Origin of the sequence: Promicromonospora iranensis (assembly GCF_028994805.1) — a bacterium.
GTDB lineage: Bacteria > Actinomycetota > Actinomycetes > Actinomycetales > Cellulomonadaceae > Promicromonospora > Promicromonospora iranensis.
Window position 1 is genome coordinate 1 of record NZ_JAJQQP010000010.1, and the last position, 57,671, is coordinate 57,671.

Sequence of the window (57,671 nt, forward strand, 5' to 3'; positions counted from 1 at the left end):
GGCGTGCCATTGGCGGTGCCACCACCAGCACGGTCGACGCACTTGCCCGACTTGGTGTTGACCACCTGACCACCCGTCGGCGTCGGCGTCGGCGTGGGGGTGGTGCTGCCGGTGCCCCAGGCGTTCCAGCTGTCCCAGGTGTCGGCGTCGAAACCGATGCGACCGAGCTGGTCGGCGGACCAGTTGGAGCCGGCCTTGTCGATCGTGGTGCCGCCGACGGTGTAGTTCTCGAGCTTGATGCCGCGGGAGTCGCTGGTCTCGTTGCCGATGGTGACCTTCTGCCCGGCGGTGTTGGTGTACCGCTTGAGGTGGCTGACCTGCGAGGAGGGGTCCAGGCCGTTCCATCCGTCGATCTTGAGGTTCTTGATGTGGATGTTCTCGGTGTTGGACAGTGCGTAGACGCGCAGGGCGCAGTTGGTGGTGCCCTCGACGGTGATGTTCTCGAACCTCATGTTGCGCACGGTGGTGCCGGGGTTCGCTGTCTTCGTCGAGCCCATGTCCTCCCAGTGGGAGGAGGAGTTGAGGATGCAGGTGTTGTACTTGACGTCCTTCCAGAACATCCGGTTGTGGATCACGTGGGTGTTGGTGACGCTGACACCGTCGATGTTGCGGGGTGTCCAGCCCCACTGGATGACGGGCCCGTTCTCGTTCTTCCAGATGACGGTGTCGTCGATGCTCACGTCGGAGTGGTACATCTTCAGCACGTCGTCGTTGGCGTGGAAGAACGTGTTCTTCATCGTGCTGCCGCGGTACAGCTCGATCCCGTCGGTCTGCCAGTACCAAGACCCGACCTGCTTGTAGTTGTTCACGCGCATCGAGAACCTGCTCTCGTTGCCGTAGACGACGAACGAGTGGTAGGGCGGTTCGTTGATGGTCACGCCCTGCAGGTCGAGGTGCTGCTGCGCGTCGGAGGACTGGAGCTGCAGCATCTTCACGCAGCTGGTGTGGCAGTTGCTGTTGACGTTGTGCTGGTACCCGTTGGAGGTGTCGGCCTCGTAGACGTACTGCTCTCCGGACAGGACGCCGTATCCGGTGACCTTGTACAGGCCCTGGTTGTCGTGGAAGAAGCGGAAGGCGCCCTTCACGTACGCGCCGGGTGCGAGGTAGACCCACTTGACGTTCGCCGGCAGGACGGCGTGGTAGTTCGAGCCCATGGAGTAGGTGCCGGGGCGGAAGTAGATGATCTCCTGGCTGACGTTGTTGAGGTTGGTGACCTGCCCCGGGTTCGGGTAGTGGATGCTGCCCGAGTCCTCGGTGGGCACGAGGCGCTCCTTCTCGGCGCCGGTGAGCAGGGGTTCGGCGAAGACGAGCACAGAGTTGCGTGGCTCGGTGTGGATGGCCCGGTTGCCGGAGGCGCTGGTGGTGAGGTTGCCGCTGGCGCCGGCCATGTCGTTGTACGCGGTGTACAGCTGGGGCTCGAACTCGACCGAGAAGCGGTGGCCGGTGGGGTTGTAGGGCACCTTGATGCGGATGGTCGAGCCGTTGACGAGCTGCTTGTCGAAGTTCAGGTGCCGTGGGCGGAGCGTGACCTGGTCCGCGGACGTGATGGTCTGCCCGGTGCGCAGGGTGACGTCGACCCACACGTCGGTCGCGTACTGGAAGCTCGACCAGCTCATGGTCAGGTTGGCGCTGGAGGAGAACTCGGCGCCATCCTCCTCGGTGTACCCGATCTTGCCCTTGCCGCTGCGCGGGATGGACATGTACGTGAACGAGTCATACCGGGTGCTGGGTGCGCTGGCCGAGGCGACCTGGACGTCGTACGACGCCGAGCGGCGGACCTTGTCGCTGGCGACAGGGCTGCTGGTGTTGAACTCGTAGTTGTCGTGCCACCAGGTCTGCAGCTCGGCGTTGTCGGCTGTTGATGCCGCTGCGGTGGCGCCGGCAAGCGGCGCCGCGGCGGCTGCCGCCTGGGTCGGGTGCGCCGACGCGGGCACGATCAAAGCTGTTGTGGTGATCAGTGCTGCTGCGGCGAGTGCTGCGAGTCGTCGTCGACGTCGCAGATGTGGAGCGTGCATGATGGTTCCTCTCCTTGGTGGTCGGGGTGTTGCCTCCGTGCCAGCTCCTGGGGGAGCCGTGCGCCCGCTGCTGCGGGCGGCCGGCGGCACGGGCACGGCAATGCCCGTGCCGCCGGTGGTCGGTGCTCGCGGACTACGACGTGGTCGCGCCGAGCCGGACGTAAGGGACGACGACCGGTCCCGTGGTCCAGTCCATGACGGTGGCCTGGCTGGTCCTGCCGGAGATGATGTCGAAGGCGTTGCTGTCGGAGGTGTCGGTGTCCCGCGCCTGGTTCGCGTCGGTCCAGTCACCGGCTCCGCCGCCGCCGCGGTAGGGCCCGACGAAGGCGGGGCAGCCGATCCCCTGCCAGCAGTCGATGCCATAGATCGGGCGTACGTTGCCGGTCCCCTCACCGTCCTCGGCGGCGCTGAACATCGAGACCTGGTAGCCGGCGGTGCGCAGGCCGACTCCGGAGAGGGCGGCGGCGGGAACCGAGGTGACGATCTTGCCGCTGGGGATGACCGTCAGACGGACGTTCCCGATCCTTGTGAGGTCTGCGCCGTAGACGCCGCCGCCAAGGCGTGACGTGTCGTTGCGGCCGTCGGCCACGATGGCGTACTTCCATGCGCCGGCAGCTGACGTGTTCGTACCGGGAAGCAGGGGCGTGGTCGTCCTCGAGGCCCGGTTCTTCAGGTAGATGTTGACCCGTTGGGTGCTCATGCCGTTTCCGCCCCAGGGGTTGCGGACCTCGCCGGCGGTGGAGACGACGAAATGGACGGTGGGGCCGTCGCGGTACACGTCGAGCGCGGTCAGGTCGAAGCTGCCGGGGTTGAACGCTCCGGCGGAGGGGTAGCGGTAGCTTCCAGGTCCGTCGTCGTCCCCGCTGGGATCGGCGACCGAGCCGACCTTCTTGCCGAACGCGTGCACGGTGAACCGCTGGACGTTCATCACGCCATTGGCTCCGCGCGCGGTGACACGGACACGGTTGGAGATCTCGCTCAGGTTTGCCCTCGCCGAGAATCGCCCATGAGCGAGCCTCGCGGCCGTGTCTACGCCGTTGACGGTGACGGTGACCGCTGTGGCGTCCGTGGCACCGGTGACGCGCAGCCTCCGCGACGGTGCGGTGGCTCCGTCCTGCAGCCCTTCGACGGTCAGCGTAGGGGCCGGCCCGGTGGGCTGGTCGTCGCTGGTCGCGTTCCAGCCGTCCCAGGTGTCCGCGTCGAAGTTGAGCCGGCCGAGCTCGTCAGCAGCCCAGTTGTCACCCGACTTGAGAATCGCAACGCCGCCGACGGTGTAGTTGTGCAGCAGCAGCCCGTTGCCGTCACTGACCTCGTTGCCGATGGTCACCTTCGTGCCTGCGGTATCGGTGTACCGCTTGAGCAGGCTGGCCTGGGCTGAGCTGTCGAGCTCGTTCCACCCGTCCAGGTGCAGCCCGTCGATCTCGATGTTCTCCGTGTCCGACAGTGCGAACACCCGAAGTGCGCAGTTCGTCGCTCCCTCGACGCGAGTGTCGACGAACCGCATGTTCTTCACCGTCGTGGTGGTGTCGGCGCGGTCGGTGGCGCCCATGTCCTGCCAGTGGGAGGAAGAGTTGAAGATGCAGGTGTTGTACTTGGTGTCCTTCCAGTACATGCGGTTGTGGATGATGTCGGTGTTGGTGACCGTCACGTCGTCGATGGTGCGGGGGGTCCAGCCCCACTGGATCACGGGCCCGTTCTCGTTCTTCCAGATGACGGTGTTCTCGATGGCCACGTCGGAGTGGTACATCTTGAGCACGTCGTCGTTGGCGTGGAAGAACGTGTTCTTCATCCGGCCGCCGTCGTAGAGCTCGATGCCGTCGGTCTGCCAGTACCAGGACCCGACCTGCTTGTAGTTCTCCACGTTCATCTGGAAGTTCTCGACGCCCACCTCCGAGTCACCCTCGTGGGCGTAGGTGACGAACGAGTGGTACGGGGGCTGGTTGATCGTCACGCCCTGCAGGTCGAGGGTCTGCTGCTCGTTGGAGGACTCGAACTGCAGCATCTTCACGCAGGTCACGTGGCAGTTGTCGTTGACGTTGTGCTGGTACCCGTTGGAGGTGTCGGCCTCGTAGACGTACTGCTCGCCGGAGAGGACCCCGAGGCCGGTGACCTTGAACTCGGGTTGTGTCTCGTGCGGGAACTGGAACGCGCCCTTGACGTAAGCGCCGGGTGCCAGGTAGACCCACCTGACGTTCTCAGGTAGGACGGCGTGGTGGTCCGAGCCCATGTAGTAGGTGCCGGGGGCGAAGTAGACGATCTCTTCGGTGATCTCATTCAGGTCATCCACCAGGCCCGGCTGGGGGCGGTAGATGGACCCGGACTGCTCGGTGGGGATGGTCCGTTCTGCTTCGGCCGGGGTCGGTGCGGGATTGGCGAAGACGAGCATGGAGTTCTGCGGCTCGGTGCTGATCGACCGGTTGCCCTCCGAGCTGGTGGTCAATGCTCCGCTGGTGCCGCTCATGTCGTTGTACGCGGTGATCAGCTGCGGGTCGAACTCGACGGAGAACCGGTATCCGTCGTCGCTGAAGGGCACCTTCACGCGGATCGTGGAGGAGTCGACGAGCCGGGTCTCCAGGTCGAGGTCGGTGGGGCGGATGGTGACCTGGTCGGCGGAGGTGATCTCCTGCCCGGACTTGAGGGTGATGTCGACCCACACGTCGGTGGAGTACTCGAAGCTCGACCAGCTCATGGTCAGGTCGGCCGAGGAGGCGAACTCGGCGCCGTCCTCCTCGGTGTAGCCGATCTTGTCGTTGCCGCTGCGCGGGACGTTCATGTACACGAACGAGTCGTACGGCGTGGCTGGGTCCGACTGCGTGGTGATGGTCGCGTCGTAGAACTTCGACTGGCGAACCTGGTCGTCTCTGATCGGATCGGTGGTGGCTGCGGCGTTGTCGTGCCACCAGGTGGTCAGCTGGTCGGTATCGGCGGTGCGGCCCTGGGCCGATTCCGCCGGGGCGGGGCCGGTCGTTGCCGCGGACGGCGTGGCGATCAGAAGCCCGGCGGCGAGAGCGGCGACACCTATCATCGCGGCAGTCGCCGGTCGTGGTGTTGGGGCAGAATGCATGAGAGTTCTTTCTCCTGGGTACGGACGCTGCAGTGGTCGGGCTCGATGAGGGAGCTCGTTCGCCCGCTTCTGCGGGCGGGCCGGTGGTGCGGGCATGGCAGTGCCTGCACCACCGGTGTCAGTGGGCGCTGTCAGGCGCGGGCGCGGTCAGGCGCTGGAACCGAGGGGTTCGGGCGGCACGGGCTCCTCCTTGAGCAGTCATCGACGGTGATGAGGCTGTGGTGGATCGCCGCGCGGCTCCCGGGGAGCGCGCGGTTGTGCGGGGTTGTGGGGTCAGTGGCGGAGCAGCGAGTCCAGGACGGTGCGCTGGATGGCGACGGCCGCGGCACCGCGGGCCCACAAGGTGGGATCGTCGTCGAGGATGCGCAGGTCCAGGGGTGAGGCTTCGGGTTGGCGCGCCTGGGCGATGCCTGCGTGCAGGCGTTCCTGGGCGACGTGAGCGAGGCGGATGCCCTCGCCGGTGAGCAGGATGCGCTCGGGTTGGGCGATGTTCGCCACGGCGGCGATCAGGGTGCCGAAGGCGTGGGCGGATCGCCCGACGATCTGGTCGGCCAGCGGGTCACCGGCGGCGGCGAGATCGAGGACTTCGTCGTAGGTGACAGCACGTCCCAGGACCATGGCGGCCTGGGTGTGGATCGCCTTGGAGGACAGCAACGCGTCGGCGCAGCCGCGGTGGCCCTCGGGGCATGACGGCCCGAGAGGGTCGATCGGGAAGTGGCCGAGCAGGCCGATGCCGGAATCGGGGCCGGTGACCAGACGGTCGTGGATGACGAGCCCTCCGCCGACCCCAGCACCGATGGTCAATGCTGCAAAGCTGTGCACGTCTCGCCCGTCACCGAACCAGCGCTCCGCCTCCATAAGGGCGTCCAGGTCGTTGGCGATCGCCACGGGTCGCCCGGTGCGCTCGGTCAGGAGCAGACCGAGGTCGACGCCGTGCCAGTGCAGGAACGGCGCACGCTGGACGAGTGTGAAGTCGCGGACCGCACCACCGAGCCCTACCCCGACGGCTGCCGGCGTGCGGCCGACGGACAGCTCGGAAACGAGTCCCGCGAGCGCGTCGACGACCGACTGCGGGTCCCGGGCGGTGATCTCCCGGACGGTGGTGGCCAGGATGTCCGCACGGAGGTTCGTCAGCACGCCGTAGGCGCGAGAGCCCGTGAGCTTGATGCCCACGAACTGCTGCAGACCGGGGTCGACGTCCAGCGGCTGCATGGGCCGGCCCCCGCCGCGCGGCGCCGGGTCGGACACCTCGTGCAGCACGCCGGCATCCAGCAGTGGCTTGGTGATCCGAGTGAGGCTCGCGGTGGACAGGTCGAGCCGCTGAGCGAGCTCGGTGCGCGCCAGCGGACCGTGCAGCAGCACCTCGAGCGCCACGCGGCGCGACGTGGATGACAGCGGCGTCCAGAGTGATGCGGTGTCCAGCATCTGCGGCTCCTCACTGAGTCGGTCAACACCAGATAATACCGACACAAAACTCTCCGTCAACCCTGGACCCGTAGCGGAACCGTGACTTACCGCCGCTTGACACCAGATCGACGACTCGTAGTTAATGTTGTCACGAAGAAAACCTTCGGCTCGGATCGAAGGGGATCCCGGGCGGCGTCCAGGACGCGGCCCGGCCCGAGCTCAGGACGACGACGTCGTCGATCAGGAGGAAGTGGAATGCGTAAGCACACGGCGGTGCTGGCTGCCGGTTCGCTCGCTCTCGCGCTGGGCCTGGCGGCCTGCTCGAGTGGCGGTGACACCGGTGGTGAAGCCGAGGACGGCAGGACCCTGAAGGTCTGGTGGTGGGAGAACGACGACTCCGCACTGTCAGCAGCCTGGAACACGGCGATCGACATCTTCGAGGAGGAGCACCCGGACGTCGAGGTGCAGTTCGAGCTCAAGACGTACGAGCAGATGCAGCAGTCCGGGCAGCTCATCCTGGACTCGAACGACGCTCCGGACGTGCTCGAGTACCTCAAGGGCAACGCGACCGCGGGCGTGGTGTCCAAGGCCGGCCTGCTCACCGACCTGACCGACGTCGCGGCGGAGCGCGGGTGGGACCTGGACAACACCGCGCAGGACGTGGGCCTGTACGAGAACGGCCTGATGGGGTCCGGGCAGCGGTACGGGGTGACGAACTACGGCGAGTACGTCGGCCTGTTCTACAACACCGACATGCTCGCCGAGTACGACCTGGACACGCCCGAGACGCTCGAGGACCTCGAGGCCGTGATGCAGACGTTCGTCGACAACGACATCACCCCGCTCGCCCTCGGCTCGGCCGACTACCCCGGCACGCACCTGCTGTACGCGCTCGCACTGACGCACATGGACGAGAACTCCCTCGCCGCATACCAGCAGTTCTCCGGCGAGCCCGACTGGTCCGCCTGGGAGCAGGCTGCGACGACCCTCACGGAGTGGGTGGACAAGGGCTACATCAGCACCGACTCCACCGGCATCCCGGCCCAGGACTCGGGCAACGCGTTCGTCGCGGGCAATTACCCCCTGTTCTACTCCGGCACCTGGTGGGCGGGGAGCTTCACCTCCGACATCACCGACTTCGAGTGGGACCAGGTCCTCTTCCCGGGCAACGATCTGCACCCCGGCTCCGGGGGCAACCTGTGGGTCGTACCCGAGAAGGCGAAGAACAAGGAGCTCGCCTACGACTTCATCGAGATCACGCAGCGTCCCGAGGTGCAGAACCAGCTCGGTGACCTGGGCGGCGTCCCGGTGGCTGCCGAGGACGACGGGGTGACCGAGCCTGTTGGCAAGCTCACCACGGAGCGCTTCAACGAACTGCTGTCCGGGGAGAGCGGCCAGCTCGCGTGGTACCCCGACTGGCCTGTCGCAGGTCTCAACGACGTGCTCATCGCCCAGACGTCCGACCTGGTCCAGGGCAACGTCGACCCCGCTCAGGCGGCGTCGAACATCCAAGCCGCCTACGACGCCGGCAAGCCGCAGGGCTGAACCGGTCCATATTCGAGTGCGGTGACGCGAGCCCGGCTCGCGTCACCGCACCTACGAAGGACTCGACCATGACCTCTTTGATCGGCCTGCCCCCGCGTTCGACCGGTGCACCCGTGCGACGAAGCCGCCTCTTGGGCACGGAACGACCCGCAGGGTACTGGCTATACATCCTCCCCGGGGCGCTCGGCTTCCTCGCGGTGGTGCTCGTCCCGTTCGCTATGAACGTCTACTACAGCCTCACCACCTGGAGCGGGGTGGGTGAACCGCAGTTCGTGGGGCTCGACAACTACGCCCAGCTCATCGGAGACGCGACGTTCTGGACCTCGTTCCGCAACAGCGCGCTCTTCATCGTCGCGATGGCAGTGATCCCGACAGCGATCGGAGTCCTGCTGGCCGCCGTGCTGTTCGACTTCATCGCCCCACGGTTCGGAACCCGGACCTCGAGCCTGCTACGCGCGCTGTTCTACCTGCCGCAGATCCTGCCGATCGCGGTCGCCGGTGTGCTGTGGAAGTGGATGTACCAGCCCGAGTACGGGATCATCAACACCCTGCTCAGTTCCGTCGACCTGGACGGGCTGCGCCAGAACTGGCTCGGGGACTCCGACCTGGCCATCTACTCGGTGATGAACGTACTGATCTGGCTCCAGATCGGCTACACGGTCGTGCTGTTCATGGCCGGGCTCTCCCGCGTGGACCCCGCCCTGCACGAGGCCGCCGAGCTCGACGGCGCCGGATGGTGGCAGCGGTTCCGCATGATCACGCTCGTCCAGCTGAGGCCCGAGATCGCCGTCGTGCTCATCACGACCTCCGTCGCCGCGCTCAAGGTCTTCGCCCCCATCTTCGTGCTCACCCGGGGCGGACCCGGTACGAGCACGATCGTGCCCGCCTACTTCTCCTTCTCCAACTTCTTCACCACCACACGCGTCGGGTACGGCGCCGCGGTCGCCACGGTTCTCGCGATCCTCGTGACGATCATCGCGGTCGCGCTCCTGCGCTACCAGACCCGAACCACAGAAGGGTTCGACGATGACGGTCGATAACCTCTCCCCTGGCACCGCCACGTCCGCCACAGATGACATCACTCCAGCACCCGCCAGACAGCTGCGCACCCGAGGCGGCTCCCGCTCCCGGCGCGGGATCAGCGGCTGGATCGTGCTCCTGATCATCGCCGCCGCGGCACTTCTCATGATCTTTCCGTTCTGGATCGCGATCATCAACGGGTTCAAGCCCGCAGCCGACTACATCCAGGACGGCCCGATCTCGCTGCCGAGCCAGCTCGACTTCTCCGCACTCGTGGACTTCTGGCGCGGTGTCGACTTCAACCGGAAGCTCCTCAACAGCGTCGCCATCTCCGGCAGCGTGGCGCTCATCGCAGCGGTGCTCTCGCTGCTGAGCGCCTTCGCGATCGGAATCGGGCGCATCAAGGGAAGGGTGTGGATCCTGGCGGTCTTCATGGTCGCTTTTACCATCCCGCAGGAGGCGCTCGTCTACCCCCTGTTCGTCCTGACCCGCGACCTCGGCCTCTACGACACCCTGGCCGGCGTCATCATCATTCTCGCCGTCCTGCAGAGCGCGTTCGGGACCTACATGCTCTCGTCCGTCCTGGGAGCGTTCCCCAAGGAGATGCTCGAGGCCGCGCGCCTGGACGGTGCAAACAGGCGCCAGATCCTCGGGCGGATCGTCCTACCCCTGACCCGGCCCACCTTGTCGGTGCTGGTCACGTTCTTCTTCATCTGGACATGGAACGACTTCTTCCTGCCCCTGATCCTGCTGCCCTCCGCCGATAACCAGACCGTGTCGGTTGCCCTCGGCGCGCTCTCCGGCCAGTACACCTCGGACCCGACCGCACTGGCGGCGGCCTCCCTCGCCGGCATCCTGCCCGCCCTGGTCTTCTTCCTCATCTTCCAGCGCACGCTCATGCGTGGCGTCAACCTCGGCGCCGTCAAGTAAAGCCCCAGCCCTGGCCCATGCCCGCAGCCCGGTTGACCGCAGCCCGCTACCAGGCCAGGACCCATCCCGATCCCGGCCGATCCCGGGTCCAGCCGACCACCCACAAGGACAGCACATGACGCTCACGCGGACCGACCATGACACGACCACAACCGATGCCCAGTGGTGGAAGAGCGCCGTCGTCTACCAGATCTACCCCCGATCGTTCGCAGACTCGAACGGTGACGGCATCGGCGACCTGCCCGGCATCCGCAGCCGACTGGACCACCTGCAACGACTCGGCATCGACGTCATCTGGCTCTCCCCGATCTACCGCTCGCCCCACGCCGACAACGGCTACGACATCAGCGACTACCAGGACATCGACCCGGTCTTCGGAACCCTTGCCGACTTCGACGGCCTCCTCGCGGACGTTCACCAGCGTGGCATGAAGCTCGTCATGGACCTCGTCGTCAATCACACCAGCGACGAACACCCTTGGTTCCGCGAGTCGCGGTCGAGCAGCGACAACCCCAAGCGCGACTGGTACTGGTGGCGACCCGCGCGCGACGGTTTCGAACCCGGCGACCCAGGGGCCGAACCGACCAACTGGGAGTCTTTCTTCTCGGGCCCCACCTGGACGCTCGATCCGATCACCGGCGAGTACTACCTGCACCTGTTCGACCCCAAGCAGCCCGACCTCAACTGGGAGAACCCCGAGGTTCGCCACGCCGTGTACGCCATGATGCGCTGGTGGCTCGACCGGGGCGTCGACGGCTTCCGCATGGACGTCATCAACCTCATCTCAAAAGACACAACGCTTCCTGATGGCGCACCGGGAGCCTCTGGGCTGGGCAACGGGTTCCCCCACTATGCGAACGGTCCACGCATTCACGAGTTCATGCAGGAGATGCATCGTGAGGTCTTCGCCGGGCGGGACGGGCAATACCTCACGGTCGGGGAGATGCCTGGCGTCACGTGGCAGGACGCGGTCCTGTTCACCGATCCCGCGCGGCACGAGCTCGACATGGTGTTCCAGTTCGAGCACGTCAACCTCGACCACGGTCCGGGCGGCAAGTTCGACCCCCGCCCGCTGCGGGTGTCCGACCTCAAGGCCTCCCTCGGGCGCTGGCAGCGCGAGCTGGGCACGGCCGGCTGGAACAGTCTCTACCTCGGAAACCATGACCAGCCGCGCAGCGTCTCCCGGTTCGGCGACGACGGTGCGCACTGGCGCGAGTCCGCCACGGCTCTGGCCACCGTGCTGCACATGCACCGTGGCACGCCCTACGTCTACCAGGGCGAGGAGATCGGCATGACCAACGTGCCCTTCGCCACCGCCGAGGACCTGCGCGACATCGAGTCGCTCAACCACTACCGCAAAACTGTCGCGACCGGTCAGGACCCCGAGCGCGCCATGGCGGCCATCCGACACATCGGACGCGACAACGCACGCACACCGGTGCAGTGGGACGACGGCCCCCAGGCCGGTTTCACGACCGGGACAGCCTGGATCGGCGTCAACCCGAACCACACCTGGCTCAACGCCGCCGGCCAGTACGACGACCCCGAGTCTGTCTTCTGCCACTACCAGCGCCTCATCGAGCTACGGCGCACACTTCCCGTCGTCGCGCACGGCGACTTCCAGATGCTCCTGGCCGACCACCCCGCCGTGTACGCCTACCAACGCCAGCGCGAAGGAACGACGCTGCTCGTCGTGGCTAACCTCGCGAGCGAGCAGGCAGACGTCGCCCTCGACGTCGAGCACTACGACCTGCTGCTGAGCAACATCGAGCCGTACACGCCCTCCACGAACGGGCAGCTCGTGCTTACCCCCTGGGAGGCCCGGATCTACATCACGACGTCCCCAAGGTGACGCGGGACACGTCAATGCATCGCATCCAGGCGGCGTGACGAGCCAAGTAGCTCGTCACGCCGTCGGCGCCGACCAGGAGACCACACCACTCCGCGAAGGAAGGCCCGTAGTGCCGACTCATGCACGGGCACTTCCGTGGGGCTGGCTACACCGGCGAATACTGGTGTGAGGTCGTCGGGTTCACCATGGAGCCGTCAAAACAGGTCTGCAGGCGCGTCGCCCGTCCGCGGATGTTTTAGATCACCGCCTCGCCTAGCTGTACTGAACCCGGCGGGTTGGGACTTTCGCGTCGTTACGGTAGTAACGCGCGGTGTCGATGTGGCGATAACCCGCCCCCAACGCGGCTCCCACGAGCCTCTCGGTCTCGGTCGGCGGCACGAGGTAGGCCCCGAAGCAGATCCTCGGGATGTCCCGGCCATCGTTCAGCGTGACGCCGCTCATGCGGGCGGTGGTGATGGTGCTGATCATGGCGCGACACAACCTTCGCCCGCAGATGACCGCTTCCTGGCATGGCACGGTCCCGACATCAACCACCGCCGCTACGGACGCGTGAGTAGTACTGGCAGACCTAGGGACGGTGAAGGTTCTGGTTGCCGCTCCCAGAGCGGCCAAGACTGGCTCCATGAACACCACGGCCACTCCACTCATCACCCGCTCCGACACGACGGTTCCGGTGACCGTCTTCGCCCGTACGACGGCCACGCCCCGCAAGGCGTTCGACGTCATCGCCCCCATCGACCTCACCACGGTCTTCCACCCGGTGTTCCCCTTCCCGGGGGTCACCGAGGTCCGGAACCAGACACAGTCGTGGGACCACGCCGGCCCATCGCGGAACCCCACCTTCGGTGACGGCTCTCAGGCCACCGAGCGCCTCACCGAGTACGTGGCCGGACATGGCTTCGCCTACGAGCTGACCGAGTTCACCAACGTCCTCGGCAGTCTCGCCGCCGGGGTGCGAGGCGAGTGGTCCTTCTTCCCCGACGGCGACGGCAGCTCGATCCGCTGGACCTACGAGTTCAAGCCGCTCCGCGGACGCCGGCTCATCCTCGCGGGCCCGTTCCGACCCCTGTGGCGCCGCTACATGCAACGAGCCCTCGACCGGATGGTCGACGTCGTCGAAGCAGCCTGACCACTGCGGACGCGCTCCGTTGCCCTCCTCGACATCGGGATCTGCCGACTGCTCAGCGGGCCCGCGTAGCGGAGGGCAAGATGCTCAGCCCGCAGCCCCATAAGAAGCCGTCCTGTCGCCCATGACCGTCTCGCCCCCGACCACCCCGGTGACGGTGACCGTCACCTCGCCGGCCGGGATCGACGCCTGGCGCGAGTTCATCGACACGTTCGCCGACGCTCCCGGCTGCACCGCGGTGAACGACCTCGAGCCATAGGCTGTCTCGACCTCCAGGTCGAGTGGGATCCCCGCACCGTTCGTCACCGCGACGGAGACGTACTGCTTCCCCGCCAGGGTGCGCGTCGTGGCGGACACCGACACCTGCCGGATCACCCTCCACTCGAGCTGACCAGCTGCGGCCTGGAGCACGCGCTGGGCCTCGTCGGCCTCGTCCTGCGTCGTCCGGTCAGCCGCGGCGATCCGCCTCGCCTCGTCGAGCGCGGCACGGAAGACGGCGAAGTCGATGGAGACGTACCGGTCCTCGCCGGCGAGCAGCGGTGCGGCGTCGTCGACGGCCGCGGTCAGGCCGGTGAGGTCGACCTCGGGGCCCTCCTGCGGTTCCGGGCCGAGCTCGAACCACTGCAGGTTCGCGACGTAGTTGAACTCCTGACCCGAGACGGCGTCCGCTCGCATGACCACGATCACTGTGTGCGTGCCCGAGACCGCCTCGTCGAGCTCCGCGGTCGTCTCCACGTAGTTGGCCCACCCGCCCGTCTTCGGCAGGTCGACGGTCCCGACCCTCGTCGCCTCGCTCACCTCGTCGAGGTAGAACTCGAGCCGGCGGTTGTCGCCCACGCGGTCGTCACGGGTGGATGCGCTCACCGTGACCTGGGTGAGGGGGTCCGGGCCGAGATCCCGACCGTCGTAGGTCAGCCGGCCACCGTCCCAGGTGCCGCCGACGTTGCCGGCGGGCGGCTCACCGCCCTCCTTCTTCAGGCCGTTGCCGTTGTCGGCGTCATAGGTCTCGGCCTCGATCCGCACCGGTGCGGCCGTCTCGGGGCCGTCCTCGGCCGTCTTCATGAACTGCGCCCAGTCGAGATTCGCGACCCACGAGTTCGGTTGGGACGGGTCGGGCGTACCGCCGAAGACGAGGTAGATCCGGTTCGACCCGTCGAGCGCCTCGCGGTCGTCGACCGTCGCCTCGGCGGTGACGTAGTCGTTCCACCCGTCGGTGGTCTCCAGATCGACACGGGCGGCGACCGGACCGTCCACGGCACCGACACGCACCTCGACAAACTCGTCCGTGGCGCTGTCTCCGGGATGGTTGGCGTGGCGCAGCGTGACCCGCTGAGGGAGCTTCCCTCCGAAGTCGATGCCGTCGTACGCGATCCAGGAACCCACCTGGACGCCGCCGATGTTGCCGTTCTCGGGGCTCAGCCTTCCGCCGGACGAGGCGTCGAACTCCTCCGCCTCGAGCACCCGGTAGGGCGTCCCCGCGATCTGCAGGGCGTCCGCCGTCCTCGTGAGCCGGTCGAGCGCCGCCCGCAGGTCGTCGTCCGAGGCCGACTCGTTCGCGAGAGTCTCCGTCGCGCCGTCACGGGCCTTCTCGAAGGCGGAGAAGGATGCCGCGGAGTACGCCCCACGGACGACGAGCTCGGCCTCGGCCAGCAGCTCGCCCAGCTTCTCGCGCCACCGCTGGTCCCGCTCGATCGTGACGGTCGCCAGGCCCGAGATCCCGTCGCCGCGGACGCCCGCCGCCGCCGTCCCGTCGAAGGCCGCGTCCGCGAAGTCCAGGCCGAAGGTCGCGCGCTGCGCGTCCCCGAGCGAACCGGTCAGCCGGAGCGTCGCGCTGTCCGCGTCGTCCAGGACCGCGGTCGCCGTCACGCTCTCGGGGAGGCCGGGAAGCGCCAGGGCGCCGTCTGCGACGAGATCCCGCCCCTTCGCCCCCGCGAAGCGTGCCCCACTCAGCGTGAGCGTCGCGGAGACGTCGACCGCACCGTCCGCTGCCGCCTTGAGCCGCGTCGGGTCCATGCTCAGCGTCGCGCCCTCGAAGTTCACCCGGAACGCGAGCTCGCGGGTGCCGGTCGAGGGTGCGCGCGAGAAGGCCTTGTCGGAGATCGTCACCGTGAGGTCGTCGATGCCGTCCAGCGCCCCGGACCGCTCCGCGGAACCCTCGAGCGACAGCCGCACGCGGCGGTCTGCCGTGCGCTCCGCCACGAAGGTCAGGCCCGCGGGCACGTTCTCGGCGGTGATGGCATCCGCGAGACTGTCACCGTCCGCTCCTGCGAACGTGCCGTTCGCGAGTCGCAGGTCGATGCTGTTGCCGATCGTTCCGTCACCGGCCCGCGCCTCGGTGAACGTCCGCGAGGACACCGAGACGGCGCTGATCGGGTCGTAGACCGAGCTCGGCAGCTCGTCGCTCAGCGACGGCGCCGCGACCGAGTCGGCTGCCCAGCCCGAGGGCTCCTCCCCCATCCGGAAGTCCAGCTCGCCACCGGCGGTGAGCTGGTCGTACGTCAGCCAGGTGCGGTCGAACGCCTCGCCGTTCAGGCTCGCCGACTGGATGTAGTAGGCGTCGGGCGACACCCCGTCCGCGGAGATGTCGAAGGTGCGGCCGGAGGGATAGCTGATCCGCACGTTCTCGAAGAACGGCGTGCCGATCTGGTACTCGTCGGATCCGGCGGCCACGGGGAACAGCCCCAGGGCGGCCGCGACGAAGGTGGACGACATCGTCCCGGTGTCGTTGTCCATCGTGGGCAGGAAGCCCTGCGGGTCGTTCTTGAACACCTTCGTCTTCACGGGCGGCGTGAACTCGCCGCCGCCCGACGGCACCTCGTGGGTACCGCCGGTCGCGATGTACCGGTTCCACGTCTCCTTCGTGTAGATGTTCCGCACCCAGTGCTGGGTCCGCGCAGGGGCTCCGACGTAGTTGAACAGGTACGGCGCCTGCAGGTCGATCTCGTTCGTGTTGGCGTGCAGCATGCGCTTGCCGTCCTCGGGCGCCTGCTCGCCGAACATGAAGCTGAGCGCCTCCCGCGTGGTCTCCTCGCCGCCCATCTTGTCGATGAGCCCGCCCATGTCGGCCGCGGCGTACCAGTGGTACTGCCACAGCGTGCCCTGGTAGAGGTTCGCAGCTTCGAACCGCTCGGGATCCGCGTCGACCCAGGCGCCGTTCGCGTCCTTGGGGAAGATCAGCCCGGTCCTGGTGCCGTCGGCCAGGGTGACGGCGTTCGGCTTGAACAGGTTCGTCCAGTTGGCGGCGCGCAGGCGGTAGTGCTGCGCCTCGTCCGTCTTCCCGAGCGCGTCGGCGATCGTCGCCATGGCCCAGTCGTCGTAGGAGGTGCCGAGCGTGTCGTCGACCTCGTTCGCGATGTAGCCGCGGCGTGCGTTCCCCTCGTCGGCGTAGCCGCCCTGCGACTGCGAGACGAGGGCGGGCCAGGCCTGGCCGAGACCGCGCAGCTGCGCGCCCTTGGCGACCGCGTCGGCGACGACGATCGCGGCGCGCTCGAAGCGCACGGTGGGCACGGAGTGGGTGACGTTCGACAGGGACCCCTTGCCGGTGCTCGCGAACGATCCGTAGAGGTCGACGACCGACTGGGCCATGTCGCGGAACACCTCCGGGTAGCCGATCGCGAGGATCTCGTACTTGCGGAAGTCGTCCCAGAATCCCCAGCCGTCATAGTGCGTGTAGCCGTCGGCCTGGTGCACCTCGCCGTCGAGGCCGCGGTACGTGCCGCTCGTGCTCGTCGCGTTCACCGGCGTCCCGAACATGCGGTACAGGTGCGTGTAGAACAGCGTCTGCAGCTCGCCGTCCGGGTCGCTCGTCCCGGATGCCGTCACGGCGAGCCGGCCGAGGATCTCGTTCCATGCGGCCCTCGTCTCCTGGCGCACCTGCTCGAAGGAGCGGTCCCCCATCTCGGCGGCCAGGTCGATCTTCGCCTGCTCGACGCTGATGGGCGAGATGGCCACCGTGAGCCCGACCTGCTGCCCCGCGTCCACCTCGAAGTCGAGGATCGCACCGATGTCGGTGCCGTCGCGCTGCGGTTGCCCGGAGAGGTCACCGGAGCCGCCCCAGGTGCGCACACCCGCCGCCGGTGCCGTCGTCTCCACGTAGTAGTGCATCCGGTAGTCGTAGCCGTTGAAGTGGCCGGTGAAGTCACCCGAGAGCGCGACGCGTCCGTCGTCCAGCGTCTCGTAGCCGAGCGTGGCGCCCCTGCGGCTCGTGAAGTTGTTGCGCAGGTCGACGACGAGGGAGGCGGTTCCCGCCTCCGGGAAGGTGAAGCGGTCCTGTCCCGTGCGCACGTCGGTGGTCGCCTCGGCGCGGATCGCGCCGGCGTCGGTCGCGAGGTCGACGGCGTAGTACCCCGGCTCGGCCTTTTCGTCCGCGTGGCTGTAGTCCTTCGCGTAGGTGCCGGTTCCCGGACGACTCGTGTACTTCTGGTACGTCGGCACGACGAGGAGGTCGCCGCCGGCACCCGAGCCGCCGACGCCGTTGAGGTTGGTGTGCGTGAAGCCCGAGATCTGGTCCTCGGCGTAGTCGTAGCCCGAGTGCGAGCGGCCCGGAGCCGTCATCGGGTTGATCTTGACGATCGAGGTCGGTGCCTCCGCGCCGACGAGGTCCTGGCCGAAGTCGTCCTCGGTCGAGACGAAGGGGTTGACGAGACCGGCGTAGTCGGTCGCGTCCGCCACCGCAGCGGCGGCGGACGGTGCGGTGCCCGCGGAGACGCTGGACAGGCCGGCTCCGATCAGCGCGACGGCCGCGACCGCGGCGGTCAGACGAAGAGAACGAGATGCGAGGGACATGACCAGTCTTTCTCCGGATCGGGTGGTGTCAGCTGTGGTGGGAGGGCGTGCGGGCGAGATCTGCCGCCGCGACCGAGGCACCGGCCTCGGCGAGCGCCTCCTCGCGTGCTCGCGCGACCAGCTCCGCGGTCCGTCGCTTCTCGCGACGACGGCGCCAGACGCTCCAGGTCGTCAGCAGCGCCGCCAGGACCAGGACGAGGAGCTGCGGCCAGGGCATGGCGAGAACTGTCGTCCGCGCGCTCGCGCGCTCGACGCCGGCGAACGAGAGCTCGTCGGAGATGGGCAGGGGCTGTGCCACCACGCTCACGTCGTAGGCGAGCAGTGGCCAGGCGTCCCGGAAGCGGACGGTCCCGTGCCGCGTCTCCCCCGGCGCGATCTCGACGATCTCGTCGCCGCGCAGGGTGCGGTCCCCGAGACCGAACGGGCCGGACAGGGAGATCTCAGGCCGCGCGTTCAAGCGGGTGTTTCCCGTGTTCTCGAGCTCGTACACGACGTCGACCGTGCCCGCCTCGAAGGGGTTCGGGTCGCCCGTGTAGGACGCCGATGCCGTGAGGCCGAGCGCTGGGGCGAGCTCGCCCAGCACGCGCGTCATCACGCGGAATCCCACCCGCGACTCGACCGCGACCTCGCCTCCGCCCGTCGAGTGCACGCTCGCGGCGACGCCGGCGGCGTGGTCGCCCGGTTCGGCGTCGTCAGGAACGGTCACCGTGAACGGCACGACCTCGGCCGCGCCGGCGGCGACGGTCACGCTCTCCGGCAGCTCGATCCACGTGCCTGCCGCGACCGACTCCTGGTCGGAGGGAAGCATGTTGAAGCGGCCCGTGTCGGTGAAGTATCCGTCGGCGGAGGTCAGCAGGAACTCCACCGCGTCGTCGCTGTGGTTGACGACGACCATGTGCTCGGTGCGCGACTGGCCCGGGTCCGCCGCCCACTCGACCCAGGCCCGGCCGTCCTCACCCTTCTCGTCGCCCGGGCGCACCGACCACGTCACGACGTCGTCCTGTGCGGCGCGGGCGGGCGCGGCGGCGGCGGGCGCGGCCGCCAGCGACGAGGCGGCGACGAGCGTCAGGACAGCGAGCGGGACGAGCGGGTTCTTCACGGGACGGGCTCCTGGGATCGGGGCAGGGCGACGAGAGCCGGGCGGGGAGCCGGAAGCGTGTCCGGCCTCCCCGCCCGACGCGAGGACGTCACTCGAAGAGCGACAGGGTGATCGTCGAGGAGTAGCTTCCGGCCGCCACGTCCGCGGGGACCGCGAGCTTCAGGTCAGCGACCGCGCTGAACCTGCCGCCTCCGGCGTTGGCCTCGGCCGACTCCGCGAGGTACAGCAGCTCCTGGTCGGCCAGACCCGGCGCCGACGGAGCCACGTCGCCGCCGACCTCGACGAAGGGCTCGCCCTCCCCCTCGCCCTCGACGAGCTGCGGCGACCAGCCGAGGTGGCTCGCCTCGATCGAGTTCTCGCCCTGCGCGTCGTGGAAGTCGCTCGCGGTGCCCATCACGTACCAGAAGGCGCCGGCCGGGATGTCTTCCGGCGCACGGGTGTCGGTCACCGTGACCTTCGGCAGCGTGCCCGTGAAGACGCGCTCCAGATCGGTCGACTCGCCCTCCGTGAGGGCGGTCGAGTCGCTCTCGACCGTCATCGCGAGGGATCCCGGGCCGGTGAGCGGCTCGATCTCGACGCCGACGTCGACGCTCTGGGTGTCCTTCTCGTCGTCGGCCATGGCCGCCGAGCCTGCCGACGCCAGCAGGGCGGCGCCGAAGGCGATCATGCTGCCGCGCAGCATGAGGGAGTTCTTGTTCACGTCGTTCTCTCCTCGTTCCAGGTTCTCTCGTGAGGCCGTACGGCGTCACGCAGTGATTCAGGCGTGCTGCCTCAGCCGGCGGCCGGGTAGGAAGCGGTCGTCGAGGTCGTCACCGTCTCGCCGCCGATCCGCCCCGTGGCGGTGACCGTCACGTCGCCGCCCGGGATCGCGGCCGCACGCGAGCTCATCGCCACGCTCGCCGACTTCCCGGGCTGCACCGCGGCGAACGACTTGGCTCCGTAGGCCGTCTCCACCACGACATCCACCGGGGCGTCCTCGTTGTTCGTCACGACCGTCGACACGTACTGCGTGCCCCCGAGCGTGCGCGTCGACACGTCCACCGACACGTCCAGCTCCGTCGTCGCGTCCGCCTTGGCGAGCACGACCTCGTCCACGACGCTGTTCACCGGGGCGGCGACGCCGTTGGCCTGGCTACGCAGGGTGCGCACCGTGAGCGTCTCGTCGGTGACCTCGATCGCCGAGTAGTTGCGCACCTTCTCCTGGTTGATCACCGAGGCGAACCACGCTTCGGGTGCGCGGGTGTCGTAGTACTTCGAGCCGCTGGACGAGTTCGCCGTGACGTACAGCGCCTCGCCGTCCTCGGCCTCGACGCGTTCCTGGCCGGCGACCTCGGTCGGGTCGGCGAGCTCGCCGTCCTTGATCAGGTAGCTGCGCGTGTAGTTGTGGTCGTGCCCCATCAGCACCATGTCGAAGCCCAGCTCCGAGATCTTCGCCGGCATGTTGGTGCGCCGGTCGATGATGTCGCCGTCGCTCGTGTGCGCCGCCACCGAGTAGATCGAGTGGTGGAAGGCGAGCACCTTCCACCTCGCCTTGTCGCCCTGCTCCGCGATGACCTTCTCCAGGAACGCGTTGTGGGAGTCGAAGTCGCGGCTGTTGGAGTTGATGTTGAGGAACAGCACGTCCTTGTAGAGGAACCAGTAGTCGCCGCCCGACGACGTGCCGTTGGACGCCCCGCCAGACTCCAGGTCCTCGTTCGGCACGTTGAAGTGCTGCTCGTACGCCTTCGACCCGACGTCGTGGTTGCCGTTGGTCACGACGAGCGGGACGCTGCGGACCTGCTCCGGCTTCAGGAAGGAGTCGTACTGGGCTTCGCTCGAGGCGGTGTCGACCTGGTCACCCGCCGAGAACAGCAGCTCGGCGTCCGGATAGGTCTGCGTCGCGACGTTCACCGTGTCGATCCAGCCGGCTTCGTCGCGCGCGAGGTTCCCGGAGGCGCCCACCTGGGGGTCACCGAAGAACAGGAAGGAGAAGTCGCCCGAGAAGTCCTGCGTGCGGAAGGTGTGGACGGCGGACCAGCCGGTCTCCTCGCTGCCGACGCGGTAGGCGTACTCGGTGTTCTCCTCGAGGCGGTCGAAGGTGGCGTCGCGGAAGAACTCGCCGCTCGTGGTGCCACCGCTCCTCGTCGCCTCGACCGTGCGGGCCGACGCGGGGAAGACGCCGTCGACGACGTCCGCGGCCTCCGCGAGCTGCGCGCCCTGCGGCACGTCGACGTTCGAGTACCAGGTGAGGTTGCGCTCGGCCTGGGTGGAGCCGACGTGGAGGGCGATGTCAGCGATCTCCGGTGCGGGGGCCGGGCCCGTCGGGGCCAGCGACGTCAGGTCGAGGTAGATGTCGCTGCTGGTCTCGCGGTCCTGGTAGAGCGCGACGGCGATGGTGTTGCCGCCAGACTTGAGCGCGTCCGCCGGGATCGTGAACGTGCTGGTCAGGGGGTTGCCGTTGCTCGCGCCTGCGTAGGTCAGGTTCTGGTTCGCGGCGTCGTCCACGCGGTCGTCCACGAACCCGGCGACCTTCTCACCGTTGACGTAGACGCGTGCGGCGTCGTCGTAGGTGATCTTCCCCTGGAGCGACTCGAGCTGCGCGAGCTGCCCGTCCGAGATCTCGAACTCGTTGCGGAGGTGGTAGGTCGGCACGGTGTTCGGCGAGCCGTCCAGCGTGTACTGCAGCAGCGTGTTCGCGACGAAGCCACCGCCGAGGTCTGCGGCGCCGCGCTTCGACCCGAAGGGCCCGACGGCCTCCTTCCACGCGGAGTCGTCGAAGTCGGCCGTCGTCCAGGACAGCGAGCCGTCACCGGACGGGTCCGTGCCGTCGTCGGAGTACTTCCAGGCGTCGGCAGTCGTGAGGAACGTCTCGGGCAGCGACTCGGGGCCGAACTCGAGGTAGTCGATGTTGCCGACGTAGTTCGGGTAGCTTCCGCTCTCGCCCGGCTTCGGGTCGACATGCATGACCACAATCACCGTGTGCTCGCCGGAGACCTCCGTCAGCAGGTCCGACGTCGTCTGGCCGTACGAGGCCCAGTCGCTGCCCGTCGGCTCCAGCGCGATGGTCGCGGCCTTGTTCTCGGCGCTCTTCTCGTCGAGGTAGACGTCGATCGACGGGTTCACGCCGCTGCGGCTCTCGTTGACGACGTAGCGCGCCGTGAGCGTGGACAGCGGAGTGCTGCCGAGGTCGACGTCGTCGAACCAGATCTCGGCGCCGTTGTAGGTGTTCTTCACGCGGGATCCGCCCGAGGCACCGGCATCCGGTTCGACGCCGGTGTTCATCACCCGGCCGTCGATCACGTCGCCGTTGTTGTTCCCCGTGTACGTCTCGGCCTCGATGCGGACCGGCGTCACGCCGACCTCCGCGGACGGCGCAGCGGAGGTCTCGTCGGCCGCCGTGGCGGGGAGGGAGGCGGCGAGTGCTCCCGCCACCAGCGAGGCGAGGACGAGGCCCGCGAGCCCACGCCGCCCGCTCCGGTGCTTGCGCGAGTCGCCGACCGGAGTCGGCGACGCTGTGGTCATCAGCAAGGGGTCACACGCCAATCTTGAGTTCCGTGCAGGGGTGAGAGCGCATCCATAGCGCCCGACCCGTCACCTTCCTCGCCCTGTATGACCCGATCGGGGCGATTCGATGAACAACAGGTGCCACACGGGGGAAGGATGACCGACGCGAGCGGGCGCGACGTCGGCGCACCCGGTTCGACACTCAGCCGAGGCGCAGGACGACGCCGGTGGTGCCGTCCTGGATGCTCGCCAACCCCGCTGCGAACGCATCCACGCCACGGGCCTCGGTGATGCTCGACTCGGCGAGCTCTCCGTCAGAGCCGGCTGCGGATCCGCGAGAGGTCGCACCGTCCCAGACCACGGCGGTGACGTTGCCGGTCGGCTCGGCCAGCTGCGCGCCGACGACGAGGAACTGCTGGTCGAGATACTGCGCGCTCTCGAACCCGAACACATCCACGACGCCGTCCCCCAGACCGACGATCAGGTCTGGCCGTGCGTCGAGAGCTCGACCAAGGGCCGCACCGACCGGATCCTCGTCCTTCTCGTCGACGGGAAGCTCCCGCAGGTCCGCGCCGTTCGCGGAGGCCACTTCCCTGGCGGCCGACAGCAAGACCGTGGTGGGCGCCGAGGTGTCGGGAACGATCGCAGCGATCCGGTACCCGTCCAGACCGGAGAGGGATGCGGGCGGCGTCGCCTCGATCGTGCGCCCCGGCTCAGGCGCGATCTCATAGGCGGCATCCGTCGGGGCAGGCACCGCGTCTTCCTCGCTCGCCGAACAGCCCGACAACAGCGCGCCCCAGCCCACGAGCATCGCAACGGCACCTCTGGTTCGCCCACGCATCACCGCGGCAGTGAACCCCAGCGCGATGATGCGCCGGTAGCCACCAGGTGTCCGCCCGGCGAATGCGCATGCTTCCAGGTGCGGCAACCCCACAAAAACGATGTCTCACCACAATTGGTTGACGACCGTGCTCTGATCCTGCAACATCTGTGAGAGCGCTCTCACAGATGTTGCTTGTCAGGAGCGGCGCGATGTGAAGTTTCGCAAGTCCTTCATCACCCTCGACGACGCGGGAACGAGATGAGCCAAGCACCCCATGGTGGGCGGCTCCGAGAGGACAACGATGTTCCATCCTTCTTCCAGCCCAGATTCGACGGCCAATCCCCAACCAGCGGTGCGACCGCACGGCGATCACCGGCTCGGGTCCCGACGCCGACGCCGGGAATGGCGTTCACACATGGCTGTTCTCACGGCAGTCGTGGTCGCACTCTCCACGGCCAGTGCCGCCCCGGCCGTGGCGGCCGAACCGACGCCCGTTGGTGCCGGGAGCTACACGACCGATCAGGTCGGCCCCGCACCCGAGGGGTGCGCCCCGCTCGCCACCGACGCTCGCGCGTTCATCACCGACTCGGCGCCGGAAGGGGCTGTGCCGACGAACGACTGGTGGTCCTCGTTGAGCTTCAAGAAGTTCGACTGCTCGATGAGCGAGCCCTTGCACGCGCACCCCGTGTCGTACAAGCCGTCGCCCGAGGGCCTCGGGCTCTCGTACACCCAGCAGCCCACCCTCTACGGAACGCCCGGTGGGATCGGGGAGTTTCACTACCCGTACAGCGAGGACCTCGTCGTCGGGGTAGCGGGTCTGAACGCATCCGTCGCCGAGGTCGCCGACTGGAGCGACTGGACGGTCACCCCCTCCTGGAGCGACGGAGCACGCTCCATGACGGCGACGATCGGGCACGGGCTTCCCGTCACGTGGTTCGAGATGACCGGCGGCGATGCGCGCCTCACCGGTGCGTCGGACCTTCGTGTGTGGCTCCGCGACGGCGCCCGGATCGGATTCAGCACCGGCGGCGCCGACTACGTCGCGTTCGCGCCGACCGGATCGTCCTGGTCAACCTCTGGCAGCGTGCTGAGCAGCAACCTCTCCGGCAAGGGCTACCTCTCTGTCGCCGTACTTCCGACAACACCGGACGACGACGACGCGGCGCGGACCGCCCAGGCGGACTCGTACACCCCGTACGCCTATGTCGAGGTGACCGGAACCCGCGCCGACTACGAATACGACGAGGCGACGAGCATCGTGCGTACGACCTACTCCTTCGAGACCGAGGCGCACGAGGGCACCAACGCGGGCACGATCGCGGCGCTCTACCCGCATCAGGACGTGTACCTCGAGGGATCTGCCGGCGACGGGCCGGGCGGCGGCGCGGCCTCCGATCGCGACTACGAGTCCGCACGCGGCACGATGAACACGCTCATCGGAGCGACGTCGTTCACGACAGAGACTCCGTTCACCGGTGTCCTGCCGGAGGTCCCCGCGGTCGCGACCGCAGAGGGCGAGGCGAACGCGCGGCTCGACGCCCTGCTCGACGCCGAGGCGGACGACCCGATGAGCATCGACGCCACCGACACCTACTGGACCGGAAAGGCGCTCGGCCGCGCGGTGCGGATCGCGGAGATCGCCGATCAGCTCGACCGCACGAGCGTGCGCGATACGGCGCTCGAACAGATCGAGGCCACGCTCACGGACTGGTTCACCGCGAGCCCCGGCGAGACGGAGCAGCTGTTCGCGTACAACGAGAACTGGGGCACCCTGGTGGGCTTCCCCGCCGGATACGGCTCGGACAAAGAGCTGAACGACCACCACTTCCACTACGGCTACTTCATCGTGGCAGCCGCCACGCTGGCGCGGTTCGATCCGGAATGGGCCACCGACCAGGAGTTCGGCGGCATGGTCGACGAGCTGATCGCGGATGCCAACAACTTCGATCGCACCGACCTGCGCTACCCGTATCTCCGTGACTTCGACATCTACGCAGGCCACGACTGGGCGGCAGGCCACGGCGCGTTCGTCAACGGCAACAACCAGGAGTCGAGCTCGGAGGGCCAGAACTTCGCGAACGGCCTCATCCAGTGGGGTGTCGCCACCGGCGACGACGCCACGCGCGATGCCGGGATCTACCTCTACGCCACGCAGACGGCGGCGATCCAGCAGTACTGGTTCGACGGGTCCGGCGCGATGCCCGATGCTTTCGGCCATTCCACCGTGGGCATGATCTGGGGCAGCGGCGGGGCGTACGCGACCTGGTTCAGCGGTGAGGCCGAGATGATCCAGGGCATCAACACGCTCCCGATCACCGGTGGTCACCTCTACCTGGGCCTCAGACCCGATGACGTCGTCGCCAACTACGACGAGATGGTCGCGGCGAACAACGGCGGTCCGACGGTCTGGCAGGACATCCTGTGGTCGTATCTCGCGCTCGGGAACGGTCAGCGAGCGCTCGCCGCACTCGATGCCGACCGCGAGTACCCGGTGGAGGAGGGAGAGAGCCGCGCGCACACGTATCACTGGATCGCCAACCTTGCCGGGCTGGGCACGGTCGACCCGGCGGTGACGGCCGACTCCCCGGTGGCAGCCGTCTTCACCAAGAACGGGGCGCGCACCTACGTGGCCTCGAACATCACGCAGTCGCCCCTCACGGTCGGGTTCTCGGACGGGACCTCGCTCACGGTGCCGGTGGGGAAGACCGTCACCTCGGGTGCTCACACGTGGAGCGGGGGCGGCGCCGCGAGCGGCACCGACCCGACGGACCCGACCGACCCGACGGACCCGACGGACCCGACGGATCCGACAGATCCGCCTGTCCGTGCCGCGACGACGTTCTACCTGACCGCAGACGGCGCCCTGGCCACCGAGCCCGGCTCTGCTACCACGGCCGTGCTGGGCGCGCGTTCAGGACCGGATGCGGTCGGTGATCCGAGCACCGGGCTCACCGCCACGCTGGAGCACGTCACGGGCGAGTTCGGCGGTCTGCGCACCGCGTTCGATCTCGGCGTGGACGCAGAAGCGAATGTCGGCAACGGCACGCGACTGCGCGTCTCCTACGATCTCAGCGGCGACGGCTCCTTCGACCGGGTGGAGTCGTACAGATACTTCGCCACGGACCCGGTCCCGGGCTTCGAGCGCTACACCTCTGTGAACCAGGCGCTGGAAAGCTCCGAAGGCACCCTCGGCGACCTCAGGGACGGCACGATCCAGGTCGAGATCTGGAACGTGGTCGGCAACGCGCCCTCGCTCGTGAACCTCGAGGACTCCGTGCTGGAGGTGCCGTTCGGGCCGTTGACGGTGAGCTGACGAGCACCAAGGAACACGATGGCCCCGGTCGGTAGCGACCGGGGCCATCGGATGCGACCGAGTCGGGCCCCAGCGCCCTGACACCGTCCGGCCCCGTGCCCTCGCCGTCGAGCTCAGCCCGGGCGTGGCCGGGGAGTTCTCCCCATCCTCCGCGGACACCACCTGTGTGACACTCCTGAGAGCCAGGCCGCGGTCAGCGTCCGGGCCCGGACCGTCGGAGGCAGACGATGAAGAAGTTGCTCAGCAGGCTCGCAGCCGTCGCAGGTGTGGTCGCGCTGGCGACCACCGCGACCGTCGTCGCGCCGCAGGAGAAGGTGCCGACCCTCGCGACGGCGTCCGCCATCACGTGCCAGAGCGGCGGCGACGAGTGGGCATCGCCGACCTACACGAACAACTTCACGGGGCGGATCGACGGCGACCACTACCTGGCGAGCTACGTGCCGCAGTCGGTGACGACGTGGCACGACTGGAACGGCGGCACGGCGGACGTGTTCCTCGTCGCGATGTACCACAAGGACGGCGGGAACAGCCTCGTCTACGCGATGACGCCAGGTGGGAACGTGGTCGGCGGGTTCAAGATCAAGGAGACCCACGCCGGCGGCATCACGATCCGCGGCAAGTACATCTACGTCACGGACGAGGACAACACGAAGGTCCGCCGCTACGCGAAGTCGTCCGTCCGGAGCGCGGTGGCGCAGCGCAGGACCAGCGCCGGTCGCATGCCGTACGTGTCCTACTACGGCACGCTCCAGAATCTGGGCTACGCCGCGAGCTTCATGTACGCGTACGACGGCAAGCTGTACGCCGGGAAGTTCAGCTCGTCCTCCCGCGACTGGATGTACCGGTACGACTTCGGCACGGACGGCCGCCTCTCGCGGGACACCGGCTGGGCGCGGCGTCAGGTGCCGCTCAAGACACAGGGCCTCGTGGTGCTGAACAACCGCTACCTCTTCTCGACGTCGTGGGGCCGGGGCAACCGCTCGAACGTCTACGTGACCGGCCGGGACTACACGACGAACTTCGAGACGCAGGCACGGTCCCGGTGCTTCCAGGCGCCGCCGATGTCCGAGGGCATGGCGGTCTACCAGGGGAAGGTCTACCTGCTGTTCGAGAGCGGAGCCTCGAAGTACGACGGCAGCACGTGGCGCACGAAGAAGGTGCACGTCGCATCCGTCTCGAGGCTGGCCGCGCTGGTGTGAGAGAGCGCACTGCGGTCAGGCCGCGCGGGATACCGGCGTACAGTCGAGGGAGGAACTGACCTCGGTTCCCCAACGGATGGGAATCCAGATCTCCGACGCCAAGCAACCTCCCGCTGCTCTCCCGACCGCTTCCTCCAGCACCTCCTCGTCGAGCGGCGAGCTGCTCACGCTCGGCCTGCTGGCAGGCTCCTCGATGGAGAACGAGCGGCGACTGGCGATACATCCCCATCACCTGGACCGGATCGACCCGGACATGCGTGCGCGGATGATCGTCGAGCGTGGCTACGGCGCTGACTTCCAGCTGGAACCCGGTTATCTCGAGGCGCGCGTGGGCAGGGTCGCGGAACGCGCCGAGGTGCTCGAGTCCGCCGACGTGCTGCTCCTGCCCAAGCCGCAGGCGGCGGACGTCGCATCGATCCCGCCGGGCCGCGTGCTGTGGGGATGGCCGCACTGCGTGCAGGACGCCGAGATGACGCAGACCGCGATCGACAGCCGGCTCACGCTGATCGCCTTCGAGGCGATGAACCACTGGACGCCTCGCGGTGACTTCAGCCTGCACGTGTTCCACAAGAACAACGAGCTGGCCGGCTACTGCTCCGTGCTGCACGCACTGAGCCTGGTCGGTTCGACCGGCGACTACGGGCCACGGCTCAGCGCGGTCGTCATCGGGTTCGGGGCCACGGCACGAGGGGCCGTCACCGCGCTCAAGGCGCACGGGATCCACGACATCCAGGTCCTCACGCAGCGTGGCGTCGCGGCGGTCGGCTCTCCGATCCACACCGCACACATCACCCAGCTCAACACCGGTGACGGCCCGGCCCACCTCAGCGAGGTCCACACCCAGGCCGGTGACGTGCTGCTCCCCGAGTTCCTCGCCTCGCACGACATCGTCGTCAACTGCACGCTCCAGGACGTCGCCGCGCCGCTCACCTACCTGCGGACCGAGGACCTGGAGCAGTTCACCTCGGGCGGGCTGATCGTCGACGTCTCGTGCGACGAAGGCATGGGTTTCGAGTGGGCGAGGCCCACCACGTTCGACGAGCCGATGTTCAAGGTCGGCCGGGGCGTGGACTACTACGCCGTCGACCACACCCCGTCGTACCTGTGGAACTCGGCGACATGGGAGATCAGCGAAGCGCTCCTGCCGTTCCTGCGCACCGTCATGGAAGGCCCGACCGCGTGGGCGGACGACTTCACCGTCTCCCGCGCGATCGAGATCCACGACGGCGTGATCCAGAACCCCAGCATCCTGAGCTTCCAGGGCCGCGAACCGGCCTATCCGCACCCTCAGGGACTGACCGGCGTCGTCGCGTAGGCGTTGAGCTGCCGGTTCCGTTCCTCGATCGCCTCGGTCGTCGGCGGCACCAGCAGCTCCCCGCCCGGTGCGGCGGTCGCCTGGGCGTGCGTGACGTACGGGCGCTGCCGCTCCTCGTACTCGGCGAGGGCGGCGTCAAGGTCGGCGGGGCGGGCGTCGAGGGTCTCCGCGAGGATCGACGCCCCCGTCAGGGCGAGCGACGTGCCACGCCCGGACAGACCGGAGGGCCCCGAGGCGGCGTCACCGAGCAGGACCACCCGGCCCCTGTGCCAGGCATCCATGTGGATCTGCGCCACGGTGTCGAAGTACAGGTCCGGGTCCCGGACCAGAGCGTCGACGAGCTCGGGCACGCGCCACTCGTCGTGGCCGGCGAACGCGTCGGCGAGGATGCGTCGGGCGGAGTCGGGGTCACGGTAGTCATGGTCGAGCGGCTCGGAGCGGAAGGTGGCCACGGCGATCACCTTGTCGTGATACCGAGCCAGCCCGATCAGGTGGCCGGGGTAGTTGTAGAACGAGTTCTCCCGGCTCGTGGACTCCTCCCGACCGGGCATCCGCCCGAACGCCACGTAGTATCCCAGCGGACGCAGGTACTCGCTCTCCGGGCCGAAGATCAGGCGCCGGGTCCCGGAGTGGATGCCGTCCGCTCCCACGACAAGGTCGAACCGGCCCGTGGCCCCGGACGCGAAGGTGGCGTCCACGCCCGTGCCGTCGTCGGCCAGGGCGGTGACGTGCTCGTCGAAGACCAGGCGCACGCCGTCCGGCAGCGCGTCCTGGAGGATGCGGGTCAGGTCCTCGCGGGCGATCTCGATGTCGTCGGCCGAGTCGCCGACCATCTCCTGCGGCACCGTGGCGAGCACGGCTCCGTCGGGCCCGACGAAGTGGACGGTCTCGGTCATCGTGAGGCGGGCGTCCCGCACCGCGTCCAGGATGCCCATCCGGCCCGCGGCGCCGACGGCGTCGCCGCGCAGGTCGATCGGCGCTCCCCCGGTCCGCAGCCGGGCGGCACGCTCCACGATCGTGACGTCGTGGCCCGAGCCCCCGAGGGTGATGCCCGCGGACAGGCCCGCGAGCCCGGCACCGGTGATGAGGATCCGCATGTTGATCTCCTTCAAGATACACGTTGTCTCTTAAGTGCTCTGGTACCGTAGCACGCAGAGGAGACACCTTGACTCTTAATGTGGAACGACGGCGCCGCGGCGCCGAGCTGGAGACCGCGCTGCTCGACGCGGCGTGGGCCGAGCTGGCCGAGCGCGGGTACGACGACCTGACCTACGACGGCGTCGCCCAGCGCGCCCGGACGGGCCGCGCCGTGCTCTACCGCCGCTGGCCCGCCAAGGCGGAGCTCGTGCATGCCGCGGTGCTGCACGTGATGGGTGGCGAGCCGGCCGACCCTCCGGACACCGGCAGCCTCCGCGGCGACGTGATCGCCGCCCTCCAGCAGACCAACAGCACCAGGATCGTCATGGCCGTGCAGCTGCTGACCCGACTGGGCGACTACTACCGCGCGACCGGCGTCTCGCTGGGCGACCTCATCGAGGCGGCCACCGGCGGGAAGAACCCGATCATGCAGGTCATTGCCGAACGAGCCGCCGCACGGGGCGAGCTCGACCCCGAGACGATCACCGAACGGGTACTGCGCGTCCCGGTGGACCTGTTCCGGATGGAGTTCCTCCTCACCTACGCACCGGTACCCGACTCCGTCATCCTGGAAATCGTCGACGACGTCTTTCTGCCCCTGGTCAACGCAGGGCGTGCTCCGACTGGATCACACGGCTCGTCCTGACCCGCCATCGCCTCTCGGTCTCAGCGCAAGTCCTGACGCCCCCGAAAGGCGTGCATCGAACGACGGCTCGGCCCTTCCGGCCGAGTGGGCGGCACCGGCCTTCACCCTGTGATCGTTTCTGTTCTTTTAAGGCCGACTCTTGACCACATGGTGTTCGAATGGAACCCTTACGGCGACGCTGACCTGTGCAAACGATCAGCATCGAAGCCCTCCGTGAGTTCAGAGACGAACACGCGCAATGATGCGCGAGATGGGTTGCACCGTGACGACACTCCGTCCAACCTCCCCACACACCCGACGGCCCTGGGCGCGCCTGACCGCCCTGCTGGCCGTCCTGACCCTCCTGCCGTTCACCGCCGTCGCGGGCAGCGCCCCCGCCGCTGCGGCCACCGACCAGTTCCGCGGCATGAACTGGGCAGTCCCCGGCGACAACTTCTCGACGAGCCCGCTGGTGCTCGACGGGCTCTCGTCGTCGGACAGCTACGACACCGTGCGGGCCAAGGCCAACGCACTGTACGGCGACATGGAGTCGACGCTCGGCGTCAACACCGTCCGCCTGCCCGTCAACACCCACACGGTCGGCACGGCCTGGTGGGGCGCCTACCGCGGCACGATCGACGCAGCCACGGCCCGCGGGTGGAAGGTCATCCTCGCGTACTGGGAGGACGGCGCCGCCTCCGGCGGCAGGATCACGAACACCTCCGCCTGGAACTCCATGTGGAACACGGTCCTGTCCCAGTACGCCTCGAACAGCCTCGTCTACTTCGAGCCGATGAACGAGCCGCACGGCTACTCCTCGACCGCATGGCGGGACACGGCCGCCGCCTGGCTCAGCACGCACAGCAACGCTCCCGACGGTCGGGTCCTGATCGGCGGCACCGGCTACAGCCAGGACCTGCGCGATGTCTGCAACGACTCACGCTTCAACAGCACCCTGCTCTCGTTCCACACGTACACCTTCATGTACAGCGCGATGACCTACGACGCCTGGAGGTCGCACATCACGACCCGCCTGGGCAACTGCGCGTCGCGCGCCGTCGTGACCGAGTTCGGCTCCGCGATGAACAACGGCCTGAACTACAACGACAGCGGCAGTGCCGACAACATGGTCCGGTACCTGCGGGCCGTCGCCCAGGTCATGCGCGACAACTCCATGGGTGGCGTGTACTGGCCGGCCGCCGGCGGCAAGCAGGGCAACATCGGCTACGACTGGTACTCCATCTACGTCAAGAGCGGCAGCGGAACAGCGCTCGACCTGACGATCCGCAACTACTCGGGCGCCAACCAGTACCGGTATGCCATGGGGGACAACGTGAACCCCAGCGGCGGCACCGGCTCCGGGTCCCGTGCGGGCACGATCGCCGCCAAGCACTCCGGCAAGTGCATGGACGTCGTCTCCGCATCGATGTCGAACGCGGCCGAGGTGACCCAGTACACCTGCGGCACCGGGACGAACCAGCGCATCGCGCTGAACGACCTCGGCAACGGCTACTACCACCTCGTCGCGCAGCACTCCGGCAAGTGCATCGAGGTCAACGGCGGGTCCACGGCCGACGGCGCGAACATCACGCAGTACACCTGCAACGCGGGCAGCAACCAGCAGTGGCAGCGCGTCAGCGTGGGCAGCGACCATCAGTTCAAGAACAGGAACTCGGGCAAGTGCATCGACGTCCCGAGCGCATCCACTGCCAACAGCGCCCGCCTGAAGCAGGACACCTGCAACACCAGCAGCACCAACCAGGTCTGGACGATCAGAAGCTCGTGATCGCGGCCTGACACCTACGCGGCGGGCGAGGTCTTAGCCTCGCCCGCCGCCGCCGCCGCCGAGCACCTGGGCATCGCGACCGGATCGCGCCGTTGACAGCCACCCGGCGCTGCCTCCCGCTCCACCCGGCAGTTCGCCCGAACCGGGCATGTGCCATAGGTTCTGACTATGGCTGAGCCGGGCAACGAGGAACGGGCGAAGGAGCCGCGCACCGTCCCCACCATCAGCGACGTCGCGCGGCACGCCGGCGTCAGCCCGATGACCGTCTCGCGCGTGCTCTCGGGCGGCCAGCACGTCAGCGCCACGATGCGCCGCAAGGTGGAGACCTCCGTGCGCGCCCTGGGCTACCGCCGCAACGAGAACGCCCGGAGCCTGCGGCCCGGCCACCGCAGCGGGCTGGTCGGCGTGGTCGTGACCAACCTCGCGAACCCGTACTACGCCGAGGTGCTCGAGGGGATCGGCGAGATCCTGAGCGAGGCGAACCGGCGCGTCGTCTTCGGCACCTCGCACGAGGACCCCGAGGAGGAGGCGCGGCTCATCGCGGACTTCGTCGGCCGGCAGACGGAAGGGCTCATCGTGGTGCCCGCCGGCGGCCCGTCCGAACACCTGCGGCCCGAGCAGCGGCACGGTGTGCCCCTGGTCTTCGCCTCACGCCGGCAGGACGGCGTGGACGTCGACGCCGTCATCGTGGACGACGTGCGCGGCGCGGAGCGGGTCACCGCCCTGCTGCTGGAGGAAGGACACCGGCGCATCGCGTTCGTCGGCAACGCGGTCTCCGTCTTCACCGGGCAGCGACGGTACGAGGGGTTCGAGCGGGCGCACGCCGCGGCGGGTGTCCCTGTGCTGCCCGAGCTGGTCCGGCGCGGCCAGCAGGACATCCACTCCGCCGAGACCGCCGCCCGCGAGCTGCTCGCCCTCGACGAGCCGCCCACGGCGATCTTCGGCGCCAACAACCGGAACATGGTCGGTGCCATCAAGGCTCTGCACGCCGCCTCCGCCGCGCGCGGGACCGACCTGTTCGCCCGGGTGCGGCTCGCGAGCTTCGACACCTTCGACCTGGAGGAGCTCGTGCCGGGCGACCTCTCCGTGGTCACGCACGACGCGCGCGAGCTGGGCCGCACGGCAGCGGAGCTGCTGCTCGTGCGGCTGCAGGGCAAGCGCCCCGACCGGCCGACCCGGACGATCGAGCTGCCGACGTCGATCCGTACCCGCCGTCGGTCGGAGGAGCGCCTGCCCGGCACCGAGCCCGCTCAGGAACCGGCTCAGGCGGCGTCGCCGTAGTCCTGCTTGCGCCAGGCGAGCAGCGCGAACACCTGGATCGCGCCGGACTGGTGCAGGGTCTGGGGCTGTGCGTCCGGGTCGGGCGCTCCCCCGCCGCCGGACTGGAACCGGAACAGGCCCGAGGCCTCGTCCCGGTTCTGCGCCCAGATGCGTTCGGCGTACCGGCTCATGCCGTCGACGACGCCGGAACCGCGAGCGCCGGCGATCGACTCGAACAGCAGCAGGTTCGCGAAGAGGATGGCGTTGAACACCACGGGCTGGTCGTAGAGCCGGTCGCCGTGCAGCCAGTGGTCGACGGCGCCGGCCGCGTCCGTCGTCGCCTGGTCGAGGTAGTGCTGCTCGCCCGTGGCGCGGTGGAGCAGGGCTGCCGCGCCGACCATCGATCCGGAGTTGTAGGTCCAGAGCGTCTCCTCGACGGTGCCGTCCAGCAGGATGCCGTTGGCGTAGAGGCCGTCCGCGCGGCTGAGGGCGACGCGGACCCACTCGTAGGTGCGCCGGGCCCAGTCGAGGTACTGGGTCTCGCCGGTCTCCTCGTAGAGGTGGACGGCCAGCTCGGAGGCGAGGCTGGTCACGTTGGCCGCGCCCCGGTAGGGGTTCCAGTCGGCCTCGACCCAGTGCATGCCGCCCGGGTGCTCGACGTCGGGGTCGGTGTCCCAGGCGCGGGGCAGGAAGTCGAAGACCCGTCGGGCCCGGCGCAGCAGCTCGGGTTCGCCGGTCATGCGGTAGCGGCGCACGAGCTCGAGGCCGATCACGGCGTTGTCGTCGAAGAACGGGTCCCCACCGCCGCCGAGCGGGGCGGGCGGGTAGGACGCGTACGCGCCCCGGTCCGCTTCCCAGTACCGCTCGAGGCCGGCGAAACGGTCGGCGACGTCGGCGGCGAAGCGGCGCCCGGACCCGGGGAGCCGGTCGACGTTCACGGTGGCCGCCGTGGCCTCGCGCAGCGGCCAGACGAAGCAGTACTGGTTCTCCCCCGGCTCGGGGTCCAGGCCTTCGTTGTACAGGCCGGTGTCCGGGGGTACAGGTGCCGCTGGAGGGCCGCGTAGCCGTCGAGCGCACGACGGCGCCAGTGGTCGGCGGCCGGGTTCGCCGTCGCCGGCGTGGCCAGCAGCGGGGCTGCGAGCACGGCCAGCCCGGCACCGCCGAGCCCGGCGGTGAACGCGCGGCGGGACAGGGGCAGGGTCGCGGGTACGGGCAGGGGGAAGGGCAGTCGGGGTTCAGGCACAGCGCACTCCTTCGTGGGTTGTGGACCGGTGGTCGCGGGCTCGTAGCCCGGTCAGCGGGTGGTCAGGAGCACGGCCGTCGTGCCCTGCGGTGCGATCGGTACGGCGATGCCGTCGGCGGTCACCGCGAGCGGGTCGACCGGGTCGCCCAGGTAGGTGGCCGTCGCGGCCCGGGTGACGTCGAAGCCGGGGCGCAGCCGGACCACCACGGACTCCTCGGCGTAGGACTGGAGCCGGACGAGGTTCTCGCCGTCGGTGCCGGTGGCGGTCACGGCGACGAGCCGCACCCGGTCGTCGTCGAGCTGCAGCAGGGACCGGTCGGCGTGCTCGACCGCGGTCGCCGCGGCGGGCGTGCCTGCTCGTGCTGTGGCGAGCACGCCGAGCACGGGGCGGGTCAGCTCGGCGGCGGTCCGTGTCGCCAGGGCGGCGGGGCTGATGTTCTCCCCCGCGCGGCGCAGCCCGACGGCGTAGCGGAACGAGGTCTCGAAGCCCTGCTCGGCCGGGAAGTTGGTGTCCCAGACGTTGTTGTGCACCCAGGAGTAGACGGTGGCGGGCTGGCGCGGCGTCATGCTCTCGGGGAACGGGGCGTAGGGCAGGGAGATGACCTCCGGGTGCACGAGCGGGGCGTCGGCGGTCACCCAGGCGATCGCGAGCTCGTCGTCGTCGAACGACACCCAGTCGCGCACGGCGCGCATGTGCTGGGGCGCGCCCGGTACCTGCGGCAGGCCGGGGCCGGTGAGGCCGCCGGTGATCTCGTAGCGCACGCGTGGCTCGGGGACGGCGAAGGGGAAGGCCAGGAAGGCGCTCTCCTTGGTCATGGTGGCGGGCTTGGCCAGCCGGTTCTCCACCTCCAGGCGCGCGGCGTCGCGGGGCAGCACGAGCGTGACCAGCACGTGGTGCACGCCGTCGGCCGCGAACCGGTAGGTCAGGCGTTCCTCGACCGGGGTGCTGACGCGCTCGACGAGGTGGCTCGGCCCGGCCGTGGTGCGGGAGCCGAGCAGCTCGAGCTCGGCGGAGACGGAGGTCTTGTTGGACTGGTGGTTGTACCCGCCCGCCGTGGTGTACGTGTCGTAGACGTAGCCGTTCATGCCGACGACGGCGTCCTGGTCGACGATCTCCCGGCCCGTGGCCTTGTCGAGGATCGACGCCACGCAGCTGCGCTCCAGGTCGACCCGGACGCGCAGGTGCTCGTTCTCGAGGACCAGCGGGTCCGCCGCGGCGGGTGCGGACGGCGCGGGTGACTCGGTCTGCCCCGTCCGGTGGACGGTCAGCCGCACCGAGCCGAGCGCCGGCACGTCGGGCACGTGCACGCGCACGAAGCGGCCCGCGGCACGGTTCTCGGGGTTGGTCTGCGGCACGGTCTCGCTCGGCAGGGTCGCGCCCGTGCGGCTGTCGCGGACCAGCACGGGTTCGTCGAGCGGTACCCGGCTCTCCCGCACGAAGAGGGAGACGGTGGTGGTGCGGGCGAAGCCGGCGGTGTTGACGGCGTGGTACGTGCTGTCGGCGTCGGGCTCCTCCCGCAGCAGCGCGCCGAGGCGGGCGGAGGCGTGGTCGAGGAACAGGTCGGCGTCGTCGCGGGCCGCGAGCGCCCGGCCGTACTTCCAGTGCCACTGCTCGCTGCCGGACAGCCGCCCGGAGTCGGCGTGCGTCCACGGGTCCGAGGCGCCCCAGGTGTGCTCGTTGAACAGGGAGATCGAGGAGTAGACGGCGGCGGAGCGCTCGGTCTCCGCGGGCACGCCCTCGCCGCCGAGCAGCCGCTCGATGCCGCTGACCGTCTGGGCGTCGGCGAGCGTGGCCTGCGCCTGCCGCGTCATGGCCTGCGGGCGGGCGGCGCTGCCCACGCCCTCGACCCACCAGTCGCCCCAGTCGCCGGTCAGCGTGGGCACGTCGTCGCCGACCCGCTCCTCGACGGCGCGGAAGAAGTCGGCGTTGGTCGACGTGCGCAGCTGCGGGTAGGCCCACGTCTCGTTCCACCGCTGGACGATGTCGGCATGGATGATGCTGGCGGGCGCGTTGTCGCTGTGCCGCCCGAGCACCCGCAGGTGCAGCACGTCCCAGGGGTACGGCTCGCGGTCGGTCACGGCGGGACCGTGCCAGCCGAAGGCGCCGGGCGCGTACGGGTACGGGTTGGTGGCGAGCGCGGTCAGGTAGGCCGGCAGCAGCTCGTCCACCAGGTCGTACGACGTCGTGAACCCGAGGTTGGCGCCCTCCATGTACGCGAGCCCGTGCGGGCTGTCGGTCATCCACACCAGCACGCTGCGCCCGGACGGCGCGCTCCACCGGAACAGCCGCGGCAGGTGCTGGCCGCCGTTGAGGTGCGGCACGGAGCGGCCCGCCCAGTTGTGCGCCACGGACAGGTACCGCACGCCCTGCTGCGCGAGCGCGTCGGGCAGGCCGACGGGCTGGCCGGGCACGTCGGTCTGCATGGCCACCGGCATGTCGATGCCGTAGCGCTCGCGCACGTCGCGCGACAGGCGCAGCAGCTCGTGCAGCTCGTCGGTGGAGCACGTGTCCAGGTGCAGGTTGTACGGCAGCGCGGTGAGCTCGAGCTGCCCGTCGCGCACCCGGTCCAGGAACTCCTCCACGTGCGCCGCCGGGCGCGACCTGACCCACTGCTCGAACGGCCACAGCGCCTCGAGCGACCAGCGGAACCGGCCCTCCTCGGGCCGGTCCTGCGTGGCGCGGGCCAGGTCCAGGCAGGAGTCGAGGAACGCGAGCTGGTTGCGCAGCACCGTGCCCTGCGGGTCGGTGTACCCGATGTCGAAGTGGGAGTGCTGCACCAGGTGGATCGACCACTCCCGCACCGGCTCCTGCTCGAACGTGACCGCGTCCGGACCCAGGTCGGGCAGCTCCAGGGTCACGTCGGTCGCCTCGCTCACCGCGGGCAGCAGCACGCGCACCGAGCCCGCCGGCCCGGGCAGCGTCCCGGGCTCCACGGCCGTGCCCGACGGCGTCCGCAGCACCACCCGGCCGGGGCTCGCGCCGTCGGCCTCGAGGCGGACGCTCTGCAGCATGCCGGACCCGGTGTCCCGGCGCAGCAGCGGCTCCGGGATCACCCGGACCCGCCGTCCGCCGATCACGGCCTGGGCCGCGACCGCGCGGCCGACCATCTCGGAACGGGCTCTGTCGAGCGACCAGGGGTGGTCCTTGACCAGTGCACGGCTCATCGGGAAGACACCAATCTCACGTCGGGTGATCACATCGGGTAGGGCAGGTGGGAACGGCCGGGTTCGGAGGGCTACGGCGTGAGCCGCAGCGCGTTGACGAAGAACCGCTGGAACGAGAGGAACAGCACCACCGTGGGGATCGAGGCCACCAGCCCCGCCGCGAGGATGACCGGCGGGCCCAGACCGGAGTACTGGCCGTTGAGCTCCGCGAGCGCCGCCATGAGCGGGCGCACGTTGGGGCTGGTGGACAGGGTGATGCCGAACAGCAGGTCGTTCCACGTGGCGAGGAACTGGAAGAGGAACGCCGCGACCATCGCGCCGCGCGCCAGCGGCAGGTGGATGCGCAGGAACATCGTGAACCAGCCGGCGCCATCGAGCTGCGCGGCCTCGCGCATCTCCTTCGGCGCCGTGGTCAGGTAGTTGCGCACCACGAAGAACGCGAACGGCACCGCGAGGGCCGAGTAGATCAGGACCATGCCGTACTGCGTGTCGTACAGGGAGGTGGCGGCGTAGGCGTTGAACAGCGGCGACAGGAAGACCTGCAGCGGCAGGAGGGTGCCGGCGTAGATCAGCCAGAACCAGAGCACCGGGCGGCGCACGGGCATGATCACCACCGCGAAGGAGGCCAGGGCGGCCACCACCACCGCGATGAGCGCGGAGCCGGCGGAGTACAGGAAGGTGTTCCACATCGCCTGGCCGATGTCGGCGGTGGCGAAGGCCGTGGAGATGTTCTCCGCCAGGGCGAACGAGGTGAACCACCAGCGGGGTCCCACGTACTCGTCGGCCGCCGTGAAGGCGTTCACCACCACGAGGTAGGTGGGCAGCAGCCACAGCAGCGCCACGGCCACCAGGAGCGCGTTGCGCAGTCGTCGTGCCATCGCTAGGCCTTCTCTCAGTCGTCGGGGCGCGGTCAGTCGTCGGATCGCAGCTGGCGCCGCAGGTAGATCCAGGAGGCGGCGAGCACGATCACGGTGAGCACGACGGCGACGGCGGCGCCGTACCCGTAGCGGCTCAGGGTGAAGGTCTGCCGGTACATCGTCAGGGCGAGCGTCTCGGAGGCCGTGCCCGGTCCGCCGCGGGTGAGCAGCCAGACGATGTCGAACGTCTTGAGGCTGCCGACCAGCGAGATGCCGATCACGACGATGCTGATGGGCTTCAGCTGGGGCAGGATCACCTCGCGCAGCAGCCGGAACCCGCCGGCGCCGTCGAGCCGCCCCGCCTCGATGGTCTCGGTGGGGATGGCCTGCAGGCCGACCAGGAACAGGATCATGTTCGCGCCGGTGGCCTGCCACGTCGTGGCCAGGATCATCGCGAAGGTGTTGGTCGGCCACTCGAGCAGCCACGGCTGCTCCAGCGCCGACAGCCCCAGCAGCCCGAGGATCGCGTTGACCCCGCCGTCGGTCTGGAGCATGAAGTTCCACAGGATCGCGGTGACCGACCCGGACAGCGCGTACGGCAGCACGACGGCGAACCGGGTGAACCTGCCCCAGCCGGAGCTGTTGGTGGCGACCGCGATGAGCAGCCCGAGCAGCACCGGCAGCAGCAGCGTGCCCACCGTCCAGATGCCGGTGTTCAGCAGGGACCGCAGGAACGACTCGTCGGTGACCAGCGTCGCGTAGTTGTCGAGGCCGACCCAGCTGCGTGACAGGCCGTCGTCGCTGAAGAAGCTGCGGTAGACGGTGAAGAGGAACGGCAGCACGAGCAGGGCGCCGACCAGCGCCACGGCAGGTGCGATGAAGACGGCGGCCCAGCTGCGGGCGGCCCACGGGGTGGCACGGTTGTTCACAGCGACCACATCTCCCACTCGATGTCGGCCCGTTCCTGCATGCGCTGCAGCGTGCTGCGGGCGCTCGCCGCGGTGGGGTTCGCCATGAACGCGCTGAGCTCCTGGACGTTGCCCTCGATGAGGGCGGGCGGGGAGGCCTCCCAGTAGCGGGTGGCCAGGACGGGACGGGCCTGCTCCACCTGGCGGGCCAGGTCGCGCACCGGCTGGACGGGCGGCAGCGCGGCGGTGTTGGCCGAGAGGTCGTTCAGGAAGTCGACCCAGACCTGCTGGGCGTCCGTGCTGAGCCAGTCGGCGGCCACGGTCAGCGCCGCGGAGCGCTTGTGCCCGTTCTCGGACACGGCGAGGGCCCCGCTCTCGGTGACGACGGCCGCCGGCGCGTCCGGGTTCACCGAGGGCAGCAGGAACAGCCCGAACGTCTCCTCGTCGAGCCCGGCCTGCACGTAGCTGGCGGCCTGCCAGGTGCCGTAGAGGTTCATGCCGACGGTGCCCTCCGTGAACCGGCCCGGTGCCTCCTGGACCGCGAAGTCCGGCGGGGAGAACAGGCCGCGGTCGTACATGTCGACCCAGAGCGCCATGGCCTCCTGGGCGGTGTCGTCGGTGTAAGAGGCCTCGCCCTCGGTCAGCGCCCGGTAGAAGTCGGGGTCCAGGCCGTTGACGAGCTGCTGGAACCAGATGAGCGACTCCCACGTGGTGGCGCCACCGCTCCCGATGGGCACCACGCCGCCGTCGCGCAGGGCCTCCGCCGTGGTGATGAACTCGTCCCAGGTGCTGGGCACCGACAGGCCGAGACGCTCGAAGGCCGGCTTGCTGTAGAAGATCGCGTAGTAGGACTGGTACAGCGGGATGGCGTACGGACGGCCGTCGTGGCTGAAGCTCTCGCGCGCCGCCGGGGAGACCCAGCCACGACGCTCGGCGTCGTCCCAGACCGTCGACAGGTCGGCGAAGATGCCGGACCGGGCGATGTCGCGCAGGCGGTAGCCGTTCCACCACTTCACCAGGTCCGTGGTCGAGTCGGTACGGGCGGACATGCGCACAAGCTGTTGGTACCCGCTCACGTCGGGCACCGCCCGCACGGAGACGCCGTGGCCCGTGCGCTCGCGGAGCACCTTGCCGATGCTCTCGAACCCGGACGCCCAGGTGGGGTTGTCGTTGGTGAGCGTCACGTCCGCCCCGGACGCCGCCCGGGTCAGGGTGCCGCGCGCACACGACGACAGCACGGCGGCGGCTCCGAGACCCGCGCCGAGGCGCAGGACGGTCCGCCTGTCGACCATCGCTCGGGGCAGCGTCTTCGCTGACATTCGGACCTCCTGGTCTCGTCGCTGGCTCCGGCGCCAGCGAGCATGATGGTGGAGATGGTATCGATACCAAGACGTGTGAGGCAAGGCCGGTGGTCGGATTCCCTGCTCATCGGCGGACGATTCCGGCGTCTTCGCAGGCCAGCGCCGTCTGCTAGGCGCGATTCGACGCCCTGACGTGGTATCGCTACCGCATCGAGCGGCTCGAAGAGCCCTTCTGAGCGGCCTGCGATGCGACCACGGCACCCAGCAGGCTCGCTCGTTCCCGGGGCAGCGCGCCCGCGCGCACCACGGGCGGGCGGGCCATCGCCGTCGCGAGCCCCGCGACCAGCGGCGGGAAGAGCAGGTCCGACGACGCCGCCATCGAACCGCCCACGACCAGCCGCTCCGGCGCGAAGACCTCCAGCCACGGGGCCAGCGCACCCGCCAGGGAGCTCATGGCGCTCTCGAGCGTCCGGACGGCCACGCCGTCCCCGCCCCGCGCGCGGTGGGCGATGTCGACCACGTCGACGTCCCGGCCCGTTAGGGCCCGGTAGCCGAGCCGCAGGGCGCGCCGCGAGACGACGTCCTCGAGCGGCCGCCCGCCCACCCGCACCACATGGATGTTGCCGTCCGCCGGGACCAGCGGCCCGGTCGTGACGCAGCGGCCCTGGTCCACGAACGCCGACCCCACCCCGGTCCCGAGCGTGACGGCCACGACCCGGGCGACGCCCGCCCCTGCCCCGGCTGCCCATTCGCCCAGGCCGAAGGCCTCCGCGTCGTTGACGAAGCGCACCGCGGCGGGCTCCAGCCCCAGGCGCGCGGCAAGCTCGCCCCGCAGGTCGACGCCCCGCAGCGCGGCGAACTTGTCGACGCCGCGGAAGTCGCCGATGCCCCGCCCGTAGTCGAACGGCCCCGGGATCGCGACCGCGACCGGCCCGCCGGCGACCGCCCCTGCTGCGCGAGACCGGCGCACGCAGTCCGCCACGGCGTCGAGCACCTGGTCCGCAGGCGCGGCCGAGTCGAGCGGGAGGCGGACCTCGTCCCGCACCGCCCAGCCGCGCTCCACGGTGGCGGCCGTGACGTGGGTGCCGCCCACGTCCACGGCCGTGGCGATCGGGCCCCCGCCGTCTCCTTGCCGGTCGTGGGACCGGGTGGCCACCGGCCGGTTCGGCGCCGGCGGCGCGGGCTCACGAGACGTCATCAGCTCCCTTCCCGGGCGGCCGCCTCCGTGCGTCCGCCCCGTGCCTGGACGGCACGAACCGATGATGACATAGTCTTGGTATCGTTACCAAGGCGTGCCGCCGACGTCGGTCCGCACCGCCCTGGCTCGTCCGACCCGTAGAGAGGGCCACATGCGCATTCCCCCATCGGCCGCACCGCACCGCTACGACAAGGCGCCCGTGGTCCGGGTGCCCGGAACGCACCCGGCCTGGCGCGGCGACGGGGTCTGGGCCGCGCTCGCCGAGCACGCGGACGGCGGGACGATCGTCATCGACACCTACCCCGCGAGCGACGTCGACGCGTACGTCAAGGAGATCGAGCGGGCCCTGCCCGCCGCGACGGTGATCGACGTCGAACGTGCCGCCGCGCACAGCCCCGAGCGGATCGAGGCGTTGATCGGCGACAACCTGACCGACGACCGCGTGTTCGGCATCATGTCGCACCGCACCCTCGACGAGCTCTACGACCCGGAGCGGCTGGCCGACGTCGCCCGCCAGGTCGCCGGGGCCGACGGGCAGGTGGTCCTCGTCGGCTGGGGCGCCACGCTCGTGCCCGTGCCGGCGGCCACGCTCGTGCTCGCCGACCTCGCCCGCTGGGAGATCCAGCAGCGGTACCGGGCCGGCCTGGCGAACTGGCGCGCCTCGAACGGGTCGGACGACCCGCTGCGCAAGTTCAAGCGCGGCTACTTCGTCGAGTGGCGGATCGCCGACCAGCACAAACGAGAGCTCTTCGACCGCATCGACTTCCTGCTGGACGCCAACGGCTCCGTCGCCGACGCCAAGCTCGTCCCCGGTGACGCCTTCCGCGCAGGGCTGGCCACCGCGACCAAGGGCCCGTTCCGGGTGGTGCCGTTCTTCGACCCCGGCGTCTGGGGAGGCCAGTGGATGAAGGAGGTCTGCGGTCTGGACCACGCTAAGGAGAACTACGCCTGGTGCTTCGACTGCGTGCCGGAGGAGAACAGCCTGCTGCTGGCGGTGGGCGACGAGGTGGTCGAGATCCCCGCCATGGACGCCGTGCTGGCCCGGCCCGTCGAGCTGCTGGGCGAGCGGACCTTCGCGCGGTTCGGCGCGGAGTTCCCGATCCGGTTCGACTTCCTGGACACCATGGAGGGCGGCAACCTCTCCCTGCAGGTGCACCCCCTGACCGACTACATCCAGCGCACCTTCGGCATGCACTACACGCAGGACGAGAGCTATTACCTGCTCGACGCCACGGACGACGCCGTCGTCTACCTGGGGACGAAGACGGGGGCCGACCGCGAGGAGATGGCCGCCGACCTGCGGCGCGCGGAGCGGGGCGAGGCGCCCTTCCCGGTCGAGCAGTACATCAACGCGTTCCCCGCCAAGAAGCACGACCACTTCCTGATCCCCGCCGGGACCGTCCACTGCTCGGGCGCCGACTCGATGGTGCTGGAGATCTCCGCCACCCCGTACATCTTCACGTTCAAGATGTGGGACTGGGGCCGCGTCGGACTCGACGGGGTGCCCCGGCCCATCCACCTGGACCACGCCCTGGCCAACGTCCAGTGGGACCGGGACACCGAGTGGACCACCGAGCACCTCGTGGACCGCGTGGAGACGGTCGCGGAGGGTGACGGGTGGCGCGAGGAGCGCACCGGCCTGCACGAGCTCGAGTTCATCGAGGTACGCCGGCACTGGTTCACCGGCCCGGTGGACCACGACACCGGCGGCACGGTCAACGTGCTCAACCTGGTCGAGGGGTCCGAGGCCGTCGTCGAGAGCCCGGACGACGCATTCGAGCCGTTCGTGGTGCACTATGCCGAGACCTTCATCGTGCCCGCGGCCGCGGGCCGGTACCGCGTGCGGCCCCTCGGCGACGAGCCCCGCCACGCCACGGTCAAGGCCTCCGTCCGCGGCACGGAGACGAGGTAGAGGTGCTGCTGCGCGTCACGAACACACCGCGCGACTACCCGTGGGGCTCGCGGACGGCGATCGCGCGCCTCACGAGGCGTCCGCCCAGCGGGCGGCCCGAGGCTGAGCTCTGGCTCGGGGCGCACCCGCTGTGCCCGAGCCGGATCGTCGACCCGGCGCAGGTCGACCCGGTGCAGGCCGACCCGGTGCAGGCCGACCCGGTGCAGGCGGGCGGCCACGCGACCCTCGACGCGTGGATCGCCGCCGATCCGGACCGCGCGCTGGGCCCGGGACGCACCTCGGACGAGCTGCCGTTCCTCCTGAAGGTCGTGGCCGCCGAGGCGCCGCTGTCGATCCAGGTGCATCCGGACGCCACCCGGGCACGCCAGGGGTACGACGACGAGAACCGCCGCGGGGTGCCGCTGACGGGCCCGGACCGCGTGTACCGGGACCCGCGACACAAGCCCGAGCTGGCCCTGGCGTTCGACGGGCCGTTCGAGGCGCTCGTCGGGTTCCGGCCGCTCGGGGCCACCCGGCGGCTCGTGGCGGAGCTGGCCGAGACGGCGCACGACGGGCGGCTGGCGGGCGAGGACCGGCTCGCCGACCTCGGGCGCACGCTGGACCGGTCCGCAGGCCCCGACGTCGACCCGGAGCCGGTGCTGCGGCGCCTGGTCGGTGCGTTCCTCGCGGGCGACGAGGCCGCGCGCACCCTGGTGCCGGTCGTGGCGGAATCCGCCCGCAAGGCGCCTCGCGGGCACGGCCTCGACCGCGAGCTCGACACCCTCGCGGACCTCGCGGCCGGGCGGCCGGACGACGCCGGGGTCCTCGTGGCGCTGCTCCTGAACCACGTGACGCTCCGGCCCGGCGAGGCCGTCTACCTGCCGCCGGGCACCGTGCACGCCTACCTGCGCGGTGTCGCGATCGAGGTCATGGCGGCGTCGGACAACGTGGTGCGCGCCGGGCTCACCGACAAGCACGTCGACGTGCACGAGCTGCAACGCCTGGCGACCTTCCGGGTCACCGACGACCCGCGCCTCGCCCCGGCGCGCGTCGCCTCCGGGACGGAGCTCTTCGATGCGGGGCTGCCGGACTTCGCGCTGGCCGTCGTGACGGCGTCCGACACCGGGGCCCGCGTCGACCTGTCCGGGCCAGCGATCGCGCTGGCGCTGGACGGTGAGGTCCACGTGACCGGGCAGGACGGCGACGCGGTGCTGCGTGCGGGCGAGTCGGTGTTCGTCACGCCCGACGAGCGGACCCTCGCGGTCGCGGGCCGGGGGCGGCTGGCCGTGGCCGGCGCCGGCCTGCGGGTGGGTGCGGAGCGAGGCCCTGCATGACGTTGCCGGCTGACAGCCACGTGCACAGCGAGTGGTCGTGGGACACCGGCGGCCCGCGGTCGCACGCCGTCGGACGCATGCAGGCGACCTGCGCCCACGCCGTCAAGATCGGGCTGCCGGCGATCTACTTCACCGAACACCTTGATATCCCCGACACGTGGCGCGCCGAGCCCGAGGACCTGATGCCGCACCAGCAGGACTTCATCAACAGCTCCGGCCGCGTCGACTTCGCCCCGTTCGACGCGGAAGGCTATCTCGAAGCCGTCGATCGCATGCGTCATGCCTTCCCCGGTCTCCGGATCCACACCGGTGTGGAGTTCGGGCAACCGCACCTGTTCGGCGCTCAGGCAGAGCAGATCGTCGATCTAGGCCTGATCGACAGGGTGCTCGGCTCGCTGCACACCATCGACCTCGGTGAGGGCGCCGCAGAACCGAACATGCTCTTCCGTGAGCACGATCCGGCGGTCGTGATGCATGGCTATCTCGACGAGGTTCCCGTCATGGTGCGGGGATCGGACGTGTTCGAGGTCTTCACGCACATCGACTACGCGGTACGCCAATGGCCCACGGCGACTGTCGGGCCGTTCGACCCGCGCCCGTTCGAGGAAGCATTCAGGGCAGCGATGCGGTCGATCGCCGAGGGCGGACGAGCCCTCGAGATGAACACGCGCCGCCTCTGGCCGTGGATCCCGCAGTGGTGGGCCGAAGAAGGCGGCAAGGCAGTCAGCATCGGCAGCGACGCCCACACGCCCGACGCGATCGCGGCGAACTTCCCCGAAGCCACCGCCATGCTCGAGCACTTCGGGTTCAGGCCGGGACGTGCGGCGGAAGATCTGTGGACCAGGTCGCGCGCACTCTGAGGGCCTGGCTTGGGCCCCTCCCTCATGAGCGACGGCGCCTCTTCAGGTACGCCGCGAGCTCGTCGTACGCACCGGTCTCGTTGCCGTACTGCGCGTAGTTCTTGGCGGTCTCCATCCACTCTCCGATGCTCGGCCGCACGGACTTCGCCGACTCCAGGAGCTGCCGCTGCGTGATCGGCACCACCCGGCCGGACGCCATCGACTCCTCCATCGCCGTCTCCGTCGCCTGCTCGCACACCAGCGCGAGGTCGGCACCCGACATGCCGTCCGTCGCCCGCGCGATCTTCGCGAGATCGAGCCGCTCGGCAGGACGGCCGCGCAGGTGCAGTCGCAGGATCGCCTCGCGGCCCTCGACGTCCGGCGGGAGCACCAGCACGGTCCGGTCGAACCGCCCCGGCCGGAGCAGCGCCGAGTCGATGTCCCACGGGTGGTTGCTCGCACCGAGCACGAAGAGCCCGTCGTTCTCCGTGCTCGCGCCATCCAGCTCGGAGAGCATCTGGTTCACGACCCCGCGCATGGCCGAGCCGCCGCCGCGGAGGTTCGACCGCTTCTGGCCGAGGGCGTCCATCTCGTCGAAGAACAGGACGCACGGCCGGTTCTGACGGGCCGTGTCGAAGATGTCGCGCAGGTTGCGTTCGCTGCTGCCGATCCACATGTCGAGGACGTCGCTCAGGCCGATCTCGTAGAAGCTCGCACCGAGCTCCCCCGCGAGCGCCCGGGCGATGAACGTCTTGCCGCAGCCGGGCGGTCCCCACAGCAGGAGCCCGCCGCGCAGCGACTTGCCGAACTCCTTGCTCAGCTCCGGGTTGCGCAGCGGCGTGAGGAACGACTGGTCGAGGCGCTTCTTCACGCTGGCGAGGCCACCGACGTCCGCCAGCGTGACGCCGGCCTGTCCGAGCCTGCCGAGGGCGGGCTCGGCGACGGGCTCGCTGCCTGACCACTGTTCGAGGATCTCGTCAGCGGTGTCCGGGATGGCAGCCGCAGCCGCGTGCGGTGCGTCCGCGAGCGCGGCCGGGGATGACGCTGCCTCGGCGTCGGCCGGGGTGGCCGGCGGGTCCACCGGAGCGAGCGCGTCGGCGAGGCGGCCGTAGGACGCCGCCTTCGTCTCGTCGCCGAGCGCCCGTGCGGCGTCGGCCGCGGTGCGGAGCGCCTCGACATGGTCTGGCACAGCCGCGAGCACCGTGGTGGCGTGCGTGAGTGCCTCGTCCGGCCGGCCGGCCTCCGCGAACAGTCTCGCGACGTGTGCCCGCACCGCGTGATTGGCGGGATCAGCGGTCAGCGCGACGAGCAGTGCGTCGATCACCGGATGCGTCATTCGCCGAACGGTACCGGATCAGTTTCGACCACTTTGACCGGTCTAGCCGCGACCTCTACGGTGTGCGTGATTCGTGCTCGAACCCGAGCCACGACCGGGGTTCTGGGGTGGGAATGAACGAGACTGCAGTTGCCGCAGAGCGACGGGGCCTGGCACTGCTCGAGCTTGGCCGTGGCCGGGAGGCGGAACAGCAGTTCCGCGCCGCGCTGGCCGCGACCCCGGACGACCCCGACCTCCTGGCCCACCTGGCACACGCGCTCCTCCAGCAGGACCGGCACCAGGAGGCGCACGACGTCAGTCGCGCGGCCGTGGGCGCGGCACCTGAGCACGTGATGGCCTACTCGATCCTCTCGGCGTCCCTCGCTGGGCTGGATCGCCTGGCCGAGGCACGCGACGCCATCCGGCGGGCCCTCGCGCTGGCCCCGCACTTCGCCGGGCTGCACGTCCAGGAGGCCCGCGTGCTGCTGGCCCAGGAGCTGCCCGCCGAGGCACTGGTGAGCATCGCACGGGCACGCTCGCTCCACCCCGAGGACTCCGACGCGGCGGCGGTACAGGCCGCCGCGCTGTACGACACGAAGCGGTTCGGGGAGGCGGACGCCGCAGTGTGCGAGGCCCTGCGCCTGGACCCGGAGAACGTCGTCGCGCACCGCGTCCAGGGCCTGCTGGCGCTGCGCCGTGGCGGCGGTTCTCCCGCCGTCCAGGCGCACCGGACCGCGTTGCGCCTCTCGCCCACGGACTCCGGTGCCCGCGAGGGTCTGGCTTTCTCCCTCAAGTCACGCAACCCGCTCTATGGCCTCCTGCTGCGCTACAGCATGTGGTTGCAGGCGCAGCCCAGGGCGCTGCGGGTGGGGATGGTCTTCCTGCCGCTGATCCTGATCCGGCTGCTGCGACCGTTCGACGACGAGCTGTGGGCCACCGCGCTCATCACACTCGTGCTCGCGTACGTCGTGCTGAGCTGGAGCCTCGAGCCGCTGATGAACACCGTGCTGCTGCTCAGCCGCGACCGGCACGTGCTGGGCCGTCCGGAGCGGTTGGCGACCTACGCCTTCCTCGGCTTCGCGGGGGCGGCCGTCGTCGTGCTCACCGTGGGCCTCACAGGGAGCTTCCCCTTCTTCCCGACCCTTGCTCCTGCTCTGGGCCTGTGGGCGATGGCCCTCGGCTCCGCCCACACAGTCAAGGCGGGACGAGTCAAGGTGCTGACCATCGGGGGCGGGTTGGCCGCGGCTCTCTCCTCCGTGGCGTTCGTCGGCACCGTGGCCGGCGTCGGCGGACTGGGCATCGCGGTGATGGCGGTGCTGCTGGGCGGCGTCGCGGCACTCTGGTTCACGGCGTTCGCCTGAGGAGAGCGCCCCGCGGCCGCATGATCGCCGTAGCCAGTCTCCTGGCACTTGGCTTCACGACCGGAGCCGCCTTCGCCGTCCGTCACATCGTCGGGCCGGCAGCACCACAGCGGCGACGTCCTCATCCTGGTCTCAGGTTGATCGGGGACAATCGGCGGCAAAAGCATCGACTGGAGAGGGTGGGCCGGCGTGCGGATCATGATCGCGGATGACGAGGCGGCTATCCGTGAGTCGCTGGAACGGGTGCTCCAGGTCGAGGGTTACGACACCAGCACCGTCGCCAACGGTCTCGCCGTGCTCGACGAGGTCGGTGGCGACGCGCCGGATCTGCTGATCCTCGACGTGATGATGCCCCGCCTCGGCGGGTTGGAGACGTGCCGGCGGTTGCGGGCGGCGGGTCAGGATCTGCCGGTGCTGATGCTCACCGCCCGGGATCAGGTCTTCGACCGGGTCGCGGGGCTGGACGCGGGCGCCGACGACTATCTGCCCAAGCCGTTCGCCACCGAGGAGCTGCTGGCGCGGGTGCGGGCCCTGCTGCGCCGCCGCGCGCCGGGCGACGACGAGTCGCAGATCCTCATCTTCGCCGACGTCCGGGTCGATCCCGACAGGTTCGAGGCCTGGCGAGGCGAGCGGCCGCTCCGCCTGACCCGGACCGAGTTCTCCCTGCTGCAGGTGCTCGTGCGCAACGCGACCAGGGTGTTGACCCGCGACGCGCTGTTCGAGGCGATCTGGGGCTTCGACATGAGCGTCACCGCCAACAACCTCCAGGTGTACGTGAGCTACCTGCGCCGCAAGATGGAGGCCGAGGGTGAACCGCGGTTGATCTACACGCTGCGCGGCCTGGGGTACACGATGCGGGAGACTCCTCCGTGAGCAGGCCCGCCGGCCGAGGCTCGCGCCGGCTGACCCGTTGGTGGCGGCGCCGGTCGCTGCGGACCAGGCTGACGGTGATCGCGGCGACGGCCATCGCGGTCTGCGTCTTCCTGGCCTTCCAAGTAGCCAGCGAGCTACTGGAATCGGAGCTGCAGGACGCCGCGGAGGATCAGCTGCGCGCCGACTCCCGCGTCCTGGCGACGGACGCGGAACGCGCCGGTCTGGCGCAGGTCCAGCTACCGCCGTATCCCGGATCCGGTCGACTGGTGCGGGTCATCCTGCCCGACGGCTCGACCCGGACGCCTGCCGGACAACCCGCGCTGCCCCCGGTCAGCGAGCGCGCCGGGCGCGTGGCGCAGGGCGCGTCGGCCGACCTGATGGAGTCGGGCGACAGCGACGACGACGGTTACCTCGTCTACACGCTGCGGGCGGACGGCGGCGCGGTCCAGGTGGCCCGCGCCGCCGACGACAGGCCGGTCAACCAGTTCGGGTGGGGCATGCTGCTGATCGGGCTGCTCTGCGTGGTCGGCGGCGCCCTTGTCGGGCGGGCCGTGGCGCGGACCGGGCTGGCACCGATCGACCGGCTGACCGCCGCCGCGGTCCGTGTCGCGCACACCCGGGATCTCGACGCCGACATCCCGGACGAGGGCGGTGGGGAGATCCGGCGGCTGATCCAGGCGATCAACGACATGCTCGCCGCGCTCCGGGACTCCCGTCGGGCCCAGCGGCTGCTCGTCGAGGACGCCGACCACGAGCTCAAGACCCCGCTCACCAGCCTGCGCCTCAACGTCGAGCTGCTGATCCGGCTCGATCGGCGCGGCACCCTCGACAGCGCACTGCCGGCGGAGAGCCGGACCCGGCTGCTCAACGATCTCGGCGCCCAGGTGGCCGAGCTGAGCACCCTTGCCGCCGAGCTGACCGACCTGGCGCGCGGCGACGTCAGCGACGAGAGCACCGAGGTGCTCGACCTCGCCGACGTGGTGGTGGCCGCCGCGGCCCGGGCGCGTTCCCGTGTGCCCGACATCGAGGTCACGCTCGACGTGACCTCCGTGTGGGTGAGCGGACGTCCCGCCGGCCTCCGACGGGCCGTGCTCAACCTCATCGACAATGCCGGCAAGTGGTCTCCCGCGGACCAGCCGGTCCAGGTCCGGCTCCGTGCCGAGGGCGCGTCGGCCGTGCTCGAGGTCGACGACGCAGGGCCGGGCATCGACGCTGTCGACGTGCCGCGGGTGTTCGACCGGTTCTACCGTGCCGACAGCGCCCGGGCGTTGCCAGGATCCGGTCTGGGGCTGTCGATCGTGCAGCGGGTCGTCGACGCCCACGACGGCCGGGTCACCGTCGCCCGGTCCGCACGCGGTGGCGCGCTGCTTCGGGTCGACCTCCCTGCTGCGGCGCGGGACAGCTCCGGAGAGACGTACCGTGGTACCACTTCTCTCCCCCGATTGTGACGACCGTAGTACGACGAAACGGGACGGGATCGAGCCTAGCGTTCAGGCCATGACACAACCTGAGAGTCCACTGCGGAAGTTCGGGGCGGCCGCCATGGCGCTGGCGGCGGTGCTCGCTGTCGCCGCCTGCGGGTCGGCCGCCGACAACGGTGCGGCGCCCACCGCGGCCGGCCCGCACAGCGCGCACGCGGGCGCGTCCTCGGCTCCACCGCAGCCGCTGCGCGACGGCGAGCGGTTCCTCGAGCTGAAGATACCCGAGGGCTACACGCCCGAGCCTCCGGAGGGCGCCGTGGACGAGTACCGGTGCCAGGTGCTCGATCCGGGCCTGACCGAGGAGGCGTTCCTGACCGGGACCCAGGTCATGCCGGACAACGTCGCCATCGCGCACCACGGCATCGTGTACGCGGTGCCACCGGGCGCCGCCGCCGCGGTGCGCGAGCAGGACGCGAAGACTCCCGGCCCCGGCTGGCAGTGTTTCGGCGGGACCGGCGTGGAGGGTGCCGACTTCGTGGACGACGATGACGAGGGCGGCGGCCCGGGCGCGGTGTGGGCGGCCACCTGGGCGCCGGGCGCCACGGAGACTCTGCTCGACCAGGACGTCGGCTTCAAGCTGGAGCCGGGCAGCCTGATCATCTTCCAGATGCACTACAACCTGCTCGCGACCGACGGCGAGCCGGCCGGGTCGGACCGCTCGGCGGTGCGGCTGCGGCTGACGGACGGCACGCCGCAGACCCGGACGCTCGAGACGTGGACGGTCAACGCGCCGACCGACCTGCCCTGCGCCGCCGACGAGTCGGGTCCGCTCTGTGACCGGGCGGCCTCGATCGCGGATGTGAAGAAGCGGTTCGGGTCGGAGGCCGGCGGATTCGCGGACGAGCTGGTGGAGGAGTGCAACGAGGGCGGCGTGCCGACGCCCGGTGACACCCAGTCCTGCGACCACGAGGTCGAGGAGCCGGTGACGGTGTTCGCCAATTTCGGTCACATGCACATGCTCGGGAAGTCCATGAAGGTCGAGCTCAACCCGGGCACCCCGAAGGCCAAGGTCCTGCTGGACGTGCCGCAGTTCGACTTCGACAACCAGCGGATGGTGAAGCTGCCGTCGCCGATGGAGATCGGTCCGGGGGACACGCTGCGGGTGACGTGTACGCACGACGCGGGGCTGCGCAAACAGTTGCCGCAGCTGAGCAGTCTGCCGCCGCGCTACGTGGTGTGGGGCGACGGCACCGGCGACGAGATGTGCGTTGACTTCATGACGATCTCCCCCCGCAAGTCCTGACGAAGCAGCGGACGTGTGTGAGCTCACTGAGGTCAACAAGCCGAAAGACAGCTCTGAGCTCACACACGTCCGCACTGAACCTGCGACATGAAAGGCGACCTCTCGTGTCCCCCACACCTTCCCCAGGCGAGACGACGCCACCGGTCGATGCGCCACAACGGACACCGATCTGGGCGCTCCTCCCGCTGCGCGTCTTCCTCGGCGGCACCTTCATCTACGCAGGCCTCTCCAAGATCCTCGACCCCCACTACCTGGACCACACCTCACCCCTCGGCATCCACGCTCAGATGCTGCACGCCGCGACAACCTCGCCGATCGGTCCGCTGGTGTCCTTCACGGCCGAGCACCCGGCCGTCACCGGCCTCGTCATCGCCTTCGGCGAGATCGCTGTCGGGCTGGGCACCCTGCTCGGGCTGTTCACCCGTATCGCCGCACTCGGCGGGCTTCTCCTCGCGCTGAGCTTCTTCCTCACCGTCAGCTGGACGACCCGCCCCTACTACTTCGGCGCCGACATCGTCTTCGCGGCCGCCTGGACCCCGCTGCTGATCGCCGGCGACGCAGGCCCGTTCTCCATGTCAGCCCTCCTGCGCGACGCGATACGTCGTCGTCGCCGGCCGAACCCCACCCCGGAGCAAGGAAGCGTTGCCGAACGACGCACCTTGCTCCGGGGCGGTCTGATCGCCGCGACGGCCGCTGCCCTCGGCGGCACTGTCTTCGCCCTGACCCGGCGCACCACCACCCCGGAACCGAGCCAGCAAGACGACCAGCAAGAAGGCCAGCCAGAAGACCCAGGAACGAGCTCCCCGACAGTGATCGCTGCGGTCGCCGACGTCGCCGTCGGTTCGTCGACACGCTTCACCACGCCGAACGGTTCCGCCGCATACCTGTTGCGCCCTTCGACCGACACCTTCCTGGCGTTCCTCGCCGCCTGCACACACCAGGGCTGCCCCATCAAGCCCGCGGACCCCGGCTTCCGCTGCCCGTGCCACGGATCCACGTTCGACGACAACGGCCAGGTCACCGGCGGACCAGCGACGACCCCCCTGGCCACCGTGCCGGTGCACGTCGTCGACGGGCAGGTCACCACTGAATAGCTGCACACCGCCCGTGCGACCCCGTGGCGGTCGGACGGGCGGTGACGTGGGCGGCCGGGAGCTACCGTCGCGCCCCCGACAGATGCGCGGGACGAGGCGCCGGATCGGCCGGCCGGGTGAGTCTCAGGTCGTAGGCAAGGATGACGGCCTGGACCCGGTCGCGTGCGCCGATCTTGGCGAGGACCCGCCCGACGTGGGTCTTCACCGTCGATTCCGACAGCGTGAACCGTTGCGCGATCTCGCCGTTGGTGAGGCCGTGGCCGATGGCGACGAGGATCTCGCGCTCGCGGCGGGTCAGGAAGCCCAGCCGGGGATCTTCCCGCACGGGCCCGCAGAGGTCGTCACCGAGCCGGTCGGCGAACTCGTCGAGCAGCCGCCGGGTCAGCGCCGGCGCGATCACCGCGTCCCCGGCAGCGACGGCCCGGATGCCGGCGAGCAGCTCCTCCGGGCGGGTGTTCGTCAGCAGGAAACCACTCGCCCCGGCCCGCAGCGCGGCGAGCGCGTACCGGTCCACGTCGAACGTCGTCAGCACCAGGATCCGCGAACGCCCACCGGCGGCGACGATGCGCCGGGTGGCCTCGATCCCGTCGTCGCCCGCCATACGGACGTCCATCAGCACCACGTCGGGATACAGCTCGGTGGTCCACCGAACGGCCTCGGCGCCGTTCTCGGCCTCACCGACGATCTCGGTGTCGGGGGTGCTCTCCAGCAACATGCGAAACCCGAAGCGCTGCAGCGGCTGCGCGGCCACCACGAGCACAGAGATCATGAACGGCTACCTTTCCGGGTCGCGTAGACGGTCCAGCCGCCGTAGGGCGTGGCGCGCTCGGCCATGTCGGCGAGGCCGAGACCCGCGTCGCCGGGCGATGCCTCCTTCCTACCGAGCGAACCTGAGACGACTGTTAGAACGGCGCGACACGGCAGGGGCCCGGCTGAGTCCAGCCCCGGTCCCCTGTCCAGGGGCGCCCACCATCCGTCCGCACTTAGGGTCGGGGCATGGATCATGAGCCCATGCGACGGGTCGCCGAGTTCCGCGAGCTGTTCGACGGTGAGGTCAGGACCGGACGTCCCGAGCTCCCGGAGCACCGGCGGACGCTGTTGGCCGAAGAAGCCGGCGAGGCCGCCGAGGCGCTCACCGACCTCGCCACGGCGCTGCGGGACGGCGACGACCCGGTCGCCGCCTACCGCGCGGTCGCCAAGGAGCTGGCCGACGTTCTCTACGTGACCTACGGCGCCGCTGACGCGCTCGGGATCGACCTTCCCGCCGTGTTCGTCGAGGTCCACCGGTCCAACCTGAGCAAGGTCGACGACGACGGCCAGGTCGTGCGCCGAGCCGACGGCAAGGTGCTCAAGGGGCCCAGCTACCAGCCGCCGGTGCTCGACGGCCTCGTCGAACGGCCGTCGACCATCGGATCGTAGGAGCGGTGCGCCGCGGGCTCACCACGTCCTGACGTGCTGCCCCAGCAGACCCACCCCGTTCGGGCCCAGCCGTCGGCAGAGCTCCACGAGCACGAGCGCGCACTGCCGCGCGTCCGCCCCGGCGTCGTGGTGGTCGTGCGCGGCGATGTCCAGCGCCCGGGAGACGTCGGGCAGCTTGTACGACGTGAGGTCCAGCACCGACCGCGCCGTGTCCCGGGTGCAGAGCCACGACGACCGCGGCACGGCGAGCCCGTACACCTCGCTCGCCTGCGTCAGCACCGAGCGGTCGAAGGAGGCGTTGTGCGCCACGAGCGTGTCCCCGCCCACGAGCTCGGCGAGCTTCGGGTAGACGACGTCCCAGGTCGGCGCACCGACCACGTCCCACTCGGTGATCCCGTGGACCCGCACGTTGAAGCTGCCGAACGACTGGTGCCCCGGCGGCGGCTGGACCAGCGTCTCGAGCGAGTCGACGACGACGCCGTCCCGGACCTTGACGACCCCGACGGCGCACACCGAGGCCCGCTTCGGGTTGGCTGTCTCGAAGTCGATGGCGGTGAACGACAGGCCGGGCAGAGCGGCGGAGGGCATGCCGGGCATCGTAGGACGGCGAGCGCCCGGTCCGGCGACCAAAACGCCGGGCGCGCCGCAGCCCACGGCCTGCCGCGGCAGGGCACCGCTCCTGAGGACCGTTCAGCAGGCTCCAGCGTGCCGGAACCACCCCTTCGGTGGTCGCCTGGAGCCTGCTGAACGGGAGTCAGCTCTGGCTGCCCGCCCGTGGCGTGGCCTACGGCGGATCAGCCCTCCCGGACGGCCACCTCGAAGACCCGGGCGACGTCCGGGTCGTAGTCCGACGGGTCCGTGATGACCAGGCGCACCTGGTCGACGGCTGCCGCCGACCCCGGCGCGCTCACCAGGCCGAGCACGTTGTCCTGGTAGTCCGCGACCTGCTGCCACCCCGCGGACGTGTGCACCTCGACCGCGAAGTCGCGCAGCACGTTGACCGATCCCCCGCCCACGAACCCGCTGTACACGTCGATCTGCTCGACCACCGTGGGCGCGTCGAGCGTGATCGTCAGGGTCGGCGTGGCGTCACCGACCGCGGACAGCCAGCGCCCCGCGTTCGTGCAGTCGCCGTCCACGGCCTTGGCCGCACCGCTCGTCGCGCTGTTGGCCGACGACGCGACCGCCGTCGCGCCGACCGCCGCGTGGGAGGCGCAGGGCGACGCGTACGGCTGCTCGGCCAGCCACGCCTTGATCATCTCGCCCTGGTACTCCCCGCCGAGCAGGTTCCAGTCGTGGTCGAACATCTGCGGCTTCCAGTAGTTGTCGAAGATCCACGCCGTCCAGCTGATGTGCGGGCGGGCGTCGAGGTACTCGCGCAGCGGGATGCCCCAGCCGGACGTGGTGCCCTGCGTGACCACCGGGTCGGAGAACTCGCCGGGCGGGTTCCACCCGAACTCGGTGAGGATCACCGGGATCTGCCGGGCGGCGTTGCCGAACTTCGCGTCCAGGTTCGCCGCGGTCGCCTCCCCCTGGTTGGGATACAGGTGGTAGACGTACGCGATGTCGTTCCCGGCGATCGGGTCGGCCGCGGCCTGGTTGACGTAGGTGCTCCACTGCGGGCCGCCCATCAGCAGCAGCGTCTCGGGCGCCACGGCCCGGATGTCGTCGACCACCGGCTGGATGTACGACTTCCAGGTGGCCCAGCTCGCGGGCGCGACGGGCTCGTTGAACACCTCGTAGATGACGTTCGGCACGTCCGCGTACAGGGGCGCGACGTAGTCCCAGAACTCCGACACCGCCGACTGCGGCACCCCGCCGGTGCCGTAGTCGGACACGTGGTGCAGGTCCACGATGATGTAGATGCCGAGGTCCACGGCCTGCTGCACGTAGGGGTCCACGTACCGGGCCACGTTGTCCTCGACGCTGAGCGAGCCCCAGATCGTGACGGGCAGGCGTACGACGTCGGACTCCCAGCCGTCGGAGACCGTCATGTCGATCACGTCGGAGATCGGCCTGGGGTGACACTCGGGGCACTCGGCGTTGTGCCGGGGCGCGAGCACGGACACGCCGCGGAGCTGGACAGGGCTGCCCGCGGCGTTCACGATCGTGTTGCCGGAGGTGCCGAGCCGGGACACGGCGGCCGGCGCGGCTTCCGCCGCTTCGGCCGGACCCGCGGCGCCCGGACCCGCGGCGGCACCCGACGCCGCGGCCGGGACGACGAGGCCGGTGCCTGCGACGACGAGCGCGAGCGCCGAGGCGGCGATGGCGTGGCGCCAGGGCCGGCGCGGGGCGGGCCGGGAGCCGGCGGTGACGGACAGGGGCGCACGGCCCCTCAGGAGGATGTTGCGCAGCACGATGGTTC

General features: G+C 69.9%; 41 protein-coding genes and 2 pseudogenes. 20 read left to right on the top strand and 23 right to left on the bottom strand.

Annotated features, from left to right (window positions below; translation table 11 throughout):
* From LUM46_RS17285 to LUM46_RS17295, 3 genes are all read right to left on the bottom strand, one after another.
* Positions 1-2,015, bottom strand: a 2,015-nt coding sequence (locus LUM46_RS17285; RefSeq protein WP_274995485.1) for a family 49 glycosyl hydrolase, incomplete at its 3' end; no start/stop codon positions are given.
* A 133-nt stretch (positions 2,016-2,148) separates the two neighbouring features.
* Positions 2,149-5,040 carry a family 49 glycosyl hydrolase gene (locus tag LUM46_RS17290; protein ID WP_274995486.1) on the bottom strand — a complete coding sequence of 964 codons (2,892 nt, stop codon included), beginning with the start codon at positions 5,038-5,040 and terminating at the stop codon, positions 2,149-2,151.
* A 312-nt stretch (positions 5,041-5,352) separates the two neighbouring features.
* The gene (locus LUM46_RS17295; protein ID WP_274995488.1) at positions 5,353-6,504 is read right to left on the bottom strand and encodes an ROK family transcriptional regulator; all 1,152 of its coding nucleotides are present in this window, start codon (positions 6,502-6,504) and stop codon (positions 5,353-5,355) included.
* A gap of 237 nt (positions 6,505-6,741) precedes the next feature.
* On the opposite strand from LUM46_RS17295, the gene LUM46_RS17300 reads away from it, so the two are divergent.
* The 4 genes from LUM46_RS17300 (at position 6,742) to LUM46_RS17315 (ending at position 11,833) form a co-directional block, all read left to right on the top strand.
* Complete coding sequence (locus LUM46_RS17300; RefSeq protein ID WP_274995490.1) at positions 6,742-8,031, top strand: ABC transporter substrate-binding protein; 1,290 nt, start codon at positions 6,742-6,744, stop codon at positions 8,029-8,031.
* A 68-nt stretch (positions 8,032-8,099) separates the two neighbouring features.
* Complete coding sequence (locus LUM46_RS17305) at positions 8,100-9,071, top strand: carbohydrate ABC transporter permease (protein ID WP_274995491.1); 972 nt, start codon at positions 8,100-8,102, stop codon at positions 9,069-9,071.
* Positions 9,058-9,981, top strand: coding sequence for a carbohydrate ABC transporter permease (locus tag LUM46_RS17310; protein WP_274995492.1), 924 nt, complete (start codon positions 9,058-9,060; stop codon positions 9,979-9,981). The genes LUM46_RS17305 and LUM46_RS17310 overlap by 14 nt, the downstream gene beginning before the upstream one ends.
* Positions 9,982-10,096: 115 nt before the next feature.
* The gene (locus LUM46_RS17315) at positions 10,097-11,833 is read left to right on the top strand and encodes a glycoside hydrolase family 13 protein (protein ID WP_274995493.1); all 1,737 of its coding nucleotides are present in this window, start codon (positions 10,097-10,099) and stop codon (positions 11,831-11,833) included.
* Positions 11,834-12,085: 252 nt separating this feature from the next.
* Here LUM46_RS17315 and LUM46_RS17320 read toward each other — a convergent pair whose 3' ends face one another.
* Positions 12,086-12,301 carry a hypothetical protein gene (locus LUM46_RS17320; protein ID WP_274995494.1) on the bottom strand — a complete coding sequence of 72 codons (216 nt, stop codon included), beginning with the start codon at positions 12,299-12,301 and terminating at the stop codon, positions 12,086-12,088.
* Between the two features lie 154 nt (positions 12,302-12,455).
* Between LUM46_RS17320 and LUM46_RS17325 the strand changes: the two genes are divergently transcribed.
* The gene (locus LUM46_RS17325; RefSeq protein WP_274995495.1) at positions 12,456-12,962 is read left to right on the top strand and encodes an SRPBCC family protein; all 507 of its coding nucleotides are present in this window, start codon (positions 12,456-12,458) and stop codon (positions 12,960-12,962) included.
* An 84-nt stretch (positions 12,963-13,046) separates the two neighbouring features.
* Here the strand turns inward: LUM46_RS17325 and LUM46_RS26710 are convergent, their stop codons facing one another.
* The 7 genes and pseudogenes from LUM46_RS26710 to LUM46_RS17350 form a co-directional block, all read right to left on the bottom strand.
* Complete coding sequence (locus LUM46_RS26710; protein WP_374727001.1) at positions 13,047-15,416, bottom strand: carbohydrate-binding protein; 2,370 nt, start codon at positions 15,414-15,416, stop codon at positions 13,047-13,049.
* 3 nt (positions 15,417-15,419) lie between these two features.
* Positions 15,420-16,910, bottom strand: a pseudogene (locus LUM46_RS26715) (glycoside hydrolase domain-containing protein); the annotation flags it as partial.
* Positions 16,911-17,744: pseudogene (locus LUM46_RS26720) on the bottom strand (hypothetical protein); the annotation flags it as partial.
* 28 nt (positions 17,745-17,772) lie between these two features.
* Entirely contained in the window at positions 17,773-18,843 is a 1,071-nt protein-coding gene (locus LUM46_RS17335) for a hypothetical protein (protein ID WP_274995497.1), read from the bottom strand.
* A gap of 88 nt (positions 18,844-18,931) precedes the next feature.
* Entirely contained in the window at positions 18,932-19,543 is a 612-nt protein-coding gene (locus tag LUM46_RS17340) for a WxL domain-containing protein (protein ID WP_274995498.1), read from the bottom strand.
* Between the two features lie 71 nt (positions 19,544-19,614).
* Positions 19,615-22,344 carry a fibronectin type III domain-containing protein gene (locus LUM46_RS17345; protein WP_274995499.1) on the bottom strand — a complete coding sequence of 910 codons (2,730 nt, stop codon included), beginning with the start codon at positions 22,342-22,344 and terminating at the stop codon, positions 19,615-19,617.
* Between the two features lie 184 nt (positions 22,345-22,528).
* Complete coding sequence (locus LUM46_RS17350; RefSeq protein WP_274995500.1) at positions 22,529-23,137, bottom strand: type 1 periplasmic-binding domain-containing protein; 609 nt, start codon at positions 23,135-23,137, stop codon at positions 22,529-22,531.
* Between the two features lie 427 nt (positions 23,138-23,564).
* Between LUM46_RS17350 and LUM46_RS17355 the strand changes: the two genes are divergently transcribed.
* From LUM46_RS17355 to LUM46_RS17365, 3 genes are all read left to right on the top strand, one after another.
* On the top strand, positions 23,565-26,462 hold the full coding sequence (locus LUM46_RS17355; RefSeq protein ID WP_274995502.1) for a glycosyl hydrolase: 2,898 nt from the start codon (positions 23,565-23,567) through the stop codon (positions 26,460-26,462).
* Between the two features lie 227 nt (positions 26,463-26,689).
* Positions 26,690-27,661: a hypothetical protein gene (locus LUM46_RS17360; RefSeq protein WP_274995504.1), complete on the top strand. Its 972-nt coding sequence runs from the start codon at positions 26,690-26,692 to the stop codon at positions 27,659-27,661.
* A gap of 193 nt (positions 27,662-27,854) precedes the next feature.
* Positions 27,855-28,976 carry a N(5)-(carboxyethyl)ornithine synthase gene (locus tag LUM46_RS17365; protein WP_274995863.1) on the top strand — a complete coding sequence of 374 codons (1,122 nt, stop codon included), beginning with the start codon at positions 27,855-27,857 and terminating at the stop codon, positions 28,974-28,976.
* On the opposite strand, the gene LUM46_RS17370 is transcribed toward LUM46_RS17365, so the two are convergent.
* A complete protein-coding gene (locus tag LUM46_RS17370; protein WP_274995505.1) occupies positions 28,949-30,073 on the bottom strand; it encodes an FAD-dependent monooxygenase in 1,125 nt (374 codons plus the stop codon). The two genes, LUM46_RS17365 and LUM46_RS17370, sit on opposite strands and share 28 nt — an antisense overlap.
* Before the next feature lie 68 nt (positions 30,074-30,141).
* Here LUM46_RS17370 and LUM46_RS17375 point away from each other — a divergent pair, with 68 nt between their 5' ends.
* The 3 genes from LUM46_RS17375 to LUM46_RS17385 all read left to right on the top strand — a co-directional run bounded on the left by LUM46_RS17375 (position 30,142) and on the right by LUM46_RS17385 (position 33,805).
* Positions 30,142-30,759, top strand: a complete 618-nt coding sequence (locus LUM46_RS17375; protein ID WP_274995506.1) for a TetR/AcrR family transcriptional regulator — start codon at positions 30,142-30,144, stop codon at positions 30,757-30,759.
* Between the two features lie 262 nt (positions 30,760-31,021).
* Positions 31,022-32,524, top strand: coding sequence for a ricin-type beta-trefoil lectin domain protein (locus LUM46_RS17380; RefSeq protein ID WP_274995507.1), 1,503 nt, complete (start codon positions 31,022-31,024; stop codon positions 32,522-32,524).
* A gap of 168 nt (positions 32,525-32,692) precedes the next feature.
* A complete protein-coding gene (locus LUM46_RS17385; RefSeq protein ID WP_274995508.1) occupies positions 32,693-33,805 on the top strand; it encodes a LacI family DNA-binding transcriptional regulator in 1,113 nt (370 codons plus the stop codon).
* On the opposite strand, the gene LUM46_RS17390 is transcribed toward LUM46_RS17385, so the two are convergent.
* The 7 genes from LUM46_RS17390 to LUM46_RS17420 form a co-directional block, all read right to left on the bottom strand.
* Positions 33,787-34,722 carry a glycoside hydrolase family 76 protein gene (locus LUM46_RS17390; protein ID WP_274995509.1) on the bottom strand — a complete coding sequence of 312 codons (936 nt, stop codon included), beginning with the start codon at positions 34,720-34,722 and terminating at the stop codon, positions 33,787-33,789. The genes LUM46_RS17385 and LUM46_RS17390 overlap by 19 nt on opposite strands.
* Complete coding sequence (locus LUM46_RS17395; RefSeq protein WP_274995510.1) at positions 34,719-35,027, bottom strand: hypothetical protein; 309 nt, start codon at positions 35,025-35,027, stop codon at positions 34,719-34,721. Before LUM46_RS17395 ends, LUM46_RS17390 begins: the two co-directional genes overlap by 4 nt.
* A 51-nt stretch (positions 35,028-35,078) precedes the next feature.
* A complete protein-coding gene (locus LUM46_RS17400) occupies positions 35,079-38,192 on the bottom strand; it encodes a glycoside hydrolase family 38 N-terminal domain-containing protein (protein ID WP_274995511.1) in 3,114 nt (1,037 codons plus the stop codon).
* 71 nt (positions 38,193-38,263) lie between these two features.
* Positions 38,264-39,070: a carbohydrate ABC transporter permease gene (locus tag LUM46_RS17405; RefSeq protein WP_274995512.1), complete on the bottom strand. Its 807-nt coding sequence runs from the start codon at positions 39,068-39,070 to the stop codon at positions 38,264-38,266.
* 32 nt (positions 39,071-39,102) lie between these two features.
* On the bottom strand, positions 39,103-39,978 hold the full coding sequence (locus LUM46_RS17410; RefSeq protein ID WP_274995513.1) for a carbohydrate ABC transporter permease: 876 nt from the start codon (positions 39,976-39,978) through the stop codon (positions 39,103-39,105).
* Complete coding sequence (locus tag LUM46_RS17415) at positions 39,975-41,276, bottom strand: ABC transporter substrate-binding protein (RefSeq protein ID WP_274995514.1); 1,302 nt, start codon at positions 41,274-41,276, stop codon at positions 39,975-39,977. The genes LUM46_RS17410 and LUM46_RS17415 overlap by 4 nt, the downstream gene beginning before the upstream one ends.
* Before the next feature lie 184 nt (positions 41,277-41,460).
* Entirely contained in the window at positions 41,461-42,456 is a 996-nt protein-coding gene (locus tag LUM46_RS17420) for an ROK family protein (protein ID WP_274995515.1), read from the bottom strand.
* Between the two features lie 151 nt (positions 42,457-42,607).
* Here LUM46_RS17420 and LUM46_RS17425 point away from each other — a divergent pair, with 151 nt between their 5' ends.
* Genes LUM46_RS17425 through LUM46_RS17435 form a run of 3 tightly spaced genes read left to right on the top strand, consistent with a single transcriptional unit; the run spans position 42,608 to position 46,541 of the window.
* On the top strand, positions 42,608-44,368 hold the full coding sequence (locus tag LUM46_RS17425; protein WP_274995517.1) for a class I mannose-6-phosphate isomerase: 1,761 nt from the start codon (positions 42,608-42,610) through the stop codon (positions 44,366-44,368).
* A gap of 2 nt (positions 44,369-44,370) precedes the next feature.
* On the top strand, positions 44,371-45,681 hold the full coding sequence (manA, locus tag LUM46_RS17430; protein WP_274995518.1) for a mannose-6-phosphate isomerase, class I: 1,311 nt from the start codon (positions 44,371-44,373) through the stop codon (positions 45,679-45,681).
* Entirely contained in the window at positions 45,678-46,541 is an 864-nt protein-coding gene (locus LUM46_RS17435; protein WP_274995520.1) for a PHP domain-containing protein, read from the top strand. Before manA ends, LUM46_RS17435 begins: the two co-directional genes overlap by 4 nt.
* Before the next feature lie 22 nt (positions 46,542-46,563).
* Here the strand turns inward: LUM46_RS17435 and LUM46_RS17440 are convergent, their stop codons facing one another.
* Complete coding sequence (locus LUM46_RS17440; RefSeq protein WP_274995522.1) at positions 46,564-47,856, bottom strand: AAA family ATPase; 1,293 nt, start codon at positions 47,854-47,856, stop codon at positions 46,564-46,566.
* A 113-nt stretch (positions 47,857-47,969) separates the two neighbouring features.
* Between LUM46_RS17440 and LUM46_RS17445 the strand changes: the two genes are divergently transcribed.
* The 5 genes from LUM46_RS17445 (at position 47,970) to LUM46_RS17465 (ending at position 53,887) form a co-directional block, all read left to right on the top strand.
* The gene (locus tag LUM46_RS17445; protein ID WP_274995524.1) at positions 47,970-49,196 is read left to right on the top strand and encodes a tetratricopeptide repeat protein; all 1,227 of its coding nucleotides are present in this window, start codon (positions 47,970-47,972) and stop codon (positions 49,194-49,196) included.
* A gap of 198 nt (positions 49,197-49,394) precedes the next feature.
* Positions 49,395-50,069 (top strand): response regulator transcription factor, encoded by a 675-nt coding sequence (locus LUM46_RS17450; RefSeq protein WP_274995864.1) that lies wholly within the window; start codon positions 49,395-49,397, stop codon positions 50,067-50,069.
* Positions 50,066-51,517, top strand: a complete 1,452-nt coding sequence (locus LUM46_RS17455; protein ID WP_274995525.1) for a HAMP domain-containing sensor histidine kinase — start codon at positions 50,066-50,068, stop codon at positions 51,515-51,517. Before LUM46_RS17450 ends, LUM46_RS17455 begins: the two co-directional genes overlap by 4 nt.
* A 49-nt stretch (positions 51,518-51,566) precedes the next feature.
* Positions 51,567-52,793 (top strand): monooxygenase, encoded by a 1,227-nt coding sequence (locus LUM46_RS17460; RefSeq protein WP_274995527.1) that lies wholly within the window; start codon positions 51,567-51,569, stop codon positions 52,791-52,793.
* A gap of 104 nt (positions 52,794-52,897) precedes the next feature.
* Positions 52,898-53,887, top strand: a complete 990-nt coding sequence (locus tag LUM46_RS17465; protein WP_274995529.1) for a TQO small subunit DoxD — start codon at positions 52,898-52,900, stop codon at positions 53,885-53,887.
* Positions 53,888-53,948: 61 nt separating this feature from the next.
* Here the strand turns inward: LUM46_RS17465 and LUM46_RS17470 are convergent, their stop codons facing one another.
* Complete coding sequence (locus tag LUM46_RS17470) at positions 53,949-54,656, bottom strand: response regulator (protein ID WP_274995531.1); 708 nt, start codon at positions 54,654-54,656, stop codon at positions 53,949-53,951.
* A gap of 227 nt (positions 54,657-54,883) precedes the next feature.
* Here LUM46_RS17470 and LUM46_RS17475 point away from each other — a divergent pair, with 227 nt between their 5' ends.
* Positions 54,884-55,306: a pyrophosphohydrolase domain-containing protein gene (locus LUM46_RS17475; RefSeq protein WP_274995532.1), complete on the top strand. Its 423-nt coding sequence runs from the start codon at positions 54,884-54,886 to the stop codon at positions 55,304-55,306.
* Positions 55,307-55,324: 18 nt separating this feature from the next.
* Here LUM46_RS17475 and LUM46_RS17480 read toward each other — a convergent pair whose 3' ends face one another.
* The gene (locus LUM46_RS17480) at positions 55,325-55,894 is read right to left on the bottom strand and encodes an exonuclease domain-containing protein (protein ID WP_274995534.1); all 570 of its coding nucleotides are present in this window, start codon (positions 55,892-55,894) and stop codon (positions 55,325-55,327) included.
* A gap of 206 nt (positions 55,895-56,100) precedes the next feature.
* Positions 56,101-57,663 (bottom strand): cellulase family glycosylhydrolase, encoded by a 1,563-nt coding sequence (locus LUM46_RS17485; protein ID WP_274995536.1) that lies wholly within the window; start codon positions 57,661-57,663, stop codon positions 56,101-56,103.
* Between the last annotated feature and the right edge of the window lie 8 nt (positions 57,664-57,671).

Bases quoted from the DNA above. Each gene is read 5' to 3' on its own strand.
- LUM46_RS17290 (WP_274995486.1), bottom strand. From the start codon at position 5,040: ATGATAGGTGTCGCCGCTCTCGCCGCCGGGCTTCTGATCGCCACGCCG.
- LUM46_RS17295 (WP_274995488.1), bottom strand. From the start codon at position 6,504: ATGCTGGACACCGCATCACTCTGGACGCCGCTGTCATCCACGTCGCGC.
- LUM46_RS17300 (WP_274995490.1), top strand. From the start codon at position 6,742: ATGCGTAAGCACACGGCGGTGCTGGCTGCCGGTTCGCTCGCTCTCGCG.
- LUM46_RS17305 (WP_274995491.1), top strand. From the start codon at position 8,100: ATGACCTCTTTGATCGGCCTGCCCCCGCGTTCGACCGGTGCACCCGTG.
- LUM46_RS17310 (WP_274995492.1), top strand. From the start codon at position 9,058: ATGACGGTCGATAACCTCTCCCCTGGCACCGCCACGTCCGCCACAGAT.
- LUM46_RS17315 (WP_274995493.1), top strand. From the start codon at position 10,097: ATGACGCTCACGCGGACCGACCATGACACGACCACAACCGATGCCCAG.
- LUM46_RS17320 (WP_274995494.1), bottom strand. From the start codon at position 12,301: ATGATCAGCACCATCACCACCGCCCGCATGAGCGGCGTCACGCTGAAC.
- LUM46_RS17325 (WP_274995495.1), top strand. From the start codon at position 12,456: ATGAACACCACGGCCACTCCACTCATCACCCGCTCCGACACGACGGTT.
- LUM46_RS26710 (WP_374727001.1), bottom strand. From the start codon at position 15,416: ATGGGGGAGGAGCCCTCGGGCTGGGCAGCCGACTCGGTCGCGGCGCCG.
- LUM46_RS17345 (WP_274995499.1), bottom strand. From the start codon at position 22,344: ATGACCACAGCGTCGCCGACTCCGGTCGGCGACTCGCGCAAGCACCGG.
- LUM46_RS17350 (WP_274995500.1), bottom strand. From the start codon at position 23,137: ATGCTCGTGGGCTGGGGCGCGCTGTTGTCGGGCTGTTCGGCGAGCGAG.
- LUM46_RS17355 (WP_274995502.1), top strand. From the start codon at position 23,565: ATGGCTGTTCTCACGGCAGTCGTGGTCGCACTCTCCACGGCCAGTGCC.
- LUM46_RS17360 (WP_274995504.1), top strand. From the start codon at position 26,690: ATGAAGAAGTTGCTCAGCAGGCTCGCAGCCGTCGCAGGTGTGGTCGCG.
- LUM46_RS17365 (WP_274995863.1), top strand. From the start codon at position 27,855: ATGGAGAACGAGCGGCGACTGGCGATACATCCCCATCACCTGGACCGG.
- LUM46_RS17370 (WP_274995505.1), bottom strand. From the start codon at position 30,073: ATGCGGATCCTCATCACCGGTGCCGGGCTCGCGGGCCTGTCCGCGGGC.
- LUM46_RS17385 (WP_274995508.1), top strand. From the start codon at position 32,693: ATGGCTGAGCCGGGCAACGAGGAACGGGCGAAGGAGCCGCGCACCGTC.
- LUM46_RS17400 (WP_274995511.1), bottom strand. From the start codon at position 38,192: ATGAGCCGTGCACTGGTCAAGGACCACCCCTGGTCGCTCGACAGAGCC.
- LUM46_RS17405 (WP_274995512.1), bottom strand. From the start codon at position 39,070: ATGGCACGACGACTGCGCAACGCGCTCCTGGTGGCCGTGGCGCTGCTG.
- LUM46_RS17415 (WP_274995514.1), bottom strand. From the start codon at position 41,276: ATGTCAGCGAAGACGCTGCCCCGAGCGATGGTCGACAGGCGGACCGTC.
- LUM46_RS17420 (WP_274995515.1), bottom strand. From the start codon at position 42,456: ATGACGTCTCGTGAGCCCGCGCCGCCGGCGCCGAACCGGCCGGTGGCC.
- LUM46_RS17425 (WP_274995517.1), top strand. From the start codon at position 42,608: ATGCGCATTCCCCCATCGGCCGCACCGCACCGCTACGACAAGGCGCCC.
- LUM46_RS17435 (WP_274995520.1), top strand. From the start codon at position 45,678: ATGACGTTGCCGGCTGACAGCCACGTGCACAGCGAGTGGTCGTGGGAC.
- LUM46_RS17440 (WP_274995522.1), bottom strand. From the start codon at position 47,856: ATGACGCATCCGGTGATCGACGCACTGCTCGTCGCGCTGACCGCTGAT.
- LUM46_RS17445 (WP_274995524.1), top strand. From the start codon at position 47,970: ATGAACGAGACTGCAGTTGCCGCAGAGCGACGGGGCCTGGCACTGCTC.
- LUM46_RS17450 (WP_274995864.1), top strand. From the start codon at position 49,395: ATGATCGCGGATGACGAGGCGGCTATCCGTGAGTCGCTGGAACGGGTG.
- LUM46_RS17460 (WP_274995527.1), top strand. From the start codon at position 51,567: ATGACACAACCTGAGAGTCCACTGCGGAAGTTCGGGGCGGCCGCCATG.
- LUM46_RS17470 (WP_274995531.1), bottom strand. From the start codon at position 54,656: ATGATCTCTGTGCTCGTGGTGGCCGCGCAGCCGCTGCAGCGCTTCGGG.
- LUM46_RS17475 (WP_274995532.1), top strand. From the start codon at position 54,884: ATGGATCATGAGCCCATGCGACGGGTCGCCGAGTTCCGCGAGCTGTTC.
- LUM46_RS17480 (WP_274995534.1), bottom strand. From the start codon at position 55,894: ATGCCCTCCGCCGCTCTGCCCGGCCTGTCGTTCACCGCCATCGACTTC.